Raw genomic sequence first — 57671 nt, 5'->3', positions numbered from 1 at the left:
GCATCTTCTTGTTTTCGAAAAGCGCGAAAACAAGAAGCCCGGGCGTTCCGCCCTATGTCAGTTTGTACAAAAAAGTGCTTATACAAGCGAGCTTGTAACACACTTTTCCGTACAAACTGCCGCACGGCTGAATCGATACTTCTACTCTTGATAATGCACCCATTTTTTTGAAGTACCGAAGATCACAATGGTGAGAACCAGTATGATCAGAAACAGAATCCAGGCCATCGCCGATGCATACCCCATGTGCATATAGCCAAACGCATTGTTATACAAATGCATGACATAAAAGGTAAGAGAATTAACCGGATTGCCTTCGCCGTTCGTAAGGGTATAGGGCAGTGTAAAGGTCTGCAGGGCGTTTATAACGCCCATGACCACATTGTAGAAAATAACAGGTGTCAGCAGCGGCAGGGTGATGTTGCGAACCCGCTGAAACAGGTTCGCACCATCTATCTGCGCCGCCTCGTAATACTCAGGTGATATATCCTGAAGGCCGGCCAGATTAATGATAATGGCCTGCCCGATTCCCCAGGAAGCGATCAGCACGAGTGCCGGCTTTGACCACGTTTCGCTGGCCAGCCAGGGAATCGATGCAATTCCAATCTTATTAAGCAGACTGTTAATGATGCCATAATTGGAATCCAGCAGCCAGCGCCACACCGTGGCGGTAGCAACGACCGGCACCAGCGTAGGGATAAAGAAAACGGTGCGGTAGAGACCAATTAACCGGATCCTGGAATTCAGCAAAAGCGCAATGACAATTCCAAGAATAATATTGACGGGAACACTGAGCGCCGTGAAATACAGGGTGTTCCAGATACTCTTCCAGAACAGGTTATCCCTCACAAGTTCTTTGTAATTTGCCAGCCCGACAAAGGTTCCTCTGTTTAACACACTATAGGATGTAAAGCTGTAGTAGATAGAGGAAAGAAGCGGGTAAGCATAAAACAGGAGCAGGCCAAGAATCCACGGTGCCGTAAACAATAACCCCATCCTCGATTTATGGGCCTCAATACCACTTTTCTTAACAAACCTTCCCTGCGCATGCCGTACATTGCTGCCACTCTTCAATGGTAATCACCTCTTCTCATTCAAGTTTCTTCAGTTCTTCATTGATGGAGACATCCAGGGCTTTCATCAGGTTCTCAGGCGTATCCTTTTTATTCAGCGCCGAATCCAGTACCTGATTTAAATTATCCCACAGCATCTGTCCGACAGGTACCGGCGGGCGAATTTTTGCAGTAGATATGTAGTCCATAAATGCCTTATAGTTATCTTTGGAGCCGAATACCTTCTCCGACACACTCTTACAGGGAGACAGGCTGGCGCTGTCTTCCGCCATGACGGTCTGCGCTTCGTCGCTCAGTATGTATTTCATAAAATCCATGGAAAGCTCCTGATTGCCTGCTCCGCGTGGGATTACGAACGCCCATCCTCCTGCCCATGTCATATGTTTTCCCTCTTCCTTACTTGGGATCGGGCAGATTCCATAGTTCAAATCCGGGTTATACTGCGCCATGTTGGCAATATCGAAGTTTCCTTTAACCGCCATGGCCACCTGTCCGGTCACAAACGGATCCTGCGCTCCGGTACCGAGCCCCGCTGCAAATTCCACAAAGCTCTTTCCGCCAAATTTGTCAGCAACATCCACTTCCCACTGAAGTGCTTCGATATTCTCCGCCTTTGCGATTGTCAGCACATTGGCGTCGGCATCGTAGAAGTCCCCGCCAAAGTTCCAGCCCCAGGTATAAATCGGTTTACCCGCAAATAACCACGGAATGATACCAACCTGCTTATAGGTACTGCCCTCCATAATTGTCAGCTTTTCCGCTGCTGCATTTAACTCCTCGATCGTGGAAGGCGGATTCTCAGGATCCAATCCCGCGGCCGCAAATAAGTCCTTGTTATAGAAAAGCGCACGGGTATCTCCATTGTAGGGAATCGAATAGGTGCTGCCCTTGTACTGGGAACCAGACTTGGCCCAGTCGTAAATACCGTCAAAGGAGGTGCCGGAAGCCGCCATTAAGTCGTCCAGCTTTACAAGCGCATCCTGCTGGGCCCAGGTCGCAACCTGGAAATTATCCAGCAGCGCCATCTCCGGCGGGCTTCCTGCGGCTATGGAAGCCATCAGCTTATCCATGGTCTGTGTGTTGCCGCTGGCCTTATTGGCTACAAACTGAAGATTAATCTCCACATTCTTGTCATTCGTCTGGTTGTACATATCGACAACCTTTTCCATCGCGTCCGTTCCCGGACCGGCGCCCCAGGTATGCCACACGGTCAGAACTGTCTTTTCCCCCTTTGGACTCTCTTCTTTCGGATTCTCTCCCTCCGTATCCTTTGCCGCTCCGGTAGTTGTCTCTCCTGCTAAAGCCTTCGTAGACTCTGTTTTTCCGGAATTATCTCCGCTGGATGCTGTCTTTCCTCCGGCGCAGGCCGTCAGGGATGAGGCTGCAAGTAATGCGGCCATGCATGCGGCGAGTAAACGTTTGTTTTTCATATGAAATACCTCCTTTTTTACCTTCTATATTTTACATAAAGAAAGAACTGACATGATCTCTTGTCTTTAAGATTCCCCGTTTCACCTTATCCTCCGTGCCTTCCCAGACCGGATCCTCGTGCTCGATACAGATGGCTCCCTCATACTTAATCTCATAAAGAGCATCCACAATCCGGCCCCAATCCAGTTCTCCCAGCCCCGGCAGACGGTGTCTCCACCATTTCCCATTCTGTAAAACGCCGGTTTGTGCCAGGGCCTCCCGATCTACGACGGTATCCTTGGCATGGACATGGAAAATCCTGTCGGCAAACTGATAGATGTTTTTATACGGATCAATGAACTGCCAGACGAGATGAGACGGATCGTAGCAGAGCCCCAGCTGCTCACTGTCCACCGCATCAAAAACAGCTTTCCACAAGTCTGGTGAGGTGGCAATGTTACCCATCATGGGGCAGTTCTCGTAGCAGAGCTTAACCCCATATTTCTCCGCCAGCTCCACAAACTGCTTCGCCAGTTCCACCACAGCAGGCAGACTCTTCTCCGGAGCAAATCCCATACCGCCAAAGGATTCCGCCGTAACACCGGTGGAACACACAATTTTTCCGATTCCCATCTCACCGGCAAACCGGATCCGGTCCCGAAGAGCGCTGCAGTGAAACTCCGCCTCCTCCTTGTCCCTGCTGAGGAAATTACGGCAGTAAATCATGGTCCCGACCGATACCTTTCCTTCCCCCAGAACCGCGTCGAACTGTTCCTTGTCGAGAGGAATCGCCGGCCCCACATCTAACTCGCAGATTCCATTTTCCCAGGCCCAGTCGGCAATGGTCTTTAAATCCCTGATCCCGACACCGGTCAGGCTGTTTGTTAAAAGGCTCATTCTCATAATCTCTTTCCTCCTTATATATGCATAGTTTTACCGGTTTCGCAGGCCAGTAAAATCTTATCCAGCAGATCCTGAATATAGAGCGCCCGGTCAAAATTGCGGTCTGGCCTTTCCCCGGTCTGAATACAATGGATAAAATCATTGATTTCGGCAAAAAACCATGGATCTGTCACCAGATCTTCGTCCACGGAGATGACCTCCGGCTTACCTGCATATCCCCCGTCCTTTTCCTTAAACCAGACCTCCACTTCCGCAGGCCGGTCGTCCCGGAAAAGCATCATGCCGCCTTCTCCGTATATCTCAATGGTATGTCTCGCCACGCCCAGCCGGCTCGCTACAAAGGAAGCCAGTGTTCCGCTCTCAAACCGGAGGTTAAATGCCGCGGAATCGTCGTTGCTTACCTGGCCCTGTCCCGGGTCAAATATCTCATCCCGCTCCGAAATGGAGCAGGAGACGAAGCCATTTACCTCGGAAACCGCTCCCTGAGACCCGTCAAACATCCAGTCGCACAGATCCAGCATATGGCAGCCAAAATCAGCCAGCGCCCCTGTGCCGGAAAGCTGCTTCTGCATACGCCATTCCAGCTTCACCCCGGGATTGGCAATCCTGCATCCGCCCAGTGTCTCCCGGTATGTAAAAATCTTTCCCATCTTACCGGACTGCAGAACCTGGCGCATGTAACGGACCGCCGGTATCCCGCGATAGCTGAATCCGATCATGGCGACCGTGGAACAGCATCTGGCAATGCTTACCGCCCGGACAGAGCTTTCGGAATCAATGCTTAAAGGCTTTTCACACAGCAGATGCTTTCCTTTTTCCATAGCCCGCACAGCCAGCTCTCCGTGAGCATAGTTGGGAGTACAGATGCTTACGGCATCTACCTTCTCAAGCAGCTCATCGTAATCAGAACAGATTTCCACCTCCAGATTTCTTTCCTTTGCCCACTGTGCGGCACGTCCCGGGACAATGTCGCAGACAGCGGTGAGGACACAGCCTGGATTCTGTAAGTAGCCTTTCGCATGATTGCCCGCAATCCCCACCGTATAGCTCGTTCCAACAATACCCACTCTAATTTTCTCCATTGCTTTCACCCCTGTATTTATTTTTTCCAAGGGCTTCAAACATATAGCCCTTGTAGTTCTCCACACCTGGCTGGTCAAAAGGGTTGACCCCCAGCAGCTTTCCTGAAAGGTAACACGCAAATTCAAAGAAATAAAATAATTGGCCAAAGCTGTATTCACTCAATTCGCCGATTCTGATTCTGATACAGGGCAGACGCTCACTGTGCGCCTTTACGGTCGCCTCAAAGGCCGCCCGGCTGATGTCCGCCAGACTGGAGCCGTTCAGGTAATCAAAACCGTCCTCCACTTCGTCCGCTTCCACAAACACCGCATCTCCCTGTTCCTCAATATCCAGAAATGTCTCAAACAGAATCGGCGTTCCCTCCTGCACAAACTGCCCGATAGAGTGTAAGTCTTCCGAGTATTTCACCGCTGTAGGATAAAGGCCTTTTCCCTGCTTCCCCTCGCTTTCCGCAAACAGCTGCGTCCACCAGCCGTAAAAGTACTGAAGCCTCGGTTCAAAGGAAGCCAGCATCTCTACACGGAAGCCCTCCTGATACAAGAGGCTGCGGATGGCTGCATACTGAAATGCCGTATTTTCCTCTCCCTTTGTGTTCCGCAGTTCCCGTTCCATGTCTCCTGCTCCGGCAGCCATGGCGCGGATATCCATTCCAGCCACTGCCGCCGGGAACAGACCTACATTGCAAAGGCCCGAATACCGTCCCCCGATGTTCTCAGGAAAATCCAGAAAGGTATAACCGTAAATTCTGCAAAGCTCATGCAGGCGGCTTCCCCTCGTTCCAGTAGCAAAAACCCTTCTTTCATATCCGGCTCCGTATCTCTCTTTCAGATACTGGCGAAGAATTCGAAAACCGATACCCGGTTCCAGCGTTTCGAAGTTTTTCGCTATGACATTCACATAGACAGATTTTCCTTCCAGCTGCTTTAGAAGCTGTTTCATATACTGGGACGAGACGTTGTTGCCAGCATATAAAATCTTCATAGGGCCGCCGCAGGAAAGTGCCTCGACCACGGCTCTCGCTGCCTGATTGGAACCGCCGATTCCAATCACCACCAGGATCTCACCATCTTCCCTGACTCTTCCTGCACAGGTCTCTATTTCCCGAAGATTCTTCTCTCCGGCCCATTCCTCCACATGAAGCCATCCCAGATTACCTGAATATTTCTCTTCCCCAGCCTGTGCCTTTGTCAAAATATCTGCTTCCTGTTTCATATACTGTTTCAGCCTGCAGAGCGTAAATCGTCTGTCTGCGTTATAGAATTCTAACCGCATCGTATCAATCACCTTTCAAGTATTTTTTCACTTTTGTGCCGGTAATTACTTGTATGTTTTATTAAGTGTTATTAGTTTTTTAATTTAAATAAATATTAGCATCCAATTTTGTGTTTGTCAATAGCGTTTTGTATTATTAATACATATTAAAATCAAAATATCTTTATTTTATCAGCATTATTGTGCTTTCTTTCCGGCATTGAACAGTATTGTCAATACATTTTTATACATTTTTTTACCAACTAACTCAAATAACTGTTCACAGACGGCAGCACCATTTCTTTGTGATGACTCAAGAAGAGGAGTTGCGGGTACAGAAGCATTTAAGCCCGGAAGACTTTAATATTTACCAGCAGCGACAGGTACAATTTATGAGCAGCTCCTTTCCCTCTGGGCGCTTCCCTGAGCAGTGGTGCGGATGCCTGGTGTGTGACCTACAAGTTTGAAAAACAGACGCTCCTGCAGCCTCAATACCAACAGAACACAAGATATATGTTTACTGTGACAAAAAAGAATGGCATAACCTTTACAGTCATGCCATTCCAAAATAAAAATTACATTATTTTCCGATGCCTATCTTTCCGCCGCTTATTTTTCCGTTATAATCTCCCTGTTCTCCCGGGAAGAACGGTAAATATCCAGAACAAGCCCCAATGTACGTTTCGCATCCTCCGGATCTGTTGGTACCGGTCTTCCTTCCCTTAAACAACGGTAAAAATCCCGAAGCTGAATCTCGTGATAATTCCCCCAGTACGCCTCGCCCTTGACATCCGGTCCAACAGATGGATATATGGTTCTCGGCTCCTGACCCTTTAGCTGAATCAGTACTTCATTCTGCGTCAAGAGCGCGGTTCCATTTTCCCCGCTAATTTCCACCCGGATCGGGCTGTTGCTTGTATAATAATTACACGCAAAAAAGGAATAGACCGCTCCGTTTTCAAACGTAACAGCCGCGTCTGCCACATCCTCCACTTCAATATTAGTAAGGATTCTGCGGTCAATATGTCCTTTCACCTTTACCGGTTCACAGCCCATCAGATAGCGGACCAGATCCAGGCTGTGAATGGCCTGGTCAATGACCACACCGCCGCCTTCCTTTTCCCAGCTTCCTTTCCAGTCGCACTCATAGTACGAAGGGGGACGCCACCAGTTTAATGTAGAAAACGCACCGGTGATTCGGCCGAATCCCCCCTGCTCAATCAGCTTTTTAACTTCCTGAATGCCCTCGATATAGCGGTTCTGAAAGATAACACCCAGCTGCCTTCCGTTTCTGCCTGCCGCCCGGATCATGGCGTCTGCATCTTCCGTCGTAAGGGCTACCGGCTTCTCTGTCAGAACGTGAAATCCAGCATCGAGACATGCGGCCGCATGCTCCTTATGTAAATAATGCGGTGTCAGAACGTGAACCACGGACAGCGGCTGCTTCAGTAAATCTTCCAGCTTATCCGAATAGCCACAGCCTGGAAATGCAGCAGCCAGCTTCCTGGCCCTGCATACTTCCTTATCCACCACAAAGGCAACTTCCACCTCAGCCTTCATATTTTCAAACGCGGCCTGGTATACGGAAGAAATCCTTCCGCATCCAATAATGCCAGCTTTTATCTTTTCCACTTGCTTCTTACTCCTTAATAAAAAATTGTTTAATTGCCAGAGCCGCACCGCCTCTGGCTCCTGTAAGAGGATTGAAATCAATAAACTCAATCTCAATCTCCTGATCGTTCAGGCCAAAGATATGCTTCTTAGTCTCCTCCAGCAGCTGTCTCCGGTTCCTTTTCACCTTCATAATATAGCCGTCCACAATCACTAACGGCGGGCTGATGAGATTGATGATGTTGGCCAGTGTTACGCCCAGATACATGACTGCCTCCTCCATGACCTTCACTACATACGCGTCGTTGCACTCTTCCGCCATCAGCACGTCCTTCATGGTCAGTTCCCCGATGTCCGGACAGAGCTCCGTCAGCATTGTGGCAACGCCGTCATTGACTGCGGCTTTGCACTTCTTAAGAATGGCTCTTTCGCTGGCCATCTCCTCCAGGCAGCCGTTGTGGCCGCAGGTCTCACATTTGGGGCCATTGATGTCCACTACCATGTGCCCCGCCTCTCCTGCGCTGGCATTTTCACCGGTAATCATCCGGTTCTTCACAAACAGGGGACAGGCAATACCATAGGAAATCAGGTAGTATGCGAAGGAATCCGGCCTCAGAGTCTTTCCGAACATCTCCTCTCCTATGGCGCGCGCTCTTGCATTGTTCTCGATCAGGACCGGAATATCCAGTCTCCGCGACAAATCTCTCGCTATGTTTTTATTGTTCCACTCAGCTTTAAAGCTTTCTCTTAAAATTCCCACCTTGGATTCCACGAAACCCGGCAGGCCCATGCCTACTCCGAGTATCTTCTCCGGATCCACGCCGCTTTCCGAAATCAGCTTGTCAATATTGCGGGCGAGCGTATCCATCTCTTCCACGTATCCCCCGTTCATGGGCGGATACTTCATGCTGATTTTTTCATTCCCACGCAGATCCAGCATGCAGATCGCCGTCTGGTATGGATTCATCTCCACTCCGACAGCATATCTGGCGTCCTGAATGAAATTGATCTTAATGGGTTTACGTCCCAGGGAACGCTCCTCCACGTCAGAATCCTCTGCCGCAAACTCATAGACCAGCCCCCTCTCAATCAGGGACGATACATTCGTCGTGATCGTCGGCGGAGTCAGCGACAGCATCTCTGCGATCTTACTCCTTGATATGGGACCGTACTTATAGATTATCTCCTTGATCAGAGCCTCATTCTGTTTTTTAACTCTGGGCAGATTCGTTCCGCGTGCAGTCATCTTTTTCCCTCCAACTCCGTATTCTATCCCTTCATTATAGTGAATTTCAGGACATATTACAAGCAGAGGATACGCAAAAGCCTTACGTATCCTCTGTCCGGCGTATTATTTTAATGCTGCATAATCTGCCTCTGTATAATCCTTAAGCGGATCCCAGTTCGGGAAATCAAATGTTGCGTAATCGAGGCCCACAGCTTCGGATGCTCTCTGCCATTCCACGGTGGAAGCCTCTGACAATTTTTTCAGTTCACTTGAATAGTCTGTAATACTCTGTGAAAGCACCCCCTGCAATATGGCACCCAGGCTCGGTTGTACGTCTTTTACTTCCGCATAGAAGTCATATGCTTTTTCATCTCTTGTTGTTGCTGCCGGTACCACCTTTGCTATTTCACTTGCAATTTCGTAATACTGCTTCATAACTTCATTCGTCATATATTTTTCATTGACGCTCGGAACGATTGAAACATAGTTTCCATCGGACACACAACCGGACTGATATCCGTAATCTTCATCAAATAGAGCCATTAAATATTCTGCAGCCTCTTTCGGATGCCTGGACTGTTTATAAAGTCCCATCCACGGAGCACTTTCTACCTGCTGAACACCGCCCTTTGCTCCGCTGTCCGGAACAGGAACTCCCATTACTCCATATTTTAAATCGGGATAACTCTGCGCCCACGGCGGAATACACCACATCCCCTGGCAGAGGAAACCTGCCTGTCCCTGAGCAAACATCTCCCTTGCCTCGGGAGCGCTGATATTCACAGTATCTGGATGAATACTTCCGTCAGAAACCAACTGTTCCATCAGTGCCATTGCCTCATTCATGGCTTCGCTGTCATATGGAGCCTTCCCATCTACAGTCAGGACCTTGGCATTGGGAGCGACTTTTCCACCTCCCACAGCGGCTAAGGAGCGAGCCAGAATATCCAGACGATTTAACTGTTTTCCGCCTTCAATCAGACCGAATACCTCACCGTTCCCTGTTTCTGTTATCTTTTTACACGCCTCTGCAAATTCAGAATACGTCTCCGGAACCTTGGTAACACCAGCATTGTCCAATACATCTTTGTTATAGAAGAATAAACAATTTACGACCGGCATATTTTCTGGAATTGTATAGAGTTCTTCTCCCTTCATGGTTACGCCTTCTTCGAATACAGACGGATCCAGTGTATCTAAAAATTCCTCCGTCACATAATCATTCAGTGGCTGATACCACTCTTCTTTAAGAGCAGTGCTTAACGTCATGCCAGTCGGAATCGGGAATAAATCCGGTCCATCTCCCGATTTTATCATAGTAACAATGGTATTCTTAAACTGGTCAATCGTCAGCATCGTATATTCGATGGCGATATTGGGATGATCTTCCATATACTTTTTATTGAATTCCTCTCTTCTTGCCAGAGAACTGTCGCTCCAGTCCACAATCCGCAAAGTAATCTTTTCATCCGAATCAGCCGCCGTTGTATCAGAACTGCTGTCCTTTGACGGCGCTTCCGTCTTCTCCTGTGTCGGCGCTGCTGTCGTGTCGCTTCCCCCCGTACTCGGCATCGCACAGCCCGTCATGGCTGTTACCGTCATTGCCAGAGCCAGTGATAATGCCCCCATTTTCTTCAGTTTCATAAAATACTTCCTCCTTTTATTTATGTTTTCCAAGCGCTTGAAACATATAGCCCTTGTAATTCTCCACTCCCGGCTGGTTAAATGGATTTACCCCCAGCATGCTTCCGGAAAGGTAGCATGCAAATTCAAAAAAGTAAAACAACTGGCCAAAACTGTATTCGTTCAACTCACCGATCTTAAGCCTGACACATGGAAGACGCTCGCTGTGCGCCTGAAAGGTAGCTAAAAACACGGCTCTGTTGACCTCCCGCAAATCAGCCCCGTTTAAGTAATCGAAGCCGTCGTCCACATCGTCTGCCTCAAGAATCAGTTCCTCGTCCGGATTTTCGATATCCAGAAATGTCTCAAACAGCACCGGAGTCCCCTCCTGCACAAACTGGCCGATCGAATGCAGATCTTCCGAGTATTTTACAGCTACCGGATACAGCCCTTTTCCTTCTTTCCCCTCGCTCTCTGCAAACAGCTGGGTCCACCAGCCATTGAAATACTGATACCTCGGTTCAAAGGAAGCCAGCATCTCTATGCGGAAACCTTTCTGATACAGAACATTACGAATTGCGGCATACTGAAAGGCACTGTTTTCTGCCCCTGCTGCCGTCTTTAAATTCTGCTCCATATCTCTGGCGCCGGATACCATGGCACGAATATCAATTCCGGCCGCCGCGGCCGGGAACAGCCCGACATTGCACAGGGCGGAATACCGTCCCCCTATGTCTTCCGGGAAGTCAAGAAATGTATAACCGTGAGCCACACACAGGTCCTGCAGCTCGCTTCCTCTCGTCCCGGTTGCGAATACCCTGCTGTTGTAGTCTGCCCCATAGCGTTTTCTCAGATACTGCCTGAGAATCCGGAAACCGATTCCCGGTTCCATAGTCTCAAAGTTCTTGGCAATGACATTTATATATACGGATTTCCCGTCCAACTGCGCTAAAATCTGCTTCATATACGCGGAAGATATATTGTTTCCGGCGTACAGAACCTTTACCTTACTCTGGCTAGGCAGCGCATAGGTCACTGCCCTGGCCGCCTGATTGGAACCCCCGATTCCGATTACCACGAGGATATCCCCATCGTCCCGGACCCTTTTTGCGAAAGTCTCGATCTCAGTAATCCGCTCTTCTCCGGCCCATTCATCCACGCTGAGCCATCCAAGACTGTCACGATACTGCTCTTCTCCGGCCTGTGCCCGGGTCAGGATTTCTTTCTTCTGTCTCATGTACTCGTTCAGTTCTTCACAAGACGCCTGCCCGCTTCCGTCATAGAATTCCAAATGTACCATACTAATCACCTACCCAATAATTTCCCGAACATACGAAACTGCCTTCGTATACCGTTCAAAGTCTACCTTTCCTTTTTCATATTCAATGACCGCCCAGCCATTGTCTCCGAAATTCTTTTTTATTACGGACAGGAGTCTTTCATAGTCCATGTTGCCCTTGCCCAGGTCCACATAGTTTTCCTGTTTTTCAGCAAATGTCCTGCATTTTTCCATATCTTCTTTTTTAAAGTCCCGTAAATGAACGTATGAAATTCTGTCCGGATACTTCTCTAATAAATCTGCCGGTTCCCAACCGCTGCCGGCTGCCCAGCCGGTATCCAGTGCGAACCGCACCTCCGGAGCATGATGAATCAGCGCCATAAACAGCAGGCCATCCTGGTCAAACTCCCAGCAGTGGTTATGATAGTTGACGGAAACACCACTCTCCTTCGCCTTTGCTGCCATCTCGTTCAGTTTTCCAGCCATTTTCTCAGCCGCTGCCGGATCAGATAGTCTCGGATCTATGTCTTCTTCTGGATGCTGCGATGGGTCGTTCTGAGCCATACCTGTAAAAATAATATTCTTATTCGGCATAACCTGCAGAAATTCCACTGCCTTCCCAACCGCATCCTCCACCTTCTGCGGATCATCCAGAAGATCGGTCCACAGTGCAGATACATGAAGTCCTGACAGCTGCAAATGATACTGATCCAGCAGTTCCTTTAAATAACTGCTCTTTTCGACTCCGAAGAAACGCGCGCCGATCTCCACGCCCTGGCATCCGGTCTTCTCAAATTCCTTTAATACTTCTTCCGTTTCCTTTGCGATCCTGTCGGTAAACAGGACGGCATGACAGCCTATTTTCATTTTAAAAATCCTCCTGGTCTATTCAAAGTCAATGGGAACACTGCATCCGCAGTCTGAAGATTCCTGCAGCGCATCGATCAGCTTCTGAATATAAATGCCTCTCTGGAAGTCTGTATCCACCGGCGTTCCTTTTTCAATTGCATCAATAAACTGTTTTATCTCAAAATAGAAATTGATCGCAAACGGTGTTCTCGGAACATTTTCATTAATCAGATACATCTCCTCCGGAACCTTTACGCACTCCGGCGCGCCTAAATATCCGCCCTCCGGATCTTTCTTCTGGATCTGCAGTGAGAAATGGTCGGCGCCGTCAAACACCGCGTTTCCGCCGCTGCCGTATACTTCCACCGTATGTCTGCTGCCGATTCTGCTGGCCGTGTAGGAGAGCAGGACGCCATCCCTCGTCCTGGCAGAGAACATCGCCACATCGTCGTTATCCACACTGCCCCTGCCGTTCCCATGTACCCGGTCGCGTTCCTCCACCATAATACCGCTCATGCATTGTACCTCGGTGATCGGTCCCGCCGTGTCGCGGATCAGCATATCGCCGATATCCAGCATATGGCTTCCAAAGTCCGCCATGGCTCCAGGTCCCGATAACTCCTTCTGCATCCTCCATTCCAGCTTTACCTGTGGATTGGCGATTCTGTTTCCGCCAAGAGACTGGCGAATATAAAAGATCTTTCCGAGGGAGCCGTCATCGATCAGCTTCTTCAAATACATATACCCGGGAATTCCGCGGTAGCAGAGCCCGATCATGCAGACCCTGCCGGACATTTCCGCATAATTTAATGCCTTCTGGCATTCCGGCGCATCGACTCCAAACGGCTTCTCACACAGGACGTGTTTTCCCGCCTTCAATGCCTGAACCGTTAATTCAATGTGGGAGGCATTGGGGGTACAGATGCTGACTGCATCCACCAGATCCAGAAGTTCTTCATAGCTTTCGCAGGCCTTTGCCCCCTCCAGTCCGAATTTCTCTATGTAACCGGCGGCCCTCTCCCTGATAATATCGTAAACGGCCGTAATCTTCGCCTCCGGCACTCTCAAATACCCGTCAATGTGGTTGCCTGCGATTCCGATCGTATTTCCAACTCCTACAATTCCTACTCTTACCATTGTTTTTCTCCTCTCAGCGCTTTCCAATAAATGCCTTTAAATATTCTTTTCCAAGTATCAGACCATTCTCCACCAGTTCCAGCGAATCCTCGTAATCCGGATCCTCGTGTTCGATGCTGACCGTTCCCCGATACCCCGCTTTTTCCAGTTCTCCGGTCAGCTTTCTCCAGTCCAGAAGTCCATGGCCCGGAATCCGGTAGCTCCACCAGCTGAAATCTGTCAGAATCCCGCACTCCTTCAACCGCTCTTCTTTTATCTCCGTATCCTTGGCATGGACATGGAATATCCGTTCCCCGAACTCCGCCACCGGAGCATACGGATCGATAAACTGCCATACCAGATGGGAGGGATCATAGGCCAGCCCCACCATTTTGCTGTCCAGCCGTTTCAAGATCTCTCTCCACATCACCGGGGAAATGGCGATATTTCCCATCAGCGGGCAGTTCTCAAAGGCCAGCTTTACATTTTTCTTCTCTGCGTATTCCACAATGGGAGCAAAGGTCTCCACAAACTGATCCAGGCTTCGGGCCGGTGTCCTGCGGATTGAATCCGCCTTGTCATAGATTCCCTCCTCCAGGGTCTTATTAATGCCCGTGGAAGTCACTATCTTTTCTATTCCAAGATCGCCTGCAAATGCAATCCTCTTTTTCAGTTCCGCAATATGCGCTTCTGCTTCCCCGCTGTCTGTGCTGAGAAAATTCCTGCAGTAGGTAAGAGATGTTATCGCCACCTTCCCCTTCTCCAAAACCTGCTCAAACAGCTCTCTCTCCATCGGAACGGTAGGTCCCACTTCCAGGTCTTCAAAGCCCTGGGCCGCCGCCCATTCCGCAATTTCGTCCAGCTGCACCATCCCTTTTTTCACAAGGATGTTTGTCATAAAACCAAGTCTCATCTTATCCCTCCTTATAATGAGCACTCATTAACTCTTAACCGCTCCCGCGATGCCTTCCACGAAGTATTTCTGCAGACAGATAAACAACAGAATAATCGGAATAACCGCGATCACGCCGCCGGCCGCAATGCCGGTCCAGTCAACGGTATTTTCACCTTTAAACGCGTACAGTCCGACAGCCAGTGTACGGGAAGACGGGTTATTAAGCGTCAGTACCAATGGAAGCATAAATGCGTTCCATGCCCAGATGGTCTCCATGATGACTACGGTCGTTGCAATCGGCTTCGTTAGCGGCATCATGATATTAAAGAAGGTCCGAAAGAAATTACAGCCGTCCACCTTTGCCGCCTCTTCCAGTTCTCCGGGGATCTGCTCGAAAAAGCTGGAGAACAGAAGAAGGAAAATCACGTGAGCGCCGCCGGCCTGAGCCAGGATCAGCCCCAGCTTCGTACCGACCAGCTTCATGCTCTTGATCACCTCGTAGGTCGGTATGATCGTACTGACTAACGGTATCGCAATGCTGCTCATGAAAACCATCATCACCACTTTCTTACCCACGAAGTTATATCTTCCCATCGCATATCCTGCGAGCATCGTCATGATCAGCACGAGGAATACCGCGAAAAATGTTACAATTACCGTGTTAATGAAGTATGTATTGAAATGTGCCTTCTCCCAGATTCTGGTGACATTGTCAAAGGTGGGATTCTGGGGAATCAGTCCCAGTTTATTTTTAAAGAATTCGTTCTGGTCCTTGAAGGAAGCGGATATCATCCACAAAAACGGATAGATCCATGCCAGACCGATTATCAGCAGCAGCCCATGATTCAGCAGGGTCTTCACCTGTCTCTTTGCCTTATCTCTGTTCATCTTTACCTCCTGATTTCCTGACATCTATACGCGCCTGCTGTTCAAACGCGCCTTGATGATATTTAACACGACACCGATCACAATCACCGCGATTCCAAACAGAATTGCCGCCGCACTGGCATATCCCAGTCTCGGCATTCCGATCTCACTGGAGAACGCCGAACGATAAACGTAAGTGGCAATGACATCGGTCGCATAGAAGGGACCGCCTTCGGTCATCGTCTTGACGATATCAAATACCTTCAGGGAATTGATCGCGCACAGGATTGCGATGATTCCGCCGACCGGTGCGATAAGCGGAAGGACGATATGGATAAATGTCTGGAACCGGGTAGCTCCGTCCACGGTGGCCGCCTCGTACACGTCCTTGGAAACGCCCTGAAGTCCTGCCAGCCAGTAGATCATGTAAGTTCCGCAGTCTTTCCAGAGAGAGATGAGAACCAGTGTCGGCATGGCGTATTTTGCATTTCCCAGGAAATTGATCGGCGCCTTGATCAGATGAAGCGTGACCAGCAAATGGTTAATCGGCCCCTGGACACCCAGCAGGAAGATCATGATGATACCGACGACCGACGCGGTGGTGACAACCGGTATAAAGTACATGGTCCGGTAAACAGTTCTCCCCTTCAGCGCCTCGTTGTTCAGCATATATGCCAGGAACAGCGATACCGCCAGCTCCAAGGGAACAATCATGATTGTATATTTGAAGCTGTTGAAAAAGGCATTCCAGAACAGCTCGTCATGAATCAGTTCCACGTAATTCTGAAGTCCGATAAAAGCCGCATGGCTCGTCAGACCTGACCAGTCCAGAAACGAGTACTGGATACTGCAGATGATAGGATATCCCTGAAACAGGATATAAAAAATAAGTGACATTGACATAAACAGCCAGCACCAGCCGTTTAAGATCAGCTTTTCCCGGCGTTTATTCCGTTTTGTGACAGCTTCCACTCCCATATTCTCCGTCTTTGCTTTCATAATCCACCTCACAGATAAAATTTCTTACGGTTTGAATTAGTTTTTTAATTTAATTAAATAATATCATTATGCCTATGACTTGTCAATATATTTTTTAATTTTTTATCTATTTCTTACAAAGGAAGGGCCGAAACTGCATATGAAGTCCTGTTTCATAAGCAATTTCGACCCTTTCCAAATTAAATTTCACTGCTAAAATCCTGTATAGTGGTGTCCTACCTCGATCACACGGTATACATCCACACACTCCTGGAACTCTATTTCATGCTGCTGCAGAAAGGTACAAAACTCCGACCAGGATTTTCCCGCCTCTTCCCGCTTTCCTGCTGCCAGATAAAACAACGCCTTTCCTAAACGCCTGATGTATTCGGAGTGATATTCCAGATGAATCCAATAGCTTCGGTTCTCGTCTCCGCAGCTTTTCACATGTTCCCGGATAAACGGCAGAAACTCATGCGCCATTTTTTCAAGTGAAGCCATGCGGTCTGCCACAACACGGTTCTCCCGCGGCCCCTTTCCATTGAAATAATCACAGCTGCATAAGGCAGACACCGCCTTTAAGTACTCCCGTACCCGTTCGCCCTCACGTCCATACGCCGCCGAGAAATAAGCTTCTTCCAGCCGCTCCTCTGAAAGGGACGGATCAAACAGCTTCTTTCCCATAACGTAGTTCGGCAGTGCATTCGGAAGCGCGGCCCGAAGCTCCTGGCAGCTGATATATCCGTTCAGCCCCATATCCCCCAGCCGCTCTATATCATGGCCGATGACTTCCGCCAGCCTGACGTAGCCGAAATCTCCGTAATGAGCCCTGCCCAGCGGATAATCATAGACAAAGCTGTCCCCGTGAAATATCTCCTGCCACGCGCGCAGAAAAGCCATATTCTCGTTCAAATCCACCGGAAGCCGGATCTCATTTCTCCGGTATGGCATAACGGCCCCATACTCCGGACGGATTTGGTATGACTCCTCAAAAGTACGGCTGATCGGCGCAAACATCAGCACAAAACGGTCCGGGTTCTTAAAGCGCTCCTTTTGGGGAGGCCATAAAAGCTCCTGATACAGCAGAAAAACGATTCGCATGGTGCTCCCTGCCTCCGTAAGCTTTTGGTCGGCCAGATTTAATATTCTGACGTACTGGTCGGAAGGAAGCTCCTTCTTACAGGAATCACACTCACAGACGTTGTTGTACTCATCGGCCAGCCATACATGGAGATAATTGATATCCGGATTCTGAACCGCATACCGGACAATTTGATCGGTAAATGCCTCCATTACCGTTTCATCGGAATAGCAAAGATTTGTATTCATTGGAATTCCGTGAAACAGCGCTCGTGTCCCATTCAGCTGCGCCATCATGCCGGTCTCTTCTCTGGTTGGCTTCCGGGTTGCTGGCTTCCACTCCACCGCCGGAAATCCGATTACGTCGCCTGTCCATCCGTGCCCCACCTGATGAAGCTTCAGTCCCCTCCGTTTCATCTCCCTGCGCACGGTCTCCGTATACGCTTCCGCCCGCTCCGTATCAAATTCCTCCTCCGGTAGCATCGGATTGTTTTCATGATGGTACCACCTGGCCATAAAGGTATAGGGAAGCTTAAACTGAAGGAAAAATGAGTTATATCCCATTTTGGGCAGCCAGTCAATGAAGTCCAGGATGTTTTCCATCGAATCGGCGCCCTCGATACAGACTCCCCGATGGCGCAGGGAAGCCGTCTTTTTCTCGGTCATCGAAAGTGCTGCCAGCCCGGATAGCGGCTCGATGATCTCATACTTCCTCCCCGGCCGCAGGAAATGGCAGCCGGCGGACTGGAGCCAGGCGTATACACCGATTAGCACACTGCACGGATTATTTCCGGCGATCACGCCGCCCTGTTCTCCGGTATCAATTACATATCCATCCGGAGCCATCGCGGATTGTTCCGTTTCATGACAGCTTTCCCCTCCTGCTGCCAGTTCCAGCCTCAGCCGATAGCTTCCCGGCAATTGAAGCGCATCGCTCTTCTCCTGCATCTTTTTCCAATAATCCTTCAGTTCCTTTTCCGCAAACTGAAATACCTCATGATTTTGATACGAGTTTTCAATAATTAATTCCAATTCATGACCCCCTTTCCCCTGACGGGCAGTCTAAAAATGTGTGTCCCACATGCCGCACCAGACATCCTCGTCGTATTTCCCCTCAAATGGAGCCAGCCCCGCAATGCGCTTTACCGTCTCATCCACTGTTTCCGACGTATCATTGTATGCGTTTATGAAGGCCGGTACTCTCGCCACATCGACGAGATGGTTCGTATAATTAAAGGATGTAAATACAGTGGGAACGTCATGTATGTACCAGGGATAACAGCTCGACATGGGATGCGGCCAAAACAGCCTTACTGAATTAGTCTGTGCGAAGCTGGTAATATCCGCAAAGATCATCACCGCGTCATACCTGGCCTTAAAATCCGCTATTTTCCCTTTATTGACAGAAGATACCATGAGCTCCGGTTCATAGCCGTATTTCTTCAACGCCGCCAGAATCCGCTCCGTAATCTGATCGCTACCTCCTGACTGGACTCCCTGGCCGTAGGAAGAATTCAGACTTCCCACATTGCCGGACAGGACAAACACCCCGATCTTTTTATAAACCTCCGGAGACAGAGGAAGCTGTCCCTTCGTATTCTTGACCAGTGTGACAGCCTTCTGCGATGCCTCTCTCGCCGTCTCCAGATGCTCTCTGCATCCGATTCGCGCCAGTGCCTCTTTTCCCGGATGAAAACTGCCGCTCTCCTTCCTTCTGTGAAGTCCGATCGCCGCTTTGCAGGCCAGGATCCGGTAAATTGCCTCCGTAAGCCGCTCCTCTGTCACGATTCCCGACTTAAGGCCCGCTTTCATCGCCTCCACGTCCTCTTCTATATCATTGATTCCCAATATCATATCGCAGCCGCAGGCAATCGACAGAGGTATTGCATCGAAACGGCTCATTCCGTAATATCCCATCATCTTCGTCTGGTCTGTTACCACAAGACCATGAAACCCAAGCCGGCCGCGCAAAAGCCCCCCGATTAGCTCTATGGAAAGGCAGGCCGGCTGCATATCCCGTTCCTCCAGCTGCGGATTCAGCTTCTTCTGATAAGCGGGAAGCGTAAAATGGGCCGCCATGATGCTTAACACACCATGATCAATCGCCGTCTGATAGATTTTCCCATACGTCTCATCCCACTCTTCACAAGTCAGACCATTGTTTGATATGGCTAGATGCCGGTCCCTCTCTTCCCAGCCATCCCCCGGGAAATGCTTAAGGCACGGCACTACGCCATATTCCATACACCCCTTATTATATGCCTCCACGCAGTCGCTGACAAACTGCGGGTCACTGCCGTAGGCCCTCGTATTAATCAGACTGTTTCTCCAGTTGCCATAGATGTCCCCCACAGGACCAAACGTCCAGTTATACCCCACTGCAGAGGTCTCACTGCCTGTAATCCGTCCCACCTCGTAGGCATAACGGGCATCTCTCGTCGCCCGGACCTGCGCCCCGGAAGCCACCAGGGTTCCCCCTTTCAGCGCGCCGTTAGGACCGGACTCACAGTTTCCCGCGTAGAGATAAGGAATTTTTGCACGCTCCTGAAGCTCTGCCATGATATCCTGAGCCTCCTCGTTGCCATAGAGTGCGGCCCTGAACGGAATGGCCGCAAGCGGATACTCTTCCAGGAACTGAATCAGCTCCTCCCTGCTTTTTCCCATGAGCGGGTCTGCAAAGAGCTGGCATACCTTTTCATGCGGCGTCATGGCGGCCTCGGTTTCCTTTACCCACCGCTCCCCTGCTTCATCCAGATAAAACGGATTTCCCCTTAAATCAACCACTTGATCTGCCTCCTTCTCCTGAGTTTATTTTGATCGTCTGATTTATTTAATTAATTTAATTAAATATTATACTGTTTATGGACTTTTGTCAATCGGGGAGAGAAGCTTTTCTGTTTAATCTTTCCGATCATATCATGAAAAGCGTAGAGAAGCCCCACAACTGCCATTCGGCAGCCATAGGGCTTCTCCCTGTTACTATATTCTATTCCGCCTATATCACCCGGTTAATATCTCCCCCGCATTCCTCAAACACCTTAATTGCCTGTTCAAGACCGATTGATTTCTTCGCCATTAACAATGCAAGCTTAATATCGTACTCCGTCTCCTCCATCAGCTCCTTCGCCCGCTCTTTCGTGCACCCGGATGCCTGCTGCAGGATATACAGGAGGCGTTTTCTCATTTTGTCACTGACCGGAGGCACTTCGATCATTAAATTGCTGTACACCTTACCCAGCTTTACCATGGTAACCGTAGTAATCATATTGAGTGCCATTTTCATACAGGTGCCCGCTTTCAGCCGTGTAGATCCCGTAATTACCTCAGCTCCGGCTACCAGTTCCACCACATCATCCGCAACACGCCCAAGAAGTGTATCGTAATTGTTGATAATCGCTGCAGTTCTCGTCCCGCATTTCCTGGCATAAGTCAGCGCACCAATGGGATATGGCGTTCTTCCGGAGGCACTCAGGCCAATGCAGTAATCTTTTTCGTCAATACCGTAAGCCTCTAAATCTGCTTTTCCGCTCTCCGCAGAGTCCTCTGCACCTCCCTCCGTCTTCATAATATCTGAGAAATGCCCAGCTACGATGGGAATAAACTGGTTCTCTGTCCCAAAGGTGGCGTTCGTCTCATATCCATCCAAAAGTCCCAGATAACCGGAATGAGCTGCTCCAATAAAAAATACGCGGCCTCCGCCTGATATAGTGGAAATACAGGTATCGATCATATTTACGATCTGAGGAAGAGCCTCTTTCACTGCAGCCGCACAGCGATAATCCTCCTCATTCATAACAGCCGCTATTTCTCCGGCTTCCATATGGCTCATATCCATGGTCCGCGGATTTCGTTCCTCAGTTGTCAAGGTCATCAAATTGTCTTCCATGTTTACCTCCCTGTTTAGAAAATACCGAACAGACCGCCGACTAAGCCGAGTACGATTAAAATCACCATAACCTGCATGGATTTCATCTTCTTTTTCTTCAGCAGATAAAGCGTCATCAGTGTCAGGGCCAGTGGAAGAAGGCCATGGAACAGCTTATCCAAAATCGCTGTCTGAACAGCAAGCTCGCCGTCACTTAAATGGATCATAACCGGAGTTGACAGGGCAACAAACTGGGCCGTCAGTGCCCCCATTACCATGGCTCCGATTGCAGAAGCCCCTGTAATCACCTTTTTAATCAGACCACTGGCCATAATCTTCTGAATTCCCTCTCGCCCCAGCTTATAGCCCTGCATCCACACGTAATACGCAATGGAAAGCATGATACCCATCATCAGCACCGAGTAGACAAATGGTCCGAACAAGCTTCCTCCTGCACTCAGTGATATACCGATCGACAGCAAAATCGGCGTTAATGTCCCCTGCCACAACGTATCGCCAATTCCTGCAAACGGTCCCATTAGGCCCGTCTTAATACCGTTAATGGCCTCGTCAGATATCTCTGCTCCGTTAGCCCGCTGCTCTTCCATGGCAATGACCATGCCGTTAATGACGCCGCCAAAATGCGGTTCTGTGTTATAGAATTCCATGTGGCGCTCCAGCGCAGCCTTATATTCCTCCGGATCATCTCCATACAGTTTCTCAATAATCGGTGCCATTGCGTGTACGAATCCGGTAGCCGCAAGACGCTCATAGTTATAGTTAGCATGACTGAAAAATGTCCATCGCCAGAAGGAACCCACAACATCCTTTTTCGTTAATGTCTTTACCTGTTTTTCACTCATAAGATGGCACCTCCTTCTGATCTTCCCTCTTTAAACTGGGTATAGAAGTAAGCGATAATGAAGCTTAAGACCGCAATGACAATGACGTCAAGCTGTAAATAAACGGACAGAATAAATCCCAGCAAATAGAATAAAAGAGTATTCGGTCTTCCTATGGAGCGTAAATTCATCGCGATTCCCAGTGCCGGAAGAATTCCGCCGATTACCTGAAGCACATGAAGCGGTTTATCCCCGATCATAGCAATGAAATTGCCCACATATTCAGCTCCGAAATACGCTCCCAGCATAACAGGAATCACACTGATAATAAATACAAATATCTGAGGCGGCACTACATGGAGGAAACAGATCTTCTTTAAATTTCCTTCGCTGGCAGCCTTGTCGGCCATATGAACAAATGTGACATCAACAGTCATATGTACCACCCAAATAATAGTTCCTAATAGTCCCAGCGGCACCGCCAGCGTAATTGCGGTGGCCGGATCTACATTTCCCGCTATGGCCAGGGCCGTCCCCAGGGTCCCTGCCAGTCCCGGATCAACCGGTACGGTACCGCCGGCTGAGATAAATGCAATATAGGGAAGCTGGATCGCCGCTCCAATGATGACGCCCTCCGCCGGTCTTCCCAGAATCAAACCTACAAGTGTACCTGCCACAAGCGGCTTTTGGAACAAACTCGCGGAACCGAGTACTGTGGTCCACGGAGTCCCGATAATTCCCAAATAATACACAATACCGATTAAAATAGCCTGAAATATTGTTATCTGCATACGTAAATCCCCCCTCAGATGATTTTGTCGAGCTCCATTCTCGGGTTTTCAGCGACCATCTGTATGTATACCCTGGCCCCATTGTCTGCCAGAGTCTTCAGCATCGTAAGTTCCTCATCGGAAGCGGATATATTTTTATAGATAGTTTTTCTTCCCTTTTTAATTCCCATACCCCCGATATTGATGTGATCAAATGAAACCCCGTGTTCCTGCAAGTAGACGTATGGCTCCGGCGTTTTAGCCAGAACGATAATTTTGTCGCTCTCTTTCTGGCTTAAGAACGCCTCCACGCTCTGTTCCCTGGTATATACCTCCGCCCTGATGTTGGATGGAACCAGCGATTTGATCGTCATGCACAGGAAACTGTCCTTTGCCGTCACATCATCAATGACAATAATCTTATTCGCCCCCGTAAAGTTCACCCATGAGGTCATAACCTGCCCGTGGATCAGTCTGTCGTCAATCCTCGCCAGTACAACAGCCATAAATGTCCCCCCTTTCTATCGATCACCCGTATGCGTCCTGCACGGGTCACCGTGACAATCATCAGAACCGCTCATTAAAGCGATTCTCCCGGTAACATTGATAATTCCTTTCCGGCCGCTCTTTTCTCCAATTTCCAGTAACCCGGCGGCTGTCACCACGTGACGGTCTGCAAGCAGGACGCTTAAGACCATCGGAAGATTTAACCCTGTTAATACCTGAAGCTTGTGCTCCCGCAGAAGCTTTACGGTTTCATTACACGGCGTTCCTCCAAATAAATCCAGCAGAACGAGAACCTCATCACATCCTCCTGCCATCATGCTCTCAATCCTGTTCAGGATCTCTTCTCCAAAAAAACAGGGATCCATATCGCCATAAATACCGATGGCCTCTGCCTGCTCCTGCGGACCAATCACCATATCGGCAGTCTCCAGAATTGCTTTCCCTATATTATAATGAGTCGCAATTAAAACACCGGTCACCTCTCCACCTCCTTTCCTGTCGGCCTCTATGGTTTTAAGTATAGCACACCTATAGAGGCAGAAAATTTAATGTATTTCACTAAGCTTCGTGCAGATAATTAATATTTCAGAATTTATCACGGAGGGATTCCGTTAATTGATTCAGTAGATTTTCATAGCTTAAATCTGAAAGAAGTTCGTTTACCAGCTTTTTATTGCATACCAGGGAAGAAAGGTAATGCCAGAGCTGGAATGCCTTAGGGTTATTGGCCTCCGCGGATACCATTAAAACAATGCGGACCTTCTCACTCTCAGACCAGCTGATCTCCCGGTCCAGAAGACCGGCTACCACAAAGGTCTCCTCTGTAATCGGGCAGAGGGGATGGGGAATGGCAATCTTATTGCCGAAATAGGTGCTTCCAAGTTCTTCTCTGGCCAGGATTTCAGTTCTGAACCTCGGGGACAATTCATACTTTTCCTCAGCCAGTGTCAGAAGGCGTTCCAGTATGTCCTCTTTAGAGCCTGCTTCCCCCATGAAAACAAGATCCTCATGGAATTTTGACAGCACGGATTCGGCACTGGTATACCCGTTAATTGCCATATTCATCCGGAGAAAGTCCTGCTCGCTGGGGAACATACGAATGCGAACCGCGAGATCCTTCACCGCTCCTGTAAGCTTCCTGTGGGTCGTAAATACTGCGTCATATTTCTGCAGTTCAACGGCCGGTAGATCAACCTGATTGACAAAATCCAGGCAGGCGATCTGATTTTTAAACCACTGATTGATTCTCTGCCTGATCAGAATGGTTTCACTCTGCTTTAACGGAGTAATAACAAGGATGCTCTTCGCATTCTCTTCCGCATTTAAGTTTTCCAGCCCATAGGCAAAACAGAGTGCAAAATACGATATTTCCCCTTCCACAATCTTTTTTCCATACCGCTTCTGAATGAGCAGAGAGAAATAGATTGCAATATCAAAGGCAAACGGAAATGATTGTTTGATTTCATACAGCATCTCATTGTCCAGCTGCATATCATTCTGCAGCCTGGTGAGCAGAGGAATAAAATGCAGGCACAGAAAGATATTGAGTTCCACATCTCCGGTAAAATCCACACTGAATTCCTGGTGGATGAGGGACAGGGAATCGGTGATAAAATCATTCACCTCCTGAGGAATTCCACTCTTTCTGTCGTAGTCCCCTGTTCCTTTTAAATAGATAGCCAGCAGTCCGATCTCATCCTCCATCACCGGAAAATTCAGCTTCACTGCACTCCGTCTCAGGATACGCTCTGCAATCTCATATTCCCGTTCACTGCTGGTGTTACTCTCGTTCGTATTTTTCTTTCTTATAAAATTCCCCCCCAGCATACGTTCAATCGACAATACCACATAGACAATGAGTTCCCGGAACAGAGTATCCGAAATCTTAAACTCGTAGTCCACCAGCGTCTCTACGATAATCTCTTCAATCATGGTGACAGTCTTCATCTCCAGTGATTTTCTGTTCCTGTTTCCGGCCGGCAGTGTATAGATATTTTCCTTAATGAGACACTGCCTCTTGTTCTTTTCCAGGCCCCCGATCTTATACCCCCTTCCGGATTCGTAAGACATGGTCAGCTGGTATGGCTCAATGGTCTTTCTGACAAGCTTCATATCGAGATAAAGCGTAGATTCCGACACGGCCATCTCCTCTTCCAGCCATTCTTTGGTCAGATACTGGTTCGTTCCCAGCAGCCTGGATATCATTAATTTTACCCTCATGGGCTGTTCTGTCAGCGGAAATTCATCTGAATATTCTCTTCTGATTCTCTCCGTCAGTTCCTGGAATCTCTCCTGATTCAGCACCTTTAATATACTGCCTTTGGAAGGCATCGACAGAATAACGGCGCTTCCATCCCGGTCCAGGGCCTCTTTTACCACGTCAAAATCAGCTTTCACAGTTCTGATACTCACTTCGAGCCTGTCTGAAAAGTACTGTGATGAAAAAACCGCGCCCGGACTGGAACAAAATTCCATAAGTATCTTTAACTGGCGCTTAGACAGCATAACACTCCCTCCTTTTCCGTTGCTACTTTGTTCCACAGTGTATCGTCTTCCCCCCTCCTGATCTAGTTCCAGTATAATCAGGCCTTATGGAAAAAGCAACCCACAGAAAAAGCCCGGCATCGCTCCCTCTCAGGACCTTCTGCCGGGCCATATAACACTCTGTTTAATTCTTCTTATACCGTTCAATCATCTCTTCCAGCGTCACCTGCTCCACTAACGGCGCCTTGCCGAAGGAACCGAACTGTACGATCAGCGTTCCTACTACTTCCTTTACGCCGCGCTCGACGCAGTTTACAATCGCCGCCACATCATCGTCCGGAATTGTTCCCTTCATAACCGTATCCATGATTGGCGGAAGGAAGACACGCGGGTCAAACTGGCTCTTCTTTGCCTCCAGCAGCTCATAGATTTCTCCGATCGAAGCGCTGGTACGCAGCTCCGGATATTTTACAAACAGTTCCTTCATGTTTCTTGTGACTGCCAGACGGATATCCGTATCCACGTTGATCTTATTGATGCCGCACGGAATGGCTGCCTGCAGCTCCTCAATGGAAATACCGTAGGCATTCGTCAGTTCTCCGCCCAAAGCGTTGATCTCATCTACTATGTATTTCGGCACCGTGGAGGAACCATGAGATACGAGTGCGCCGAAGATGCCTTCATGGCTTAAGCACTCCCTGATCGCCGTGGCGATCTCTTTTCTCAGCTTTACGTCTTTTCCCTTGGAAGCGCCATGCATGGTTCCGTAAGAGATAGCAAGTGCATCCACGCCGGTCTTACGGAAGAATTCCACTGCCTTTAATGGGTTAGTGTAGGTGGAGGACGCGGAGAATACATGATCTTCCACGCCGGCCAGAACGCCCAGCTCTCCTTCTACGCTGACGCCTCTCGCATGTGCATATTTTACCACTTCTCGCGTCAGATCCACGTTCTCGTCAAATGGCAGGGAGGAACCGTCGATCATAACAGAGGTATATCCGCCCTCGATCGCCGCCACACAGGAATCAAAATCACGGCCGTGATCTAAGTGCAGGACGATGGGAATATCCGAATCTGCCCCATATTTCTTTACGGCGTCCGCGATATTCTTCGCGCCGATCTTCTTATCTTCCAGTGTCGCATTCATAAAGTCGGTGCGGCCGCCCATAAAGCCGTTCGCTAAGTCTGCCCCCTGTAAAATGGCCGGGGAACGGAACATCTCGTGCACTTCAATGGCTGCTTTTGCCTGGGCTACCGCGTTTACATTAAACGCCCCCTGGCCGAATCCGTATTTTATCGTTGCCTCCATCAGAGGTCTTAAGGGAATCAATGGCATTGTCTATATCCTCACTTTCTTTTCTGTCGCCAGTCTGTATCAATTACTTTGTATCTCTTATTCTGTCTTTGTATCTCTCAGTCCGTCAGCGCCGCCACGTAATCCGTCAGTGTCAGCGTAATATCCGGATGGTTCTGCAATAAGCTCACCGGGAAATCGGTGGATGGTTCCCCGTAGGCCGTGCGGCGCACTACCGCTCTGTGCCAGTTGCGGAACACTCCCAGACGGATCTTTCTCGCGTGGGCGATCTCGTAGATTCCAATCGTCACACAGTAATGCGGCATATCCTCCAGCGCTCCGCCGAAATCGCCGATGGCGTTAGCCGTTCTCGTCTCCGGTGTGATGGTGAGAACCCGCGTCTTCTGCGCCAGAAATTCCTCCGGTGAAAGAGACGGATCTGCCTCATTAAACGCCACATGGCCATTGATGCCGATGCCGCCGAAGGCAATATCGACGCCGCCCAGCTTCTCGATCAGTTCCGGTATGTAGCCTACATTTTCAGGGTCCGGGAATACTCTCTGCTCTACCGGCATGATGAGTTCCGGCTTGATCTTCGTATAGACAGTCCGTTCCATGAAGCCATGGAAGCTTAAAGGGTGATCCACGGGAATCCATTTTTTATCGTCGTCCAGATACTCGTCCATGTTGATAAACCAGGTATCCTTGAGACTTAAATTCCTTTCATTGACCATGTCTACGAAATAGGGGTACTGGCCAACCGGGCCGACCGGGCAGATAAAAACCGTCTTCTTTCCCGCCTGATTGTTCGCCTCGATCTCTTCAAACATCTCCTTTGCCATTGCCTGGAAAACCGTGGCGTTATCCGGCATGCAGATCAGCGGGAGCCTGGGTTCCTTTAAAAGCTGCTCTTTGTTGTACTGGTAATATGCGTGACTCATCATTTTCCTCCTGTCTACTGTCGGAGGGATTGAAAATGCGTTCAGATATGCATTTCGCCATCCCGCCTTAGAAAAGAGAGTGCCTCTGAATTGGAAATAGAATTTCCGGGACACTCTCTTCACCTGTGTGTTACTGTTTACTCTTACTTGCCTGCTTCAATCATGTTATCCAGCATAACGTAATCGGCTACCGGAACTTCTTTCTCTACAGCGCCGGCCTTGATAAAGTTATCCTGCTGAATCTTGTAGTAATTCTCAACGGTGCCGTCTTTGGCGCCTTCTGCTACTTCTTTTCCTGTCAGCCAGTCTGCGTCGCCGCGCTGTGCGTAAACGCTGTCGTAATCGGTTGCTGTCTGCGTGGATACGTACTTGGCAACTTCATCGTAATGATCGTCTGCAGCATAGTCCATGGCTTTGAATAAAGCCCTTGTGAAGCGCAGGATCTTATCCTGGTTCGCGTCTGCATACTTTGGTGTTGCAATCCAGCTTGCAAGGGATACTGTCGTATCAGAGAAGGTTAAATTGTCACAGATCTTTGTGGAATCTTTTACTTCCTCTAAAATCTTCAAGCTGTTTGGTGACCATGTGGCACATGCGTCAACACCGCCGGAAATCATAGCGGTTACGATACCGGATGCGTCCATATCTACGGCTGTGATGTCATCCATGGTCATGCCGGCCTTTGTCAGGCTGTTGACCAGAATGTCTTCACTGGAGGTACCAGAAGAATAAGCAACTTTCTTTCCCTTTAAATCTTCAACCTTTGTGAATCCGGGGCCGCCGATTAAAGCGTCGCCGTTGGAGATATGGGACAGAGCAAAGATCTTCGCCTGGCCGTTGACACAAAGCTTATGAGCGCCCTGTCCGATGTAGCCGACATCGATGCTGCCGGACTCCATAGCTGCGATGATGGTAGGACCGTCTGCGAATTCTACGAGATTAACGGTGATGCCTTCCTCGTCGAAAAAGCCCTTTTCTTTTGCCGTCATCACGGACCATAAGCTTCCGTAGTTAGGCATATATGCCACATTCATGGTGATCGGCTCTGCCTTGGCTTCTGTAGGAGCCTCTGTTGTCTCCTCAGCCTTTGCTTCTTCCTTTGTCGTCTCCGCCGCTGCGGCCGTTGTCGTCTCCGCAGGTGCCGCTGTTGTTGCCTCTGTCTTGGTGCTTCCGCAGCCTGCCAGTGATGCAGCTACCAGAGCCGCCATAATTAATGGTAATGCCTTCTTCATAATGTTTTCCTCCTTAAAATGATTTTTATAAAACATTGGTTTTTATATAACATTGGTTTTTATAAAACATTTCAATAAACACTCCTTATTTACGCACTTCCAGATATTCCTGATAAACCTCGCCCCAGATATACGTCTTTAAATCCAGGAATGGAAGCTCCATCTTCATCTCCTGCGTACGCGGATACGGAAGATTGATGTCCACAATCTTTTTGATGCGGCCCGGTCTCGCGCTCATAATAATGACCTTGGTGGCCAGAATAACGGCCTCCTCCACATCATGGGTGATAAAGAAACAGGTCTTCTTCTCTTCCTGCCACGTCTTTGTCAGCTCTGACTGAAGCTGGGTTCTCGTCTGCGCATCCAGCGCTCCGAAGGGCTCATCCATGAGAAGCACTTCCGGCTGCACCGCATAGGCTCTGGCGATCGCCACCCTCTGCTTCATACCGCCCGACAGTTCCTTCGGGTATGCGTCCACGAACTCCTCCAGCTCCACCATCTTGATGTACTTCATGGCGATTTCCCTGGCCTGTGCGTCGTTCATACCTTTTAATTTAAGGCCAAACATAACATTCTTTAATACGGTCAGCCATGGGAATAAGGCATACTGCTGGAAAACCACGCCTCGTTCCGTACCGGTGCCTTCCACCTTCTTGCCGTCTACGTAAACGGCGCCGGAGGTGGCCGGGAGAAGGCCTGCGATAATATTCAGCAGGGTAGACTTTCCGCATCCGGAAGGGCCGACCACGCAGATAAATTCATTCTCCATAATATCCAGGTCAATGCCGTTTAACGCCACCATACGGCCCTTGCGGCCTTCATAGATCTTCTCCACATGATCGATCTTAACCTTTATATTTCTCTCGTTTCCTGCCATCCCGTGAACTTCCTTTCCAGATATTTGATGATCTTTTCACTCGTAATTCCGATGATACCGATGATAATGATGTAGAGAAGCATCGGCGGAACATCGAAGCTGTTGTTTAAAGAACGGATTCTCATACCGAGTCCTGCTACGGCGCCTGTCGATTCTGCGGCGATTAAGGTTGTCAGTGCAACGGATACGCCGAGACGGACTGCCGTGATGATAAATGGGGTGGTTGCCGGGAAAATAACCTTTACAAAAATATCTCTGTCTTTTGCTCCCAGAACCCGGGCGGCCTTGATCAGTGTCTCATCCACGTTGCGGACGCCCTGATAAATGGTAACGCACATAATTAAGAAAGTTGCAAGCCAGATAACGATAACCTGTGGCTTTCTGCCGACGCCTGCCGCGATAACAACAAGCGGTACGTAAGCCAGAGGCGGAATATTACGAATAAACTGAATCCAAGGTTCTACTATGTAGCGTACCGGACGGTACCATGCCATCATAAACGCGATAGGCACTGCTGTGACAAAGCCAAGGATAAATCCCAGAATGACGGAAATCATACTGCTGGAGAAGTCGTTCCACAAAACCCCTCTCTCAATCATAGTTTTCAGTGATTTGACTACCTCCGGTAAAAATGGAAAACTTCTTGCGGTAGACGGATTGACCGAAAGCCAGAACCAGAGCACAATGGCAACCAAAAATGATATCAGCAGCCAACCCCAGTTCGGTATTGCGGCAACGATGTCCTTCTTCTTTTTGTTTTCAGAATTCCCAAAAGACATTTGTAAATCCCCTTTCTTTGTGATTTTCCCCAATACACATCTCTATTTTATGTGTATATTATAACACATTGTATAAATTTAGCACCTCTTATTTAGTCAAACGTTTGCGTAACCGTAAAGATAAAACTTCACGCAAACGTTTGACCATTCACCTATGGCATTTTGACCATTTTTCGTGTATACTTATGATAAACTGGCATGAATAATTAGGATGTTAAACTTAAGTAAAGGGGGCTGGTTTATGACACTGAAAGAAATCGCCAAAGAAGCCGGCGTATCCATCTCCACGGTTTCCCGGGTCATCAATAAAAACAGCACAAATGCGGCCAGCAAAGAGGTGCAGGACCGGATCTGGGAGATTGTGAGGCGCACGGGATATACTCCTAACAGCACGGCCCGCGATTTAAAGATGGGAGGCACCGATTCTCCCGAACCGCTCTCCCGCTCGATTGCCTGTCTCTTTGCCCGGACGGAGGATTCCAAATCGGATCTTTTCTTCTCCACGCTGGCACGCAGTATTGAACAGGAGGCATTTAAGCATAATTATGTGCTCAAGTACTCCTTTACCGCCATTGACATCCATCATCCCAACACCTTCCGTCTCATTACGGACAACCATGTGGACGGCGTCGTTGTGCTGGGTCGGTGCGACAAACAGACGCTCAGCTTTTTAAAGAAGTATTTCAACTGCGTCGCCTATACCGGTTTGAATATTCTGGATGCAAAGTACGACCAGGTCATCAGCGACGGCTACCAGGCCTCACTGACCGCTATGAACCACCTTATGAGTCTCGGCCACACGCGAATCGGATATATCGGGGAGACCAGGGATGAGGACCGCTACACCGGTTACTGTACCGCACTGAACACAGGCGGCATTCCCTTGAAGAAGGAATACGTAGCAGATGTCCCCCTGTCATCGGAAGGCGGCTACCGCGGTGCCAGACAGCTGATTGACCGGGTTGTCGATGTCTCCGCCCTCTTCTGCAGCAATGATGTGACAGCCATCGGAGCAATGAGAGCCATTCAGGAAACGGGATGCCGGATTCCGGAGGATGTCTCCATCATCAGCATCGATGATATCGATACGGCCCAGTATCTCTCCCCCATGCTGACCACCATTCACATGCCGGTGGAGGAGATGGGACAGATGACGGCAAAAATCCTGATTGACCGCATCGAGGGCGGCCACCGCCTTCCGATCCGCATGAATCTGCCGTACTACCTGGCCAGCCGCGAAAGCTGCGGTCAGTACCATCCTTCCAGAAGCTTAGCAAAGTCAAAATAATTAATATAGAAGAAAAGAGGTAAATTTTATGCTCGTAACGATCTTTGATTCCAACGGATCCGCTGTCATTGACAGCATCGGTGCTCAGTTAATCTCCTATAAAGACAGCACCGGAAAAGAATACATCTGGCAGAGAGACCCGAAATTCTGGAACCGCTGCTCCCCGCTGTTGTTTCCCATTGTAGGAAACTGCCGGAACAACAAAACTATTATTGAGGGGGAGACTTACCATATCGAAAAACACGGCTTCTGCCGCGATGTAGATTTCCAGGTCACCAGACAGTCCGATACCATGGTTACCTTTGAGATTCACGATACGGAAGAGACGAAAGCCATTTATCCCTACTCCTTCCGCCTCTCCTTAACTTATGTCATTGAGAACGGCATGCTTTCCATGGAATACTGCGTAGCCAACACCGATGACAGGACCATCTACTACTGCCTCGGCGCTCATCCCGGATTTAACTGTCCGATGGAGGAAGGCGCTTCCTTCACCGATTACGAACTGGATTTCGAAGAGGACGAGACCGCATCCAGCATGGTTTACGATCTGGAACATTTACAGTTTGACCCCTCCCACAGAGTTCCCCGTCTCGATCACAGCCGCAGGCTGCCGCTCACAAGGGAGCTGTTCAAGGATGACGCTGTATACTTTGACGACTTAAACTCAAGGAAAGTATCCATTATCAATAAGAATACGGGACACGGTATTGAGGTGGGATTCCCTGGCTTTGAAACAGTCGCATTCTGGACCCCTTACCCGGCAGAAGCCCCATTCCTGTGCGTGGAGCCATGGAACGGTTCCGGTATCTACGCAACGGAAGATGATGAATTCGTACATAAGAATCATGTACAGAAGCTGGAAACAGGGAAAAGCAAAACTTACGGTCTTACCATGAGGATTATCTGATTGGAATAAAAAAGCCGGAATAATTTGGAAGAAGCAGCCTTTTTTCACAGTGGCTTCTCCGAATTATTCCGGTTTTCTTATATGTCGTATCTCATCTGTCGTATCTCATCTGTCATGCATGATCTGTCATACCTGATCCGCTATACCTAATCCGCTATACCTGATCTGTCATACAACGCTGTAATTTTCCTGAGCAAACTGCCTGTACTTTTCCATAAACAGCTTTCTGCGGCTGCTGCTGATATACAGCTTCTCGCCGTTAGCCATACGAATCTCATCCCCTTCCATACTGCGTATCTGCAGCATATTAATCAGAGTGTACTGATTAATGCGTGCGAAATGGTAATTGGAAAGTCTCTGTTCCTCCACATCGAGTCTGGCCTTGACCCGTATCTTTTTCTTTCCCAGCACTACGCTGGTCTTTCTGTCGTAGGATTCCAGAAAACAGATATCCTCCATGTTGTAGACTATGGGCTGTCCATTAAATACTGCTGTATATTTAGCACGGGACAATTTCTTCCATTGATCCCTTCGTCCGCAAATATAAATAATTAAGCTTTCCTGCTCCTTCTTCTTTAACTGATTAAATACAGATTCCTTTGCTGTCCAGTCAGAATCCACATAGACAATGATGGCACTATAATTCTTTTCCTCCACGGCCCTGCATAGCTCCTCCGTGGATAAAAAATAATCTTCTTTAAACAGAACCCCTCTTTTTTTCCATTTTTTAAAGTATTCTCCTGCATTATCCAGCTGTGACGTATTGCCTGCGTACACTGCTATCCTCATGCACGCTACCTCCGTAATTTCCTGATATCATATAATTTTGAGATCTCATAGTATATAACGTATTTTTCTTCTGACTGTGACGTACAAAACAAGATATTCTGCAAGTTGCGCATAAATCCGACAAAACTCCCCAAACTAATAACAGTACAGCTTTGCGAAAGGAGATACTAATGGAAGACGATAAAAATGCAATCAGCCAGCCCGATGATTTTGATGTTGATATCCAGGCGTGTTCCACCATGGACTGCACCGGCCTCATCCCCGCCCTGCCTGAAACCGAGGCGGAGCAGGAAGCCTACGAGGACTTATACCCTTACATCACGCGCGCGAAGAATATCGCAGAAGACAAATAGGCTCTGTCATAAATATCCTGAATAACGAAAACCCCCGGAAGGCGTTGTGCGCCTTTTCGGGGGTTTTGATTCTTATATCCTGTATGAAAGGAATCTCCTATACGCCTGAATAAGCAGAGAAACCACCGTCAACCGGAATAACCACGCCTGTGATGAAGCCAGCTGCCTCATTGTTTAACAGGAACAGAAGTGTTCCGTTTAATTCTTCAGCCTCGCCGAAACGTCCCATTGGAGTCGCTGCCAGAATCTTAGCAGTTCTCGCAGTAGCTGTTCCGTCCTCGTTGAACAGAAGCTTTTCATTCTGCTTTGTCACAAAGAAGCCAGGCGCCATGGCATTTACACGGATGCCGGCCTTGGAGAAATGAACAGCCAGCCACTGTGTAAAGTTGCTCACAGCTGCCTTTGCGCCGCTGTAGGCCGGAATCTTCGTCAGTGGGGTGAAGGCGTTCATGGAGGAAACGTTTAAGATGTTGCAGCCTTCTCTGCCGATCATGTCTTTCGCGAAGATCTGTGTCGGAAGCAGGGTTCCCAGGAAGTTTAAGTTGAATACGAACTCCACGCCCTTCGGATCTAAGTCGAAGAAGGATATGGTATCCGCCTCGATATCGCCCATCTCAAAGTATTCCTTCGTGGTCTGCGCCTTCGGATTGTTGCCGCCTGCGCCGTTTACCAGAACGTCACACGGACCTAACTCAGCCAGCACCTTTGCGTGAACCTCTTCCAGGCTCTCACGCTCCAGAACGTTTGCCTTGTATGCCTTTGCGGTATGGCCAGCTGCCACGATGTCCTCTGCAACCTTGCCGGCCGCCTCTTCGTTCAAATCGAGAACCGCAACCTTTGCGCCCGCCTCAGCCAGCGTCTTTGCAAACATACCGCATAAAACTCCGCCTGCGCCTGTAACAACTGCAACTTTTCCTGTTAAATCCGTTCCAAATGATAATCCCATAAGTTATTTCCCTCTTTCTATTTTAATAATCACTGATTTACAAATCTTTGATTTTTGTCTCAATCCTACCGGCTCATTTTGTCGATGGCTTCCCAGAGTCCGTTTAAATAGGTGGCGCCCAGCGCTCTGTCGTAGAGGCCGTATCCTGCGCGCCCTGTCTCCCCCCAGATCATGCGGCCGTGATCCGGACGCATATAACCGTCAAATCCATTGTCATAAAGCGCCTTTAAAATGGCAAACATATCAAGGGAACCGCAGCTGGATAAGTGCGCTCTCTCCTCGAAGCCCTGGTTGTTATCCAGAACTGCCACATTTCTCGCATGAACGAAATGGATTCTTCCCATGGCCGCATATTTAGCCGCCATCTTTACCACGTCGTTCTTATTGGAGCAGCCCAGGGAACCGGTACAGAGGGTGATGCCGTTGTGCTTATCGTCAACCAGCTTTAAGAAACGGTCCAGGTTCTCCTCGCAGGTGATGATTCTCGGAAGTCCAAAGATGCTCCAGCAGGGATCATCCTCGTGGATCGCCATATTTACGTCACACTCCGCAGCTACCGGAATGATGGCTTCCAGGAAGTATTTTAAGTTGTTCCATAAGTCGTCCTCCGACATGGCATTGTACTGGGATACCACTTTTTTTAATTCGTCTCTTGTGTAGCTGGAATCCCATCCGGGAAGTGTTAAATCGCTGTCGCTCTCAAGTGGGTTTACCTTGTCTACCTGATCCTGATAATAGACCAGTGATGTGGAACCGTCCTCCAGCACATGGTCCAGCTGAGTTCTTGTCCAGTCAAAGACAGGCATGAAATTATAACAGATGCATTTAATTCCCGCCCTGGCAACGCGGCGGATATTTTCACAGTAGTTCGCAATGTACTGGTCTCTCGTCGATTTGCCCAGCTTGATGTCCTCATGAACCGGAATGCTCTCGATCACCTCAAACGCAAGGCCCGCATCCTCGGTTTCTTTTTTAAGCTTTGCAATGCTTTCATTACTCCATACCTCGCCGACCGGAACGTCATATACGGCCGTTACGATGGAATGCATGCCCGGGATCTGGCGAATCTGCTCCAGTGTTACCTTGTCATCGTCTCCGTACCATCTGAATGATAATTTCATGATAAACCTCCTTGAATATTAGAAATTTGTCTGCAGCCCGTCATCTCGCTGCCTCATGTCCTTAGTATAACAAATTCTGTTTTGAATACCATGGATTTAGTTGCCGTTCACATTGCAAAAGTTGCGGTTCTCTACTATACTATAGCTAAGGAACAGGATGCTTCACACACTGTCTTTGGAGGTTTTCACATGAAAAAAGAATTATCTACCGGTTTTAATACCAGACAATACATGAATTCCGGGGAATTTGAGGTATTTTTTTACAATGACATCGATCTCGATCATGTGGTGGATCATACCCATCCCTATTATGAGATCTATTTTTTCCTGAACGGAGACGTGACCTATGAGGTGGACGGGAACCGGTACGAGCTGCAGTACGGCGACTATTTAATGATCCCGCCGGAGACGAGGCACCATCCCATCTTCCATTCCACCGGACAGGACTACCGAAGATTCGTGCTCTGGATCAGCCGCCCCTATTACGAGGCGCTGGTGGCCGGATCTGAGGATTTTGCCTACAGCTTCCGTCAGGTGGAGGAAAAAAAGCAGTACCATTTCCGGACAGACTTTATCATCTTTCAGGATCTCCAGGGACGACTTCTGGACATGATTGAGGAGATGAGGGGGAACAAACCGTTTCGTGAGACCTCCGCCCATTTAATGGTCTGTTCCTTCCTGCTCCATTTAAACCGGATTACCTACGACTCCCTGCACCAGGTTCCCGCTGTCTATGAAAATGTGCTCTATTTAAATGTCTGCGATTATATCAACAACCATTTAGATGAGGATCTGTCCCTTGACCACCTGGCGTCATTTTTCTATGCAAGCAAATACCATATTTCCCACGTGTTCAAGGACAACATGGGAATCTCTCTGCACCAGTACATCTTGAAGAAGCGTCTTCAGGCAAGCAAAAATGGAATCCTGTCAGGGATTCCATTTGGTGAGCTGTACCATCAGTACGGTTTTTCAGATTATACCAGTTTTTACCGTGCATTTAAAAAGGAATTCGGCCTCTCGCCGAAGGAATTCAGGGAGCAGAAGTCCCTTCCGGAGGGTTATTGAGCGGTCGCCGGGAAGCCCGGCTACCGGCTCACTGTTTCCATTGGCTACCGGCTCTCTTTCTCCCATCTGTCTCCAGCCCGGACATAGATCACGCTGCTTCCATCCTTTTGTGTCAGAAGGACAGATTCCTCCTCCGCCCCCCAGCTGATGGAAGCCAGATCCCTGACCAGATACAGATCGGGACACTGGTAGATGGGCTCGCCGCTTTCCGCATCCCGGACTGTAAAGCCCGCGTAGACCTTTCCCAGCAGCGTCTTCGTCTCTGAGGTCAGCAGAAGTCCGTTTTTCTCCTCTGCCGTCGTCTCAAATTCCGTCGCCTCGCTGCTGCGGTACGTGTGGTACTCATCATAGATATTCATGCCTATGATGATACCTGCCGCCGCCAGGACCACCGCGACCGCCAGTATAACTGGAAGCCGCCTCTTATGAACGGCCCCGTACGTTTTCACAACCTTTGATTTTTTGTTCATCCGAACACTCCCTGTATAAGCACCATGTAGATCACGGTTCCCGCTCCGATGCTCAGAAGTGAATTGCCCTTCCAGACATGGAGAAGCACGATCGCCGCGACTGATATTATCTCCGGCAGCGCATGCGGCCAGGAAATAAAATTAACGTCTTTTAAACAGTATACCACCAAAAGCCCGATTGTAGCATAGGGAAGTGTTGTTCCCAGAAAACTGATATATTTAGGAGTCTTCTTTCCTGCCGGAAACAGAATAAAGGGAAGGAATCTTGTGAGCAGTGTGGCCGCCGCCATCACAGCTATAATCACGATTCCCTGTGCAGTTCCTCCGCTCATGCCTCCATCTCCTTTCCGTTCTTCTTATAATCCCATGTGATCGCAGCCAGAATCAGAATCATGGCCGGTATGATAAATGCGCTCTGGCCAAAGACCACCACGCAGAGCGCCGATGCCGCCACGCCGGTCAATGCGGCCTTATGGCCGTTGCCCGACTTCCACTGGTCTGTAAATATAACGACAAACAACGCAGTCAGCGCAAAATCCAGTCCTGTCGTATCAAATGTAATCAGACTCCCCAGCAGCACGCCGATGACGGTTCCCGCCACCCAGTAGCACTGGTCCAGGATGGAGATCCAGAAGCAGACCCAGTATCTCGGAATGTTCTTCGGCGGCTCCTCATGGCATACGATGGAAAATGTCTCATCCGTCAGTGCAAAGATCAGATACGGCTTTAATTTCCCCGCGTCACGGTACTTGTCCAGCATGGAAAGGCCATAAAAGAGATGTCTGGCATTCAGCATCAGGGACATTAAAAATGCGTAAATGGGATTCACCATCGCCGTCAGAAATGTAATTCCCAGATACTGCAGGCTCCCCGCGTAGACAAACACGCTGATGGCGAGGGCCCACCAGATACCGAAACCGTTGATGTTCATTAAAATCCCATAGGCGGTTCCCAGCACAAGATATCCCGCCATCACCGGCACCGTCCTGGGAAATGCGTACCTGAGTGCTCTTATTCTCTCTTGATTTTCCATGTGTTATCACCTGTTCACTTGCTTTTTTTATGTATATTGTTTACTATATTAATGTAGAAAAGTGATTTTGTCAAATACAGGAGGTTCACGATGGATTTGATTTCCCAATATGATTCCTGCACGCTCTGTCCCAGGAGCTGTATGGCCGACCGCCGCACCGCTGGAGCGAAGGGCTTCTGCGGCTGCGGCGATACCGTCATGGCGGCCCGGGCGGCCCTTCACCAGTGGGAGGAGCCGTGGATCAGCGGAATCCACGGAAGCGGCACAGTATTTTTCACCGGATGTACCCTTCGCTGCTGCTTCTGCCAGAATTACCCCATCAGTCAGGAGGGACTGGGAAAGGAGATCACGGTCCGGCAGCTTGGCGATATCTTTCTTCGCCTTCAGGATGAAGGCGCTCACAATATCAATCTCGTCACCGCCACCCAGTATCTCCCCTCCGTCATCTCCGCCCTGGATCTCGTAAAGCCCAGGCTTTCCATCCCCGTGGTCTATAACTGCGGCGGCTATGAACGGACAGAGGTGGTAAAAGCCCTTAAGGGCTACGTGGACATCTGGCTGCCCGATTTGAAATACTACAGTTCCCGGCTGTCCGCCCGCTACAGCAAGGCGCCGGACTACTTTGAAAAGGCATCGGCCGCCATTCTGCAGATGATCCGGCAGACCGGGACGCCCGAATTCACTTCCTTTCAGGATCCGGAAAACCCCGATGCCCCCGCATGCACACTAATGAAAAAGGGCGTCATCATACGCCACATGGTGCTGCCCGGGGCGAAGGACGATTCCATGTTGCTGCTGCACTGGATGAAGGAGCACCTTCCGGATGGGAAATTCGATGTGAGCCTGATGAGCCAGTACACCCCATTTTATAAAAGCGGCAGTTTTCCGGAGATCAACCGCCGCATTACATCGTATGAGTACTATAAGGTAGTGGATACCGCCATTGAGCTGGGACTTGTCCATGGTTTTATGCAGGAAAAAAGCAGCGCAAAAGAAGAATATGCGCCGCCTTTTAACCTGGAAGGACTCGATTCAGTCAGTGATGCGTGAGTGTGGAAGAGCCGAAAGGCTTTCCGCACCGCAGCCGCATCCCCCTACTACAGTTTCGTCCGCAGGAACCGGAATCCCTTTGCCGGTTCCACCGATACTGCCGTACCGTTCACCAGGAATTCTTCCGCATCTCTCACCCGGATTTCACCATACTGGCTGTCTGTAAACGCAGCGCTGCGATCCCCGTTCCATTCGATTTCCATCTCTTTTAAGCTCTTCCGGAATGCCTCGAAACTGCCAAACTCTTCCTTCGACCCGCATTTTACAATCACGGCATGGTTTAATCCCCGTGATACCAGTTCTTTCTCCGTGTTGGCTCCATAGGCCGTCATCTCGTACCCGTTGGAAAACCAGCTTCCCAGATATCCGTCACCGGATTTTGCAAAGAACCAGCTGCCGTCGCAGGCATACGCCTCATACTCATAGACCGGCGTGTAGGCATGGATGAAATGTACGAGTTCGTTCGGATCGATGGCAAACACCATGACCGTTAAATTCCGGTACCGCTCGATCCACGGCATGGTTCCATTGCCCGCCCAGTAGCTGGGACGGTTTTCCCCGCTGAAGACCCGCTCTCCCGGATGATTGACATAGAAGATAGCCGGACGTTCCTTTCCGAATACCACATTCATCAGATGCTGCTGATGGCCGTGACGGAATGGCTTAAACCGTCTGACTCCCGCCGTTAAGTACTCTCCGGTCCGGTAAGTGTTGATCTTCACCCCTGCGATTCCCTGGTCGGTTTCCATGGCCACCCCCTGTCCTGGCCGGGGACAGCATTCCATTTCGTAGTCCTCCGGTTCGTAATCGCTGATGGCGTATAAACAGGTGGCATTGCCGTAATAGGTACAGTAGCCTCTCCCCGTGGACACCCAGCTCACAAAATTCGGTTCGACCTGCAGCCGCGTCTTGATGGTCTCCTCGTAAATTCTTCCGTAGGTGGTATTCATCACGCCCTCAAAGGAGTTAAATCCGATGACCTGCATGGTAAAATCCAGCGCCCTTTTAGCCTTCTGCCGGATGTCCTCATCGGGAGCGTTCAAATACAGGCTGAAAAATCCGATCAGATCGATGGGAATATAGGTTGCCGAATTCCACTCCGCGTAACCGCAGGCAAAAAAGTTGTCGAACCATGCAAGCACCCGTTTCTTCCCGATTTCAGACTGCTCCGCTCCCATTCTGCCGCTGACGGTAAATGTCTCTTTCCCGAAAATACAGCCCCAGAGATACTGGGAAACGTGGAACAGGAATGCGTGATTTTCGCTGAAATACCACATAACGTCATTTCCCGGTTCATCGATCCAGTACCGGAAATTCAGCACCATCGCCTTGATCCGCTCCGCCTTTTCCGGCGTCAGAAGATTCCGGTAGCGGGTCATTAAGAGGGTCAATGGAGCGAGGCTGAAGTCCGCGCAGTCGTCGTGGCGCTCGACTTTTTTGCAGGCCAGATCAAAGCCCTTCTCCGCATTGTCATTCCAGCCCTTTAACAGCTCCAGGGAGGTAATTACGGACTGGAAACCGATCTCGCCGTTCTTCACCAGGAATTCCAGGGCCTGCTGCTTCCTCTCCCCGATCGTCGCCGCCGGCTCCAGCACGATCCGGCTTTTCGGAATGATCCCGACGAATAAATTTCTCGGTACCACGTAGTTCCCCACCGTTAAACAGGCGGAGATTCTTGAGAGACGGATGCTGCTTTTCTCTGTCTCAGCAAATACCAGGTAATCCTCATCCTTTTTCAGCGTCATTTCCGAATGTTCTATATCGGAAAGCTGCATTCCGGTTCCGCAGGGACTTGAAGTTAAGTACACCCTGGTGTCGCCGTCCAAAAGTGTCCGGTCGTAGCAGAGACGGACCTCTCCCTCCGTATACATATCCTGCTGAAAATAGCAGCTCTTTAAGATTTCTTCCGCCTTTTTTATCTCCTCCGGCTGTTCGGTCACTTCCACACTGCCTTCCACCGGCGCCCCGCCCTTATACCGCAGTTCAAAATAGAAGAAGACATCACGTTCCGCCAGTTCATCCGCGTAAACCTTAATTTCATTAAGGCCTTTTTTCAGAAAAAGGTTCACCCGGGTGTGGCCTGCAATATTTCTGGTGTAAGGCGTATAGCAGGCCTGTTCCCCGCCGTTCACCCACACTCTGACTCCGCCGCAGGTATAGAGATCGAACGGGTAGCTTCCCTCCGCCGCCGCGCGCACGCACGCCTTCGCATGGACGTATATGTAATGGGGCGTGTGGAGAAACGTGGATAAGTCAATTCTGTTATTCTCAAACGGGAAATAAAGATTCTCGTACGGGCCGTCATACCGGGCCGCCTTTTGGATCCTTTCTTCCTTTAAAAATGCCTCTCTGACCGGATACACCACCTGAACATAGGATTCCTCCATGTTCACCTCGGCCTCAAAGGATTTCTTCGGGGAATGGAATGGTTCCTTCCCCATGGCTGTCACATTCCATCTGCTGATTGTCTCGACATATCCGATCTGATACGTTAATTCCATGATTTTTTCTCCCTGAATGCAGCACTGGGATATGAAAGAAGCTTTCATATCCCATGTACCTGATGATAAGTATTCAAAATAAACTTTCGCTTACTCATGAACTCCTGTAAGGTTCTCCAGGAACTGAGTCACTACGTAATCCATGACGCCGTCCGCGTCAAGCTCGCCTGCGATCGCCCGGTCGAGTGCATCGCGCAGTGCGTTTCCTGTATTTTCACCGCTGTGCTCCTGCTCTGTGATGGACTGGTCATACTGAGGCTGTTTGATCGACTCTGCGATTTCCATATTGAAAATGTTGATTCCTTCGATCTCGTAGTCTACTTCTACGTCCTTCGTTCCCGGCAGATAATTGCCGGTCTGGCAGTAGAGGGAGTAATTCTCCGGCTGATAGAACCATTCCAGAAACTTCTTCGCCTGGTCCTCCATACCTGAGCCATCGAATGCATACAGCCAGTTGCCGCCCAGACAGGTTGCCTTCTCTTTCTCATACGGCATGAGAACAGGTGTCCACTCGAAATCCTTAATATTCTGTGTATAATCTGAGATAACCCAGTTGCCTGCCATATGGGCCGCTACCGTACCTGTCTTAAATACGTCCTGCGCATTCTCTGCACCGGTACCGATGGATGCCTTGGAAATGCCGCCCTCCTTAAACATATCGAGGAAGAATTCCACACCCTTTTTCGTATCTTCACTTCTGAAGGTGACCTTTGTCGAGTCGTTCGGATCGAAATACTTCATGCCGAACTGATAAAGCACGGTTCCGGAACGCTGCTGCGAGTGGTCAATCACGAAAGGAGTCGTAATCTTCTCATTCTTTTCCGCTACCTCTTTTACTGCCGCGGAGAACTCATCCCATGTCCAGCGTTCCTCTGATGTGGTCGGATAGGAAACTCCTGCCTCGTCAAAGGCCGTCTTATTGATAACCATACCTACTGCCGTATCATTTACATCTGTACCGTAAAGCTTGCCGTTCCTGACGCCGCTTCGGTTGAAGTTGTCCGGATCAAGGGAGGTGTCGTCCAGCGGAAGTACGTAATCGATATACGTATCGAAGTTTGACATCTTGCAGATCGCCGGCAGATTACCTGCCTTAGCACGGTTTTTGATCTGTGTCTCCATATCGGCATAAGCAATCTCATTGACAAATGCGCTCACGCCCTGGTCCTTGTGCTCCTCGTTGAACTTTTCTACGACAGTCTTCATCGCACCGCCTTCCAGCGTATCGTCGGCAAGCAGAATCTCCAGTTCCACATTTCCTTTTTTTGCGGACTCTTTGCCGGAGCACGCTGTCAGCATGGTCATTCCTGCCAGTGATAAACACACTGCGCCTGTCAGTAATCTTTTTTTCATGAATCATTTCCTCCTGATTTTCGTTATATGATTTGTTGTTTTTCACATTGTTCCTTAATTTCTGCCGCCATTTCCCGGTTATCCCTTAACACCAGACGACATGTTGGCGTTCATAATCTGTTTATTGAAGACGATAAATACGATCAGAATCGGAATCATGGAGAGAACCGCCGTAGAGAGCAGAACCGTCCAGTTGACCGCCTCCGCACCGGACAGCGTCCTGAGTGCAAGCTGAAGCGTATATTTCTTCGGATCACTGAGTGCGAGCAGCGGCCAGATATAGTCGTTCCATCTCCACTGGAAACTGAAGATCGCCAGAATCGCTATCTGCGGTTTACAAATCGGGAGCATGATTCTCACAAAGATGGATCCTTCATTGGCGCCATCGATCCGCGCCGATTCCATGAGCTCTGTCGGTACTGTGATAAAGAACTGCCTCATTAAGAATACACCGGTCATGGTTCCTACGGTCGGTATGATGCAGCCCCAGAGGCTGTTGTAAAGGCCAAGGGTATTCAATACGGTAAAGCTTGGACTCATAATGACCTCGGTCGGCAGCATGGTCGTCGCAAGCAGACACATAAACAGGACATTCAGCCATTTGTACTTATATTTTGCCAGCGCGTAGCCGCACATACAGCTCATTAAAACGGTGATAACCGTAGCAACCACTGTGATAAATGCGGTATTGCTGGTGTATCGGATTAAATCAAACTGCTGAAGAGCAGTCGTGTAATTCTCCAGTGTAAAATGCTCCGGCAGTATGGTCAGCGGATAATTAAATAATTCCGATCCATCCTTAAAGGAACTGATAATCAGCCATATGACCGGGAAAATCCAGAGAATGGCGAAACCGAATGCGAACACATATTTTAAAACTTTATTTGCAGTTTTCACTTTTCTCCACCTCCCTAATCATTGCTCTTGTCGCTGACCTTCGTCTGTACGAAAGAAAGGATCAGCAGGATTACAAACAGCACCATGGAAACGGCACTCGCGTATCCGACCTTGTTCTTGGTAAAGCCGGTTGTGTAGATATACTGGATCATGTATGTCGTGGCCGTACCCGGACCTCCGTTCGTAAGGGTCTGCACCATGGCGAACACTTTGAAGGAGGAAATCACGGAGAGAATGATGACCATGAAGGAAACCGGTTTTAAATGGGGCAGAATAATATGCTTGAATGACTGCCATTTGTTTGCCCCGTCTAAATTTGCCGCTTCCAGCAGCTCTCCCGGAACCTGTTTGAGCGCCCCGATGAAAATCAGCATATTCGTTCCGCATCCGGACCAGATGCCCGCAATGATCGTGGTAACGAAGGCGGCCGTCGGATTTGTCGCCCATTTGATTCCGTCCAGCCCGATACACTGAAGCAGGTAGTTGATGAGGCCGAAGCTCTCGCCGAATATCCATCTCCAGGTAAGACCGACCATGATGGTCGAAAGCAGGATCGGCCAGTAAATCAGGATTCTTAAGATCGTAATGCCTTTGATTTTCTCTGAGGAGAGTAAAAGTCCCAGCCCCAGCGCCACCGCGTAGCCCAGAGGCACGGAAACGATGGAATAAAGAATCGTCTGCCACAGGGTCTTATAGAATTCCGGATCACGAAACAGCTTGATGTAATTGCTCAGCCCGACGAAATCCATCTGCTTAAACCCATTGTAATTGGTTAATGAATACCAGACACCTACTATCGCAGGCGCTACGAAGAATACCAGAAAGAACAGGATATTGGGCAGACAGAAACCAAATGCCCAAAGCTGGCGCGTGTCCCTCTTCTTTCTTCTGGCAGGCGCAGCCCCCGCCGTGTTCGTATTTGCCATTATTTTACCTCCCTTGTCAGCTCTTTTCTCGCTTCAATCAGATACAGGATCGCCATCGCCTGCCCGTAAGGCATCGGACGGATCTCAATGTCCTTGTAAAACTGCTTCTCGTCCCTTCCCATCGGGGTTCCGTAGGATACCTGTCCTACCACGCCGTCCTCGCTGATGTAATCCATCACAGCTCCCAGCGGCTTCATTCCGCATTCTGCAAAGGATTCATCGATCAGTCCCATGTGGGCTGCCTTCAGCATACCGTATGCAAAGCCGGTCGTTGCGCTGGTCTCCAGATAAGAATCACTGTCGTCGATCAGCGTATGCCACATTCCATTGTCCGCCTGGTAGGTCTTTAAGGCTTCCACCTGGTTTAAGAGAGTCTCGGTCAGGAGCCTCCTGATCACCGGTTCGCAGTCGTCTCCCAGGATCGCGATCAGCTCCGGAATCGCGATCGTAACCCAGCTGTTGCCTCTTCCCCATAGCCCTCCGGCGAAATTATGCCTGCCGTTGAAGGTCCATCCATGAAACCACAGCCCTGTCTTCCGGTCCTCCAGATACTTTTTGTGGAGTTCAAACTGATACTGGGCCTCCTCGATGCACGCCCTGTCATTCATCAGTTTCCCCATTCTGGCAATAAAGAGAATGGTCATAAACAGAGTGTCGTCCCAAAGCTCCTGTTCATTCAGCGTATCGGAGGTGAGATGCTGGAATCCACCTTCCTTCGTTCTCGGAAGCTCAGTCAAAACCTTTTTAAGCCATTCCCTGCAAGTCTCCCAGTAAGTCTCATTCTTTGTGTATTCATACAGATATGTAAGTGTCAGCATGGGTGCCGTGGTGTTGATGTTGCAGGATGGAAGGCCGTCGGCAATCCGCTCATCGTAATACCGTTTCAGCATGGCAAGCGCCTTCTCGTCCCGGTTTTCTTCGAACTGCTTCCAGAGCCCGAACAGCCCGACTCCCTGAGTCCATTCCCAGAAACGGTATTTCTGTACATCGTCTCCCGCCAGGTTATCGGTTTTCATGTTCTGAAGGAAAATATCATCATCATCGTAAAGAACTTTTTCAAATCCATTGATGAGACATTCCAGTTTTTCTGTAATTTCCTCCAAAAGCATGTCTTTCTTTTCTTCCAGATTATTTTTCATCATCATCTCGCTGTCTCCTTAAACTATCTATATTATATAGCCAATCATTCTGGCAAGCTATGCAATTATTGTTAGAAATAGAGTAAAAGTATTGCATATCTTGCTCAAAACGGCTATTATGAATATTTCCGTTCGCCGCACAGCGGAGGATGCCAGCGGGCGGCAAACTGAAACTATTTTACACAAATTTTAAATACTTTTTCCAGTGGTGTATACTCATTGCAGTACACCGTAAATCCAGAGTCGTTGACCTCTTCCCCGGAATAATGCCCTTTGAACTCATGACTTCCAAATCCCGGCCCCATAACAAGCTCTCTGTCGCTGTCCTTCACCTGTAAACAGCCATCCCGCAGAATCATGCCGCTTCCGGCCTCTGCCTTCATATAAAAATGTTCATTTTCAACCGTTGTCCCTGCGGGTATGCAGATCTCCAACCGGAGAGGAAGCCCCTTTAATCCATCTGCCTTTAAACGAAGTTCCAGCCCCTCGGGAAGCTCCCGGATCTCCAGCCTCGTGTTCAGCCTTTCCGGAAGCAGCTTCTTCCTCTTCGTCTGGTCCATCTCCCACCAGTCGGAGGTGCTCTGAGGCTCGTCAAAGGGAAGATAGTACCAGGAGTCAAACGCCTCGCTCAGCACGCAGCCCTGCTCGTTGACTTCCATCGTCTTCGGGACGAAATTCCGCTTCTCGCAGCAGCTCTCGCCAATCTTCACACAAACAGCCGTACTTCCCGTCTTAAAAAACAGAAAGGAACTCTTTCCATTCAGAACCGTGTAGGTATACTCCTCTTTTTTCACCCGGAGAACGCCCGAGTGTCTGAAGTATTTCCGGTAGGATTCCGCAAATCCGTATTTCGTAAATTCATGCTTCATCATCTCATCGTGTGTCATAATCACCGGGAAGCAGTCCGGTGCAATATCGCCGCGTTCCATATTATCCTTTATGATCTTATGCGCCGCACCACCGAAGACTCCGTCATCCCCCAGACACGCCGCGTATAAGTACTGGTAAAAGTACTTGTCCGCATATTCGGCTCTCCCCTTATCCTGACGGGACGAGTTCTGTGTGAAAATGGTATCGTCCGGGTCGATATAGAGGAGCATCATCTTCAGATTTTTTCTTGCGTAGTCGTAATAAAGCTCCTCGCCGGTCTCCTGTCCAATGGCAAACATGGCGTTATTGACAACGGCATTGTAATTACCGGTGGAACGCTCGGCATATTCGCCGTCCTCATCCTCATCGACTCCCTCGGCCAGATACTGGGCCGCCCGTTTTTTAAGGCTGTCCGCGAACGCCGCGTCCTCAGCGAATAAGTTAGCTCCCTGCAAAAGCGCCGCGGTTATGCCCCATCTGTGATTCGGCGTGTGGAATCCGCCGTCACGGATCGCCTTTAACGCATCCTGCATGATAACCAGATATTTTTTCTTCAGAACCTCTGTCTTATCCCCGCCGGTTCCGTATTTGTCTAACAGACGATACCCCAGGATCAGCCTCTTGAAGCAGAAGGAAGTATCGGCGGCTGACTGGAAGTTGCAGGTAGGATAATCAAAGGATCCATTTTCCCTCTGCATTTTCCGGACAAAGCCGCAGGCCAGATCAATCGCGTCAAACAGTGCTTCGTTCCGGTAAAATCTGCTGTCTTCCTTAAAATAGACAGACAGCGCCGTGGCCATATGGTAGATGGTCGTCTTCGCCTCCGCCACATCACCGTGCATCCCGCCATACTGGATACTCTCCGGATTTTTATCCTGGCTTCTTAAAAAGTGATCGGTTCTGATCTCGGCACCCTTCATCAGGTGTTTTATATAACGTTTCATTCCACATTCCTCCAAATATATTTTTGCAGTGCCATGTAACAGATATTAAATCCGACCATACAGGCCGGCAGTATCATAAAGCTTAACCGGTATCCGATCGCCCCCGTGATCACCCCGAAGAACAGGTTGAACACAATATCCGCAACCGTCGCCACGCTGATAATCGCGCCTGTTCTGGTCGCCACTACCCCGGCCGGATATATCTGCTGAATCAGCAGCACCATGGTCGGGTAGAGCACAGAAATCGCCAGGCCGGATATGCTTAGAAGCAGAATTCCATTTTCCCCGGTCAGGATGCCCGCACAGAACAGCAGTGTTCCCACCGTTCCAAAGATCCGGATACTTTTCACCGTTCCCATTTTCTGGACTACCGGCGCAAAGATCAGCCGCCCAGCCGTCATACCGCCCCAGAACAGGGATAGGTAAACCGAGGCTTTGCCGCTTGGAATCTGGAACGCCTGAATACAGTATGAGAAGAGCCAGTTCATGATTCCGTGCTCCCCGATGAAGTAAAAGCCTATCATGGTGCACAGGAGAATGAATACTGCCGGTTTGGGATTTGCCTGCGTAACGGGGGCTTCCGTTTTGCCTTTGGATTGCAGGTGTTCCGGCTGCTTCTCTCCCCTCAACGGAATTAAAATAAGGAGAAAGCCTGCGGCCGCTCCAATCAGCAGCAGAAGGAAGCTCACGCCCTTAAACCCGGGATAGCTGAGCCCATACCGTCCCAGCACAAACTGGCTGCCGCTGGTTCCTATTCCCTGAATAAAGAAGAAAATATTCACCATCAGCCCCGCATATCCGCTGAAAACCACCGGCGTTAAAATATTTACTGTGGTATTTAACAGTGTCGATGCTCCCAGCGCAAAAAACATGGAGATCAGAATGCAGATATAGCTGTCGGACACCACGTTTAAAAGCATGGACAGCGCCCAGATTGCCGTCACCGACAGTACCACCGTTTTCCGCCCGAACGTATCCAGAAGCTTTCCGCCCAGACTCAGAAACAACAGATTTCCCACATAGCTGATGGTAACAATCAGGGACAGCTGGGTATCGCTGAGCGCATACCGGTTCTGAAACACAGGGGCGAATATGCCTCTGAGCGAATCGCTGGAACCCAGCCCGAACATCAGAACCGCAAAACACAAAAATGGAACTGCTTTTTTCCACGTCTTCATTTATTTATCCATATCCTCCCGCTTTTTTATCTGTCTTATTCTCTATTTCATAGTAGAGTATATAGAAAATACAGGGCAATATCTATTCCCTTCTTGCTCTTTTTATTATTTTTATATTACGTATTTTGCTTTTTTTCCCGATTTATAGTAAAATAGAGTTAGTTTTGAATTGCGCGATTAAAATGCAGCACTAAAATAAAGGAGAAATTTTATGATGAAACCATACCCTGATTCCGTCTTAAACTACGAAAAGGGGTTTTCAATCATCATCAATGAGCTGAAAACCCCAGTGGAAAATTCCATCTGCTACTATTTTGATTACGATGCACGTTCCTACTCTGTGAACATGTCCTTCCCGCATATGCACATGTTTTACGAGATCATGATTCTATTAAGTCCAAAGGCGTATCATTTTATCGCAGGAAAACCTTATTCCATCATAAACAATGATATCGTCCTGCTGGCTCCGGCCATCCTGCATCAGACGGAGTACTTACCAGGTCCTCCCAGCGACCGCATCATCATTAATTTCATGGTTCCCAAGCATCTGCTGCTCCACCCGGAAGGATATGACAGGATTCTGTCTATCTTTGGTGATCCGGTCCCGATTTTCCGTTTTGACTTAGAGCGCCAGAAAACGCTGTTCCAGCTCATCAACCAGATTACGGAACTAAGCCGCACCGTAGAAGATCCCGCCATCAGAAATATGATGATCAACAACAAATTCACAGAATTTTTGTTCACGCTCTACCAGATGAAGAACGAAAATCTCTATGAATACAATTCCGAAAGAAGCATCAAAGAGAAAATATATACCATCACCAACTACATACAGACGCACTATAACGAGGATCTCTCACTGGCATACCTGGCTGACAAATTTTTTATCAGCTCCTTCTACCTGTCCCACCAGTTCAAGCTGGTGACCGGCTTCACCGTCGTGCAGTACATACAGCAGACCCGCGTCAAAAACGCCCAGTACCTGCTGCTAAACACCAGCTTAAAGATCACCGACATCGCGGAAAAGACCGGCTTCTCCAGCTTTTCCCAGTTCAACCGTGTCTTCCACCGCTTCTGCAGCATGTCGCCGTCCGATTATAAGACCTTTTATAATGAGAATGCGATGCGGGTGAATGTGCCGATGATGTCTACGAAGAGTAATTTATAATCCATAAGTTTTTTAAAAAAAATGAAAAAGCACTTACCCAAAGCTTAGAAATAGCTTAAAGGGTAAATGCTTCTTCTTTTATACTGTGTTATCTTTTTTCGTGTAAAATAGCCAGCATCTGGTTTGCTGTCACAATATACGGTTTAACAGGAAAATGTTTTATATTCCCTGTAACAAGATAGGCATCTTCTTCCTGCTTTTCCAGTACCACTTCATAAAAAGGCAGATCCTTCCTGTCCGGTAATATCTCCCCGCTGGATGCCGGTTCAATACAGATTCCATATTTGTCAATGGTATCCAGCAGTACAGAAATCAAATCTTCTGAAAAAAGGAATTTCTTTCTATGCAGTACCTCACGATATTCTGCCAGAATCTCCGCGCTGAACAGCGGTATGATTTCTCCGGAAAACACCCGGCTGACCACCTGTACCGTCGCAGCATCATTATGACTGGAAAGCAATGCAGAAACCAGCACATTCGTATCAATCACCGCATAGCAAATCATTCATGATCCTCCCCGCTTCTTGCCTGGTTAATTTCAGCATTGATTTCCTCTAAAGATAAGTCCTGTATTCCATTGACTTTTGCCTCTTCTCTAAGCGCCATAAAAGCCTTCATCCCGTCGTTCCTTGTAATATCCTGTTTCGGAGATACAATTTCAAACGGAATCTTGCGTTCACGCACTACCGCACGTGCAAATACATTAAAAGCCGTAGTTGCATTCATACCAAAATCCGCGCATAAAGAGTCAAACTGCCTTTTCAATTCTTCGTCCATACGAACACTAAACGTAGCCTGTGCCATCTTTTGCACCTCCTTTTCTACCTTCATTATATACGTTTAGGTTCTAAAAGTCAATTATAAGAACTTATCAGGTTCATTTTCTTACATTTCATTACCTCTGGCAGGGCATTCCGGGATCGCCTTCTGCACCCGGAAGCATTTTCTCTCCCCGGATCCACGTTTCATCCACGCACACATATTTGACACATCTGCGGTTTCCAAAGCTGTAGGCCGCATGAATTTTTCCGTCTTTTGACTGCATCATAACGGGATACTCATATCGGCGGTTATTGATATCATTAAATTCACCGACGAATCCCTCTCCCAACTCAATGATACGTTTATAGGGCCATGTCTTTCCGCCGTCATCTGAGATGGCAAAGGTAACCGGACAACGCTGATTCGGCCAGACCGTCTTCGCTGTATCATTGTTGAATTTAACCGGATTGTAAATAAGAGCCAGACTGCCGCTCTGTAATTTTATTGAAGAAATGGAAGAATTGTTATTGGGCAGGCAGGTTGGCACCGGACTCGTCCATGTATCCCCATAGTCTTCACTGTATGCAATATAGATGTGATCCGCAAAACGGCTTCTGAATAAAGCTGTCAATTTCCCCGGAGCCACTTCCATCAGATTGGCATGTACACGGCCCGCACTGTCTGGAATCTCAGTCTCCCTCCATGTCTTTCCCTCATCATCTGAAATCTGCACCACAGTGATATCACTGCCGTTTCTCGACTCATCCGGAAAGCAGATCCAGTTTCCAAACACCCATCTTCCATTAGATAAAATCTGTATTTTCTGACGGCAGAAGGAACCCGGCCGGGAAAACATGGTCTCCGTAGGCCCCCAGGTATAGCCGTTGTCCTTAGATATTTTTCTCCGTATTTCGGCCGTATACTGCAGATTAAAATTCGGATTGTCATCGGGTGTCCGGGAAGTCTGTGCCGTATACATCAACCAGATTTCTCCGCCAGGTGTTAAAAAAAGAGAAGGATTCTGCTCTGACCGGGACGGATCATCCGAAACGATCTCTCCCACACTCCATCTGCTTGTCTCTGCCTTTAACCGGGACACGGCAATGCTGATGTCCGCATTTCCTTCATCACTCCCTGCAAACCAGCAGGCCAGCAAATCACCGTCAGGCAATTCCAGAAGATCTGCCGCATGCACACTGTCAAACTGGTTGGGTATCAGTGCCTCTATCGTATCCAGCAGATTATTGTGATACAGTCTGCCCTCCTCTTCTAAACAGTTCAGTTCCACATATTCTCTCATAATTCAATCCTCACTCTCTAGCCTTTTACCGCCCCAATCATAATACCCTTTTTAAAGTATTTCTGAACAAACGGATATACCATTACGATTGGCAGCATCGATACAAATATGGCCGCAGCCTTCAAATTCTGCTGATTTAATGTCACTCCATTTAAAATAACGTTTTTAAAGGCCGTACTCGTTCCTGCATCCGCGATTACTACCTCTTTTAACACCTGCTGAATCACCTTAAAATTATCTGTTTTCAGATAAATCTGGGGAATCAGATATTGATTCCAAATAGATACCGCATAAAAGGTTCCTATGGTTGCCATAATTGTCTTCGACAGAGGAAAATACAGCCGGGTGAGAATCGTCCAGTCATTGGCCCCATCCACCACAGCAGCCTCCTCCAGCTCTCCCGGTATCCCTTCAATAAAGGTCTTTGTTATAATCAGGAACTGCGTGTTAATGGCACCCGGTATAATCATGACCCACGGGTTATCGATAAATCCCAGTTTATTATAAATAATATACTGCGGGATAATACCGGCATCAAAGACCCATGTAACGATGAAGGCTCCCATCAGGAGATATCTGCCTTTCAGCCTGGGTCTGGAGAGTGCGTATGCGGTCACATAGGTTGTCAGTATCGCAAAAATTGTCCCTCCAAAAGTATACAGAAATGAATTTCTAAGCCCGGTCCATACATGGAACTTTGTGCTTCCCATGATATATTTAAAGGCTTCTAAATTAAATCCCTTCGGGAGAAAGCTGACCTCTCCCCTCTGAAGATACGTTCCGTTGCTACATGCTACAAAAAAGACATACAGGAAAGGATAGATACAGATCACTGCTACCAGCAGCAGGATTATATTATTAATAATATCAAATACCTGCACTTTTTTTCTTTTCATGCTCTATTTCTCCTTTCCTAAAATAATCTTGTCTCAGCAAATCTATCCGCCATTTTATTTACGAAACTAACCATGACAAATGCGATTACAGATTTTAATATGTTCACTGCCGTTCCGTAGCTGTAGTCCGGAAATCCCTTGGATTCAAAGGCGATTCTATATACATAGGTCTGAATAACATCAGCAGTATCATATACGCTGCTGTTATTCATCAAAAGAATACGATCCAGATTAACCGTGAAAATGTTTCCTACACTGATAATCAGCATGACTATAATGGAAGTAGAGATACAGGGCAGCGTAATTCGTAACATTTTGTCCCACCGGTTCGCGCCGTCCACTTCTGCTGCCTCATATAAAGAAGGATCGATATTCATCATAGCTGCAATATAAATAATTGCAGAGTAACCGAATGTCTGCCATATTTCCAGGATCACGTACAGCGGCCGGAACCAGCCTGGCTTGGCCATAAAATTAACGGAGCTGCCCCCCAGACTCCTGATGATGTTGTTCACAATTCCTGAACTTGGAGAAAGGATCGTATAGAGGATACTGACCATAACTGCCGCTGAGATAAAGTAAGGAAGAAAACTCAAAGACTGCACCGTGGACCGAACCCATTTCTGCCTGATTTCATTAAGAAAAAGAGAAAAAATAATCGGGATTGGAAACACAACTACAATTGTCAGTACAGCCAGTATAATGGTGTTCATAAAAACTTTGGGAATATAGGGATCTGTGAAAATCCTCTTAAAATTATCCAGTCCTACCCACTTACTGCCCAATATCCCCTGGAAAGCACTAAACTTTTCAAAGGCGATCACCATACCTCCAACAGGTCCTATTTTAAACAGGATAAGACTCAGAAGGCCGGGAAGCAGCAGCAGATATAAAATCCAGTTTCTCCTGATATCCTTTACAAACCTCTGTGATAAACTCCCCTTTTTTCCGCCGGGGCGGCAAAGCCGCCCCTCCTTTTTTCTTTCCAGCCATCCTGATCTCCTTTCCAAACTTAATTATCGAATGTTGCCCGATAAGCGTCCAGCTGAATCTCTTCAATCCTGGACAGTCCAAGACTGTTCATCTCATCCTGGAAGGCTTTCCATGTATCTGCATTGAATTCCTTATTTCCTGTGACAAAAGATACGATACCGGCAATTTCAGCATCAAAGACCGTTGCTACCAGATTGGATAATTCCTCTGTCTGTTCTGCTGTATATTTGATATTGTAGGATTCCATCATATTTTCTTCCGTATTAATCCTCTGAGCCGCTTCTGCAATCAAAGGAGAATTCCATGCAAAGAATGCTTCATTATCAACCGGCTTGCAAACGGTAAATCTGTCGCTTAAGAAAGACCATCTCTTCTCTCCTTCCGGAGTTGCCTCTTCCTTGGCATAATCAACGATAAACTTTTTGGAACCGTCGCCTTCTGTTTCGAAGCTTTCCCCTTCTACTCCATAATTCGCTAAAGTAATGCCTTCCTCACTGTAAAAATAATCAATAAAGGTAAGAATTGTTTTGATTTTTTCTTCACTGCACTGAGCATTGACAGCTGTAACACATTCTTCATTATATTTACAGCTGCTGGTCCCTTTTAATACTTTTCCATTTTCATCCTGGAACATGTTCATAACACCCATCTGATAATCCGGATCCGCATCTACGCCGCCGTTTGCCATAAACCATTCGGCCCTGTTGTAATAGTCGTATTCAAAGGTTCCATTTCCGTTGATCATTGCAGCTTCCCAGTCACCTTCCGTACGGGTATTGGCAGCAAACTCCGGATTGATCAGCCCTTCATCATACCAGGTTTTCATAGTCTCTACCATGGTATATGCTCTGTCATCCATAATATCTAACGAACCATCCTTCTGATGACCTACATATATTCCGTTGGATTCTTCCGACGAAATATTGCTGGGGCAGCCGAACCATGCAGCAAAACGGATAGGATTTTCTCTGCCCTCCAGAGGATAGTAGTTCGGGTTGTCCTTTCCATAATGTGCTTTCAGTATTCGCATGGCTTCTGTAAAATCCTGAACCGTCTTAATCGAATTCACATCAATGCCCGCTTTTTCGAGGTGATCGGCACGGTAAGCCAGATAATCCGTAAAAATCGGGGATTCCTTTACGAGTCCATAGATTGCTCCGTTCTCATCTGTGACCAGAGCTTCGTAATCCGGGTTGTCATCGATATACTTCTGCAAATTAGGCGCGTATTTTTTTATGTAAGGAGCAAGATCCACAAATGCCCCCTGCGGTCCATACACATTAGTCTGTACCAGCTTGGTCATCACCGCATCCGGAAGAGTTTTGGAAATAATTCTCTGATCAACCTCCGCATACACGTCATTAAAGTCATCAGGTCCTTCCACATATTCTACATGAATTCCCGTATTTGCTTCTGCCGCGTCATACCATTTGAGTTCTTTGATCCAGTCTACATAGGTATTTCGCATAAACATGGTATAGCTGTTGTCACCGTCGGCTGTGTCCTTTCCGTCATTTGATTTTTCAGCTACTGATTCTCCCCCTGTGTTTGCTGTACTCCCCTGCTGTTCCGCCGCTTTGCTTCCGCAGCCAGCCAGCATTGTTCCCAACACCACGACAGTCAAAATTACAGATACCATTTTCCTTCTCATTCTCATTCTCGTTCCTCCTGGGATAATAATGTTGTTGATGTACTTTTTCGCCTGCCTTCCGCAAATCTCACTGCATAATCGATTGCATGCAGCAGGCTAAGTTCATTTGCAGTTCCGGTCCCGGCCTGATCAAAGGCCGTTCCATGGTCCACGCTGGTCCTAATAATCGGAAGTCCCAGAGTGATATTCACCCCTTCCACCGCGTCCCATTTCTGTTCTTCCTGATTGTATACAAATCCGACGACCTTGAGTGGAATGTGTCCCTGATCGTGATACATGGCAACTACCACATCGTACCAGCCCCCCCGGGCTTTTGAAAATATGGTGTCGGCCGGTATCGGGCCCTCAGTATTAATGCCTTCCGCTCTCGCTTCCTCAACCGCCGGAATAATCTCTTCGATCTCTTCTCTTCCAAACAATCCATTCTCACCGCAGTGGGGATTAAGGCCCGCGACTCCAATGCGCGGATTCCCGATTCCCATGTCCTTACACGCCTGTTCCGCAATCCGGATCACCTCTATAATCCGGTCTTTTTTCACGCGGTCACACGCCTCTCTCAAGGCTACATGGGTGGACACATGTACCACCCGCAGATTTTTATGTGCAAGCATCATCGTATATTTTTCGGTTCCGGTGAACTCCGCATAGATTTCCGTATGTCCGGAATAGTGACGCCCCGCCAGATTAAGCGCTTCCTTATTCAGGGCATTCGTCACGGTCGCATCCACCTCCCCGGCCATAGCCAGCCCGATGGCCTTTTTTACATACTGAAAGGCAGCTTCCCCCGCCACGGCGGACACCTTGCCGATGGCCAGCGTCTCCGGATCCACGTTCTTCATGTCTATGACATCTATACAGCCGGGACGGTACTCTCCTTCAGACGGATTTTCAATTCCATTGATCCGGATCGACCGTCTGCCGACTATCTGTGCCGCGTTCTTCAGGACACGGACATCTCCAATCACCAAAGGGCGGCATTTTTCACTGACCGGATGATCCGCCAGTGCTTTCACTGTTATCTCCGGACCGATTCCAGCCGGATCACCGAGTGTTATGCCAATTAATGGTCTCATAGTTTCGTTCCTTTCTACTCCATTCCAGCTTCCCGGTTTTCATCGATCACACGCCTTATGGCCTCCAGTCCCTCCGGGGAGATTCGGTCAAACGGTGCGCGGCATTTGCCGACGGGATACCCCAGCATTGCAACCGCGGTTTTTACGATTGTATT

The 57671-nt window shown here is 48.6% G+C and carries 54 protein-coding genes (1 of these 54 only partly in view); 6 read left to right on the top strand and 48 right to left on the bottom strand.

Going from position 1 to position 57671, the window contains the following annotated elements; genetic code table 11:
- Window positions 1-141 precede the first annotated feature (141 nt).
- From M1L66_RS08865 to M1L66_RS08735, 27 genes are all read right to left on the bottom strand, one after another.
- Window positions 142-1074 carry a carbohydrate ABC transporter permease gene (locus M1L66_RS08865; protein ID WP_187022771.1) on the bottom strand — a complete coding sequence of 311 codons (933 nt, stop codon included), beginning with the start codon at window positions 1072-1074 and terminating at the stop codon, window positions 142-144.
- Between the two features lie 16 nt (window positions 1075-1090).
- A complete protein-coding gene (locus M1L66_RS08860; protein ID WP_187022772.1) occupies window positions 1091-2503 on the bottom strand; it encodes an ABC transporter substrate-binding protein in 1413 nt (470 codons plus the stop codon).
- A 31-nt stretch (window positions 2504-2534) separates the two neighbouring features.
- Window positions 2535-3386: a sugar phosphate isomerase/epimerase family protein gene (locus M1L66_RS08855; RefSeq protein ID WP_110321264.1), complete on the bottom strand. Its 852-nt coding sequence runs from the start codon at window positions 3384-3386 to the stop codon at window positions 2535-2537.
- A 14-nt stretch (window positions 3387-3400) separates the two neighbouring features.
- Window positions 3401-4468, bottom strand: a complete 1068-nt coding sequence (locus tag M1L66_RS08850; protein ID WP_434692319.1) for a Gfo/Idh/MocA family protein — start codon at window positions 4466-4468, stop codon at window positions 3401-3403.
- A complete protein-coding gene (locus tag M1L66_RS08845; protein WP_434692316.1) occupies window positions 4455-5741 on the bottom strand; it encodes a glucose-6-phosphate isomerase in 1287 nt (428 codons plus the stop codon). The genes M1L66_RS08850 and M1L66_RS08845 overlap by 14 nt, the downstream gene beginning before the upstream one ends.
- A 588-nt stretch (window positions 5742-6329) precedes the next feature.
- Window positions 6330-7352, bottom strand: a complete 1023-nt coding sequence (locus M1L66_RS08840; protein ID WP_434692313.1) for a Gfo/Idh/MocA family protein — start codon at window positions 7350-7352, stop codon at window positions 6330-6332.
- A 7-nt stretch (window positions 7353-7359) separates the two neighbouring features.
- Complete coding sequence (locus M1L66_RS08835) at window positions 7360-8577, bottom strand: ROK family transcriptional regulator (protein WP_187022776.1); 1218 nt, start codon at window positions 8575-8577, stop codon at window positions 7360-7362.
- A gap of 105 nt (window positions 8578-8682) precedes the next feature.
- Window positions 8683-10203, bottom strand: coding sequence for an ABC transporter substrate-binding protein (locus tag M1L66_RS08830; RefSeq protein ID WP_434692310.1), 1521 nt, complete (start codon window positions 10201-10203; stop codon window positions 8683-8685).
- Window positions 10204-10219: 16 nt separating this feature from the next.
- Window positions 10220-11482, bottom strand: a complete 1263-nt coding sequence (locus M1L66_RS08825) for a glucose-6-phosphate isomerase (protein WP_434692308.1) — start codon at window positions 11480-11482, stop codon at window positions 10220-10222.
- Between the two features lie 9 nt (window positions 11483-11491).
- Window positions 11492-12328, bottom strand: a complete 837-nt coding sequence (locus M1L66_RS08820) for a sugar phosphate isomerase/epimerase family protein (protein WP_434692305.1) — start codon at window positions 12326-12328, stop codon at window positions 11492-11494.
- Window positions 12329-12346: 18 nt separating this feature from the next.
- On the bottom strand, window positions 12347-13447 hold the full coding sequence (locus tag M1L66_RS08815) for a Gfo/Idh/MocA family protein (RefSeq protein WP_002600854.1): 1101 nt from the start codon (window positions 13445-13447) through the stop codon (window positions 12347-12349).
- Between the two features lie 13 nt (window positions 13448-13460).
- The gene (locus M1L66_RS08810) at window positions 13461-14339 is read right to left on the bottom strand and encodes a sugar phosphate isomerase/epimerase family protein (RefSeq protein WP_434692302.1); all 879 of its coding nucleotides are present in this window, start codon (window positions 14337-14339) and stop codon (window positions 13461-13463) included.
- Window positions 14340-14366: 27 nt separating this feature from the next.
- Window positions 14367-15209 (bottom strand): carbohydrate ABC transporter permease, encoded by an 843-nt coding sequence (locus M1L66_RS08805; protein ID WP_187022781.1) that lies wholly within the window; start codon window positions 15207-15209, stop codon window positions 14367-14369.
- Window positions 15210-15233: 24 nt separating this feature from the next.
- Window positions 15234-16187: a carbohydrate ABC transporter permease gene (locus M1L66_RS08800; protein WP_025530068.1), complete on the bottom strand. Its 954-nt coding sequence runs from the start codon at window positions 16185-16187 to the stop codon at window positions 15234-15236.
- 192 nt (window positions 16188-16379) lie between these two features.
- Window positions 16380-18278, bottom strand: coding sequence for a DUF4838 domain-containing protein (locus M1L66_RS08795; protein WP_434692299.1), 1899 nt, complete (start codon window positions 18276-18278; stop codon window positions 16380-16382).
- Window positions 18279-18308: 30 nt separating this feature from the next.
- Window positions 18309-20030 carry a glycoside hydrolase family 3 protein gene (locus M1L66_RS08790; protein ID WP_434692297.1) on the bottom strand — a complete coding sequence of 574 codons (1722 nt, stop codon included), beginning with the start codon at window positions 20028-20030 and terminating at the stop codon, window positions 18309-18311.
- Window positions 20031-20241: 211 nt separating this feature from the next.
- On the bottom strand, window positions 20242-21132 hold the full coding sequence (locus M1L66_RS08785; protein WP_434692295.1) for an N-acetylmuramic acid 6-phosphate etherase: 891 nt from the start codon (window positions 21130-21132) through the stop codon (window positions 20242-20244).
- 14 nt (window positions 21133-21146) lie between these two features.
- Window positions 21147-21974, bottom strand: a complete 828-nt coding sequence (locus M1L66_RS08780) for a PTS system mannose/fructose/sorbose family transporter subunit IID (RefSeq protein WP_025530362.1) — start codon at window positions 21972-21974, stop codon at window positions 21147-21149.
- Entirely contained in the window at window positions 21971-22744 is a 774-nt protein-coding gene (locus M1L66_RS08775; RefSeq protein ID WP_025530361.1) for a PTS mannose/fructose/sorbose/N-acetylgalactosamine transporter subunit IIC, read from the bottom strand. Before M1L66_RS08775 ends, M1L66_RS08780 begins: the two co-directional genes overlap by 4 nt.
- A 14-nt stretch (window positions 22745-22758) precedes the next feature.
- The gene (locus M1L66_RS08770) at window positions 22759-23229 is read right to left on the bottom strand and encodes a PTS system mannose/fructose/N-acetylgalactosamine-transporter subunit IIB (protein ID WP_156834891.1); all 471 of its coding nucleotides are present in this window, start codon (window positions 23227-23229) and stop codon (window positions 22759-22761) included.
- Window positions 23230-23244: 15 nt separating this feature from the next.
- Entirely contained in the window at window positions 23245-23709 is a 465-nt protein-coding gene (locus M1L66_RS08765) for a PTS sugar transporter subunit IIA (RefSeq protein ID WP_187022785.1), read from the bottom strand.
- Between the two features lie 106 nt (window positions 23710-23815).
- Window positions 23816-25735, bottom strand: a complete 1920-nt coding sequence (locus tag M1L66_RS08760; RefSeq protein ID WP_187022786.1) for a BglG family transcription antiterminator — start codon at window positions 25733-25735, stop codon at window positions 23816-23818.
- Window positions 25736-25898: 163 nt separating this feature from the next.
- Window positions 25899-27050 carry a class II fructose-bisphosphate aldolase gene (locus tag M1L66_RS08755; protein ID WP_002600860.1) on the bottom strand — a complete coding sequence of 384 codons (1152 nt, stop codon included), beginning with the start codon at window positions 27048-27050 and terminating at the stop codon, window positions 25899-25901.
- Between the two features lie 77 nt (window positions 27051-27127).
- Complete coding sequence (locus M1L66_RS08750) at window positions 27128-27949, bottom strand: hypothetical protein (RefSeq protein WP_002600861.1); 822 nt, start codon at window positions 27947-27949, stop codon at window positions 27128-27130.
- 143 nt (window positions 27950-28092) lie between these two features.
- On the bottom strand, window positions 28093-29181 hold the full coding sequence (locus M1L66_RS08745; RefSeq protein ID WP_002600862.1) for an ABC transporter substrate-binding protein: 1089 nt from the start codon (window positions 29179-29181) through the stop codon (window positions 28093-28095).
- Between the two features lie 85 nt (window positions 29182-29266).
- Window positions 29267-30058, bottom strand: a complete 792-nt coding sequence (locus tag M1L66_RS08740) for an ABC transporter ATP-binding protein (protein ID WP_002600863.1) — start codon at window positions 30056-30058, stop codon at window positions 29267-29269.
- The gene (locus tag M1L66_RS08735; protein WP_117620888.1) at window positions 30034-30837 is read right to left on the bottom strand and encodes an ABC transporter permease; all 804 of its coding nucleotides are present in this window, start codon (window positions 30835-30837) and stop codon (window positions 30034-30036) included. Before M1L66_RS08735 ends, M1L66_RS08740 begins: the two co-directional genes overlap by 25 nt.
- 241 nt (window positions 30838-31078) lie before the next feature.
- Here M1L66_RS08735 and M1L66_RS08730 point away from each other — a divergent pair, with 241 nt between their 5' ends.
- Entirely contained in the window at window positions 31079-32125 is a 1047-nt protein-coding gene (locus tag M1L66_RS08730; RefSeq protein WP_434692287.1) for a LacI family DNA-binding transcriptional regulator, read from the top strand.
- A gap of 28 nt (window positions 32126-32153) precedes the next feature.
- Window positions 32154-33035 (top strand): aldose 1-epimerase family protein, encoded by an 882-nt coding sequence (locus M1L66_RS08725; RefSeq protein ID WP_434692284.1) that lies wholly within the window; start codon window positions 32154-32156, stop codon window positions 33033-33035.
- A 168-nt stretch (window positions 33036-33203) separates the two neighbouring features.
- On the opposite strand, the gene M1L66_RS08720 is transcribed toward M1L66_RS08725, so the two are convergent.
- A complete protein-coding gene (locus M1L66_RS08720) occupies window positions 33204-33824 on the bottom strand; it encodes a LytR/AlgR family response regulator transcription factor (RefSeq protein ID WP_434692281.1) in 621 nt (206 codons plus the stop codon).
- Window positions 33825-33994: 170 nt separating this feature from the next.
- Here M1L66_RS08720 and M1L66_RS08715 point away from each other — a divergent pair, with 170 nt between their 5' ends.
- Entirely contained in the window at window positions 33995-34177 is a 183-nt protein-coding gene (locus M1L66_RS08715; RefSeq protein WP_002600868.1) for a hypothetical protein, read from the top strand.
- Between the two features lie 97 nt (window positions 34178-34274).
- Here M1L66_RS08715 and M1L66_RS08710 read toward each other — a convergent pair whose 3' ends face one another.
- Window positions 34275-35123 carry an SDR family oxidoreductase gene (locus M1L66_RS08710; RefSeq protein ID WP_110321290.1) on the bottom strand — a complete coding sequence of 283 codons (849 nt, stop codon included), beginning with the start codon at window positions 35121-35123 and terminating at the stop codon, window positions 34275-34277.
- A gap of 65 nt (window positions 35124-35188) precedes the next feature.
- Window positions 35189-36244 carry a mannonate dehydratase gene (uxuA, locus tag M1L66_RS08705; RefSeq protein WP_002600870.1) on the bottom strand — a complete coding sequence of 352 codons (1056 nt, stop codon included), beginning with the start codon at window positions 36242-36244 and terminating at the stop codon, window positions 35189-35191.
- A 189-nt stretch (window positions 36245-36433) separates the two neighbouring features.
- On the opposite strand from uxuA, the gene M1L66_RS08700 reads away from it, so the two are divergent.
- Window positions 36434-37312: an AraC family transcriptional regulator gene (locus M1L66_RS08700; RefSeq protein WP_434692276.1), complete on the top strand. Its 879-nt coding sequence runs from the start codon at window positions 36434-36436 to the stop codon at window positions 37310-37312.
- Between the two features lie 44 nt (window positions 37313-37356).
- On the opposite strand, the gene M1L66_RS08695 is transcribed toward M1L66_RS08700, so the two are convergent.
- Genes M1L66_RS08695 through M1L66_RS08685 form a run of 3 tightly spaced genes read right to left on the bottom strand, consistent with a single transcriptional unit; the run spans window position 37357 to window position 38815 of the window.
- Window positions 37357-37782: a hypothetical protein gene (locus tag M1L66_RS08695; protein WP_434692274.1), complete on the bottom strand. Its 426-nt coding sequence runs from the start codon at window positions 37780-37782 to the stop codon at window positions 37357-37359.
- Window positions 37779-38114 (bottom strand): branched-chain amino acid transporter permease, encoded by a 336-nt coding sequence (locus M1L66_RS08690; protein WP_187022792.1) that lies wholly within the window; start codon window positions 38112-38114, stop codon window positions 37779-37781. The genes M1L66_RS08695 and M1L66_RS08690 overlap by 4 nt, the downstream gene beginning before the upstream one ends.
- On the bottom strand, window positions 38111-38815 hold the full coding sequence (locus M1L66_RS08685; RefSeq protein WP_434692270.1) for an AzlC family ABC transporter permease: 705 nt from the start codon (window positions 38813-38815) through the stop codon (window positions 38111-38113). The genes M1L66_RS08690 and M1L66_RS08685 overlap by 4 nt, the downstream gene beginning before the upstream one ends.
- Window positions 38816-38905: 90 nt before the next feature.
- Between M1L66_RS08685 and M1L66_RS08680 the strand changes: the two genes are divergently transcribed.
- Window positions 38906-39865 (top strand): radical SAM protein, encoded by a 960-nt coding sequence (locus tag M1L66_RS08680; RefSeq protein ID WP_434692267.1) that lies wholly within the window; start codon window positions 38906-38908, stop codon window positions 39863-39865.
- 47 nt (window positions 39866-39912) lie between these two features.
- Here M1L66_RS08680 and M1L66_RS08675 read toward each other — a convergent pair whose 3' ends face one another.
- From M1L66_RS08675 to M1L66_RS08645, 7 genes are all read right to left on the bottom strand, one after another.
- Window positions 39913-42366: a hypothetical protein gene (locus M1L66_RS08675; protein WP_434692265.1), complete on the bottom strand. Its 2454-nt coding sequence runs from the start codon at window positions 42364-42366 to the stop codon at window positions 39913-39915.
- A gap of 90 nt (window positions 42367-42456) precedes the next feature.
- Complete coding sequence (locus M1L66_RS08670; protein WP_434692263.1) at window positions 42457-43719, bottom strand: ABC transporter substrate-binding protein; 1263 nt, start codon at window positions 43717-43719, stop codon at window positions 42457-42459.
- A gap of 78 nt (window positions 43720-43797) precedes the next feature.
- Window positions 43798-44616: a carbohydrate ABC transporter permease gene (locus M1L66_RS08665; protein WP_002600878.1), complete on the bottom strand. Its 819-nt coding sequence runs from the start codon at window positions 44614-44616 to the stop codon at window positions 43798-43800.
- A gap of 14 nt (window positions 44617-44630) precedes the next feature.
- A complete protein-coding gene (locus M1L66_RS08660) occupies window positions 44631-45542 on the bottom strand; it encodes a carbohydrate ABC transporter permease (protein ID WP_055656236.1) in 912 nt (303 codons plus the stop codon).
- Entirely contained in the window at window positions 45542-46687 is a 1146-nt protein-coding gene (locus tag M1L66_RS08655) for a glycoside hydrolase family 88/105 protein (RefSeq protein WP_187022797.1), read from the bottom strand. Before M1L66_RS08655 ends, M1L66_RS08660 begins: the two co-directional genes overlap by 1 nt.
- 167 nt (window positions 46688-46854) lie before the next feature.
- Window positions 46855-48495: a hypothetical protein gene (locus M1L66_RS08650; RefSeq protein ID WP_434692260.1), complete on the bottom strand. Its 1641-nt coding sequence runs from the start codon at window positions 48493-48495 to the stop codon at window positions 46855-46857.
- Window positions 48492-49673, bottom strand: coding sequence for an MFS transporter (locus M1L66_RS08645; RefSeq protein WP_187022799.1), 1182 nt, complete (start codon window positions 49671-49673; stop codon window positions 48492-48494). Before M1L66_RS08645 ends, M1L66_RS08650 begins: the two co-directional genes overlap by 4 nt.
- Before the next feature lie 211 nt (window positions 49674-49884).
- Between M1L66_RS08645 and M1L66_RS08640 the strand changes: the two genes are divergently transcribed.
- The gene (locus M1L66_RS08640) at window positions 49885-50841 is read left to right on the top strand and encodes a helix-turn-helix domain-containing protein (protein ID WP_434692257.1); all 957 of its coding nucleotides are present in this window, start codon (window positions 49885-49887) and stop codon (window positions 50839-50841) included.
- Window positions 50842-50929: 88 nt separating this feature from the next.
- On the opposite strand, the gene M1L66_RS08635 is transcribed toward M1L66_RS08640, so the two are convergent.
- The 8 genes from M1L66_RS08635 to dapA all read right to left on the bottom strand — a co-directional run.
- Complete coding sequence (locus M1L66_RS08635) at window positions 50930-51346, bottom strand: putative toxin-antitoxin system toxin component, PIN family (RefSeq protein WP_434692255.1); 417 nt, start codon at window positions 51344-51346, stop codon at window positions 50930-50932.
- Window positions 51343-51645: a type II toxin-antitoxin system RelB/DinJ family antitoxin gene (locus tag M1L66_RS08630; RefSeq protein ID WP_055656249.1), complete on the bottom strand. Its 303-nt coding sequence runs from the start codon at window positions 51643-51645 to the stop codon at window positions 51343-51345. The genes M1L66_RS08635 and M1L66_RS08630 overlap by 4 nt, the downstream gene beginning before the upstream one ends.
- A 91-nt stretch (window positions 51646-51736) precedes the next feature.
- A complete protein-coding gene (locus tag M1L66_RS08625; RefSeq protein ID WP_434692252.1) occupies window positions 51737-52903 on the bottom strand; it encodes a sialidase family protein in 1167 nt (388 codons plus the stop codon).
- Window positions 52904-52920: 17 nt separating this feature from the next.
- The gene (locus tag M1L66_RS08620) at window positions 52921-53799 is read right to left on the bottom strand and encodes a carbohydrate ABC transporter permease (protein WP_187022804.1); all 879 of its coding nucleotides are present in this window, start codon (window positions 53797-53799) and stop codon (window positions 52921-52923) included.
- A 17-nt stretch (window positions 53800-53816) separates the two neighbouring features.
- Entirely contained in the window at window positions 53817-54809 is a 993-nt protein-coding gene (locus M1L66_RS08615; RefSeq protein ID WP_434692249.1) for an ABC transporter permease, read from the bottom strand.
- 2 nt (window positions 54810-54811) lie between these two features.
- Window positions 54812-56449: a hypothetical protein gene (locus tag M1L66_RS08610; RefSeq protein ID WP_434692247.1), complete on the bottom strand. Its 1638-nt coding sequence runs from the start codon at window positions 56447-56449 to the stop codon at window positions 54812-54814.
- Window positions 56446-57516, bottom strand: coding sequence for a 4-hydroxythreonine-4-phosphate dehydrogenase PdxA (pdxA, locus tag M1L66_RS08605; protein WP_187022807.1), 1071 nt, complete (start codon window positions 57514-57516; stop codon window positions 56446-56448). The genes M1L66_RS08610 and pdxA overlap by 4 nt, the downstream gene beginning before the upstream one ends.
- A gap of 14 nt (window positions 57517-57530) precedes the next feature.
- On the bottom strand, window positions 57531-57671 hold the final stretch of the coding sequence (dapA, locus tag M1L66_RS08600; RefSeq protein ID WP_434692244.1) for a 4-hydroxy-tetrahydrodipicolinate synthase. Its footprint extends 753 nt past the window's final position; 141 of the gene's 894 nt are visible here — the last part of the coding sequence; the start codon falls outside the window, past its right edge — the gene reads right to left on this strand; the stop codon is at window positions 57531-57533.

Origin of the sequence: Hungatella sp. SB206 (assembly GCF_051132295.1) — a bacterium.
Lineage (GTDB): Bacteria > Bacillota > Clostridia > Lachnospirales > Lachnospiraceae > Hungatella > Hungatella effluvii.
The sequence above is the reverse complement of the archived record's forward strand: the minus strand, read 5'-3'. Positions and strand labels throughout refer to the sequence as shown.

Excerpts from the sequence above, each read along its gene's own strand:
- M1L66_RS08610 (WP_434692247.1), bottom strand. The coding sequence starts at position 56,449 with ATGAGAATGAGAAGGAAAATGGTATCTGTAATTTTGACTGTCGTGGTG.
- pdxA (WP_187022807.1), bottom strand. The coding sequence starts at position 57,516 with ATGAGACCATTAATTGGCATAACACTCGGTGATCCGGCTGGAATCGGT.
- M1L66_RS08785 (WP_434692295.1), bottom strand. The coding sequence starts at position 21,132 with ATGGAAGACAATTTGATGACCTTGACAACTGAGGAACGAAATCCGCGG.
- M1L66_RS08815 (WP_002600854.1), bottom strand. The coding sequence starts at position 13,447 with ATGGTAAGAGTAGGAATTGTAGGAGTTGGAAATACGATCGGAATCGCA.
- M1L66_RS08775 (WP_025530361.1), bottom strand. The coding sequence starts at position 22,744 with ATGCAGATAACAATATTTCAGGCTATTTTAATCGGTATTGTGTATTAT.
- M1L66_RS08655 (WP_187022797.1), bottom strand. The coding sequence starts at position 46,687 with ATGATGATGAAAAATAATCTGGAAGAAAAGAAAGACATGCTTTTGGAG.
- M1L66_RS08725 (WP_434692284.1), top strand. The coding sequence starts at position 32,154 with ATGCTCGTAACGATCTTTGATTCCAACGGATCCGCTGTCATTGACAGC.
- M1L66_RS08635 (WP_434692255.1), bottom strand. The coding sequence starts at position 51,346 with ATGATTTGCTATGCGGTGATTGATACGAATGTGCTGGTTTCTGCATTG.
- M1L66_RS08850 (WP_434692319.1), bottom strand. The coding sequence starts at position 4,468 with ATGGAGAAAATTAGAGTGGGTATTGTTGGAACGAGCTATACGGTGGGG.
- M1L66_RS08700 (WP_434692276.1), top strand. The coding sequence starts at position 36,434 with ATGAAAAAAGAATTATCTACCGGTTTTAATACCAGACAATACATGAAT.
- M1L66_RS08670 (WP_434692263.1), bottom strand. The coding sequence starts at position 43,719 with ATGAAAAAAAGATTACTGACAGGCGCAGTGTGTTTATCACTGGCAGGA.
- M1L66_RS08650 (WP_434692260.1), bottom strand. The coding sequence starts at position 48,495 with ATGAAACGTTATATAAAACACCTGATGAAGGGTGCCGAGATCAGAACC.
- M1L66_RS08835 (WP_187022776.1), bottom strand. The coding sequence starts at position 8,577 with ATGACTGCACGCGGAACGAATCTGCCCAGAGTTAAAAAACAGAATGAG.
- M1L66_RS08800 (WP_025530068.1), bottom strand. The coding sequence starts at position 16,187 with ATGAAAGCAAAGACGGAGAATATGGGAGTGGAAGCTGTCACAAAACGG.
- M1L66_RS08825 (WP_434692308.1), bottom strand. The coding sequence starts at position 11,482 with ATGGTACATTTGGAATTCTATGACGGAAGCGGGCAGGCGTCTTGTGAA.
- M1L66_RS08640 (WP_434692257.1), top strand. The coding sequence starts at position 49,885 with ATGATGAAACCATACCCTGATTCCGTCTTAAACTACGAAAAGGGGTTT.
- M1L66_RS08740 (WP_002600863.1), bottom strand. The coding sequence starts at position 30,058 with ATGGCAGGAAACGAGAGAAATATAAAGGTTAAGATCGATCATGTGGAG.
- M1L66_RS08690 (WP_187022792.1), bottom strand. The coding sequence starts at position 38,114 with ATGAGCGGAGGAACTGCACAGGGAATCGTGATTATAGCTGTGATGGCG.
- M1L66_RS08710 (WP_110321290.1), bottom strand. The coding sequence starts at position 35,123 with ATGGGATTATCATTTGGAACGGATTTAACAGGAAAAGTTGCAGTTGTT.
- M1L66_RS08685 (WP_434692270.1), bottom strand. The coding sequence starts at position 38,815 with ATGGAAAATCAAGAGAGAATAAGAGCACTCAGGTACGCATTTCCCAGG.
- M1L66_RS08745 (WP_002600862.1), bottom strand. The coding sequence starts at position 29,181 with ATGAAGAAGGCATTACCATTAATTATGGCGGCTCTGGTAGCTGCATCA.
- M1L66_RS08735 (WP_117620888.1), bottom strand. The coding sequence starts at position 30,837 with ATGTCTTTTGGGAATTCTGAAAACAAAAAGAAGAAGGACATCGTTGCC.
- M1L66_RS08805 (WP_187022781.1), bottom strand. The coding sequence starts at position 15,209 with ATGAACAGAGATAAGGCAAAGAGACAGGTGAAGACCCTGCTGAATCAT.
- M1L66_RS08820 (WP_434692305.1), bottom strand. The coding sequence starts at position 12,328 with ATGAAAATAGGCTGTCATGCCGTCCTGTTTACCGACAGGATCGCAAAG.
- M1L66_RS08780 (WP_025530362.1), bottom strand. The coding sequence starts at position 21,974 with ATGAGTGAAAAACAGGTAAAGACATTAACGAAAAAGGATGTTGTGGGT.
- M1L66_RS08760 (WP_187022786.1), bottom strand. The coding sequence starts at position 25,735 with ATGCTGTCTAAGCGCCAGTTAAAGATACTTATGGAATTTTGTTCCAGT.
- M1L66_RS08660 (WP_055656236.1), bottom strand. The coding sequence starts at position 45,542 with ATGGCAAATACGAACACGGCGGGGGCTGCGCCTGCCAGAAGAAAGAAG.
- M1L66_RS08715 (WP_002600868.1), top strand. The coding sequence starts at position 33,995 with ATGGAAGACGATAAAAATGCAATCAGCCAGCCCGATGATTTTGATGTT.
- M1L66_RS08810 (WP_434692302.1), bottom strand. The coding sequence starts at position 14,339 with ATGAGACTTGGTTTTATGACAAACATCCTTGTGAAAAAAGGGATGGTG.
- M1L66_RS08830 (WP_434692310.1), bottom strand. The coding sequence starts at position 10,203 with ATGAAACTGAAGAAAATGGGGGCATTATCACTGGCTCTGGCAATGACG.
- M1L66_RS08695 (WP_434692274.1), bottom strand. The coding sequence starts at position 37,782 with ATGAACAAAAAATCAAAGGTTGTGAAAACGTACGGGGCCGTTCATAAG.
- M1L66_RS08620 (WP_187022804.1), bottom strand. The coding sequence starts at position 53,799 with ATGAAAAGAAAAAAAGTGCAGGTATTTGATATTATTAATAATATAATC.
- M1L66_RS08625 (WP_434692252.1), bottom strand. The coding sequence starts at position 52,903 with ATGAGAGAATATGTGGAACTGAACTGTTTAGAAGAGGAGGGCAGACTG.
- M1L66_RS08645 (WP_187022799.1), bottom strand. The coding sequence starts at position 49,673 with ATGAAGACGTGGAAAAAAGCAGTTCCATTTTTGTGTTTTGCGGTTCTG.
- M1L66_RS08675 (WP_434692265.1), bottom strand. The coding sequence starts at position 42,366 with ATGGAATTAACGTATCAGATCGGATATGTCGAGACAATCAGCAGATGG.
- M1L66_RS08730 (WP_434692287.1), top strand. The coding sequence starts at position 31,079 with ATGACACTGAAAGAAATCGCCAAAGAAGCCGGCGTATCCATCTCCACG.
- M1L66_RS08750 (WP_002600861.1), bottom strand. The coding sequence starts at position 27,949 with ATGAGTCACGCATATTACCAGTACAACAAAGAGCAGCTTTTAAAGGAA.
- M1L66_RS08630 (WP_055656249.1), bottom strand. The coding sequence starts at position 51,645 with ATGGCACAGGCTACGTTTAGTGTTCGTATGGACGAAGAATTGAAAAGG.
- M1L66_RS08720 (WP_434692281.1), bottom strand. The coding sequence starts at position 33,824 with ATGAGGATAGCAGTGTACGCAGGCAATACGTCACAGCTGGATAATGCA.
- uxuA (WP_002600870.1), bottom strand. The coding sequence starts at position 36,244 with ATGAAATTATCATTCAGATGGTACGGAGACGATGACAAGGTAACACTG.
- M1L66_RS08860 (WP_187022772.1), bottom strand. The coding sequence starts at position 2,503 with ATGAAAAACAAACGTTTACTCGCCGCATGCATGGCCGCATTACTTGCA.
- M1L66_RS08680 (WP_434692267.1), top strand. The coding sequence starts at position 38,906 with ATGGATTTGATTTCCCAATATGATTCCTGCACGCTCTGTCCCAGGAGC.
- M1L66_RS08855 (WP_110321264.1), bottom strand. The coding sequence starts at position 3,386 with ATGAGAATGAGCCTTTTAACAAACAGCCTGACCGGTGTCGGGATCAGG.
- M1L66_RS08755 (WP_002600860.1), bottom strand. The coding sequence starts at position 27,050 with ATGCCATTGATTCCCTTAAGACCTCTGATGGAGGCAACGATAAAATAC.
- M1L66_RS08770 (WP_156834891.1), bottom strand. The coding sequence starts at position 23,229 with ATGGCTGTTGTACTGGCGAGGATTGACGACAGACTGATCCACGGGCAG.
- M1L66_RS08845 (WP_434692316.1), bottom strand. The coding sequence starts at position 5,741 with ATGCGGTTAGAATTCTATAACGCAGACAGACGATTTACGCTCTGCAGG.